Here is a 57,671-nt window from a genome sequence, read left to right on the forward strand (position 1 = left end):
CCAGTTCTTCTTTGGATAACTGGCCCAAACTTTCTTTTTCTAGTTCTTGAGGCAGGTTTTGGTTCATATTTGTGATACTCCACCTCAACTGTCCCCTTTGTCAATACTCTGTTACCTGAATCCTTACATCATTGCACCAAAGGTTTGTCCTGGTGAAATAATTTCAATCACTAAATCTGGCGGAACGGAACATACTCCTTCTTTTTCCCAGTCGGAGGGTAAACGTTCATTCGAGATATACACAATATCAGGTACAGGAACCCAATCTTGTCCGTCACGAGTTAAAGATACAGCTAATTCTGGACACACTTCCCCTTTAGTTGCACACAATTGCTCAATTAAATTAAGTAAAGCGCGAGTTAGTTTAGAGTGGAATTTTTTCGGTGGCATTTTCGCAATAGCTTGACCTTCCACAAGTTCGTAGGTAGTATCTCCCTCACCAGGAGGAAGATGTAAGAACTCTTGTAAGGTCAGTTGATTTTTGGCTTGGAGAATCATAGCGCAAACCAGCTTTTAGTTAGTTTTTATTGTAATTGAGTAATTGATTGCATTCCCTGTAATGCTTGCTGGATGATATCTGCTGGTACTTGGTCGGTAACTGTCACTACACCAATTTGAGTTGGTAACACAAACCGAACTTTCCCGGCTTTGACTTTTTTATCTAGTTGCAACGCATCAATAATTGCTGCAATATCTACACCAGCGGGTAGTTGTGTTGGTAAACCTGCTTTTTGAATGATGGCATTTTGACGGTCTGTTTCTGCTTGCTGCCACATGCCTAAATTGACAGCAATTTGTCCAGCAGCTACCATACCGATCGCAACAGCTTCTCCATGATTAACTAATCGATAACCTGTCAAGCTTTCTATGGCATGACCGATAGTGTGTCCGTAATTCAAAATCGCTCGCAGTCCGCCTTCTTTTTCATCTTTGCCTACAACATCTGCTTTGGCTTGACAAGAGCGAGTTAATATTTCGTTTAATAATTCCGGCTGCATGTAACGGAGTTGATTGAGGTGTTTACTTGCTTCCATTTGGGCAAATAATTCAGCATCCCAAATCACACCATATTTAATAACTTCTGCCATACCTGCACGAAACTCGCGCATAGGTAGAGTTTTCAATACTTCCGGGTCAATTAATACTAAACTTGGTTGATGGAATGCACCAATCAAGTTTTTGCCATTGGGATGATTCACACCTGTTTTACCACCAATAGCAGAGTCTACCATTGCTAAAAGAGTTGTAGGTACTTGGACAACGTTAATTCCTCGCAGCCAAGTTGCAGCAGCAAAACCAGTCATGTCACCAATCACGCCTCCCCCCAACGCTACCATCGTGGAGGAACGTTCGAGGCGGTTTTCTAAAGCGACATCGTACAGTTTTTGGATAGAATTGAGGGTTTTGTAGCGTTCCCCGGCTGGTAAGCAATAACTGGCCACATCAAATCCTGCCGATGTTAGTGATGCGATCGCTCTTTGTCCATAATGCTTGAAAATACTAGGATTAGAAACTAAAAGTACTTTCTGTCCCAGATGGAGATTGGCCATACTTTGACCAAGTTGATCTAAACTTGCAGGTGCGATCGCAATCTCGTAAGACTGCTGCGGTAAATTAACATTAATGATAGAAGTCATTGCCCAACCCTAAAAAGCGCCCGTGGGCTTGTATTTTAACGCAATCTGGCGAAAAAAAAGAGGCAGAAGCGCAGGGGAAAAACAAATGACTATTGACCATTGACCAATAACTAATGATTCAATAAATGTAGTGAAACATTGTGGAGAAGCATCAAAATGTTTGGAGTAGTTGCTTACATAGGCTTTTTGGCTTTATTTACAGCATTAGCAGCGGGTCTGTTGTTCGGTCTACGTGCTGCTAAGATCCTCTAATTTCTCTCCAGTCAAGGTGCGTTATGGCTTACGCCTAACACACCCTACTGGACTGACAAGGATACTCTTTGAGAAAAGATTGTAAATAGCACCCCAAAATTAGGTACAATGTAGTGCCATTGTGCCAGCAGTTCTCATGACCTCATCTGCCTCGTTTGACACATTAGAGTCTCTACAAGCGGATATCGCTGAATTAATCGATCGCCTACCGACGTTAAAACATCGGCAGTACATCCAACAGGCACTGGCTACCATAGTCCGCCTGGCTGATAGTGACATTGAGCGTCTTGATTGGAAGATATTATCGGCTGCTTTAGCAGATATGGAGCGAGGTTTCGAGTTATTTTACAACTACCGACATGTCCGTAAAGTAACTATCTTTGGTTCTGCTCGCCTGTTGCCAGAAACGCCAGAATACCAAATGGCGCTAGAGTTTGGTCGTGCTGTAACTAAATTGGGATTTATGGTGATGACAGGTGGTGGTGGCGGTATTATGCAGGCGGGACACGAAGGCGCTGGACGAGAAAATTCTTTTGGTTTAAATATTCAATTACCCTTTGAACAGCAGGCAAACCCGATTATTGAAGGTGATCCCAAGCTGATTCACTTTAAATATTTTTTCACCCGTAAACTATTCCTCCTCAAAGAAAGTGATGCCGTTGCGTTATTTCCTGGTGGATTTGGCACTCAAGATGAAGCTTTTGAGTGCATGACATTAAGCCAGACTGGGAAATTTGGCCCTGTACCTTTAGTTTTAATCGATCACCCTGGTGGGGATTATTGGCAATCTTGGAGCGACTATATCGATCAACAACTGGTGCAGAAAGGTCTTGTGAGTCCGGAAGACCCCAGTCTTTACACTGTTACAGATAACCTAGAAGTAGCTTGCAACGCCATCACGGGTTTTTATCAGGTTTATCACTCCAGCCGCTACGTAAGTAATCAGTTAGTGATTCGCCTAAATTGCGATTTATCAGATGCTGAGGTAGAACAACTTAATGCTGAGTTCAATGACATTCTGGTAAAAGGACGGATTGAAAAAAGTCAAGCATTACCTCAAGAAAATCAAGATGAAACTTTAGAACTACCTCGCCTCATTCTGTACTTCAATCAACGCGATTTAGGGCGTTTGTATCAAATGATTGCCACTATTAATCAAATGGGTACTCCTTCCCAAGAAGAGATATCACATCCAGAAAGAAAGTAGTTTTTGGTGGTTGTATTGCGATCGCACTAAACAACTAACACCATAAATGCTATTACAGCAGGGTGTATTATGGCTTTAGCCTAACGCACCCTACATGATACTTGGGCAATTGGCGGCAATGAATCATGAGTTGGAAGTAGGGAAAATGTGTAAAGCGACACCATAACACAAATTTTAATCAACTACAAAATAACCCTTCCCCAAACCTCACCTTACGAATAAGCTGTTAAGCATTTAATTTGCACATTGAGGCCGCAGGGGAGCAGGGAGCAAGGGAGAGGGTTTGCAGCTTTGATTACCATGAAGATGGTGCAATTTAAATGACGATTAGCTTAGGAGAGTGCGCGACGGGAGCATCCCACTTTTTTGCTTGTCATTGCGAGCGCAACGAAGTGGAGCGTGGCAATCCCATCAACTTGTTAATATTGAAGACTGTGGGATTGCTTGTCTACGACACGCTCTGCGAACGCAATGACATTGTGTAATTAATTATGTTTAACTACTTAAGTTGCGATTCCTGACAGCGCATCTGTTAAAAGTGACATAAAAATTCCAGTGAGTGTATCTATCTAATTCTCCGCCTCAAACACCGAAAAACTTTTATCAGAAAAGCAAAATTTTTTGAATTAATTTTGAAATTTTTTAGGTTAAATTATGTGGGTGTTGCTATAAATATTAGTCCCAGCGTTATTTATTTTAAGGTTGGTATATACAGCAACATTAAAACGATAAATCAATTGTCAAGTCAAATAAATAACAAATACAAAAATCTTCTACTTACTACCACAACAGCAACAGACCAGTTATGATTACCCAATGCTGATTAGCATAAAAAAGTCTGTATATTAGCACAGTAAATCACAGATCACATCTTAGAAATTGGGGAGTGAGAAATGCTGGAATTATTGAGTTCAGGTTTGGTTTCTCTGTGGCTGGAAATGGCTGGAGTCGAAATCAAGCCTTCTGATGCTTTAGAGGCATTGGCTGGGCAAGTAAACCCTGGCTTGGTTCTGGCTTCTGATCCCAATCCAACTGGGGTGAATACAGTACAAAAATACTTACAAGAACTAATCAAATCTAAGTTAGTCGCCCAAAATTTAGCCGAGAGTCAGGGAATTTGGTTACAGTCGGGGCCGATACTCATGGCTAATTATCAAGGTACAACACCTCTCCCGGCTGCTTCTTTAACCAAGATTGCTACTTCTTTAGTTGCTTTGAAAACTTGGAGAGCAGAACATCAATTTGAAACTTTGATTGGGACTACAGGGACAGTAGTCAATGGTGTATTGCAAGGTGATTTGGTGATTGCGGGTGGTGGCGACCCGATGTTTGTATGGGAAGAAGCGATCGCTCTTGGCAATACACTGAATAAATTGGGTATTAAGCAGGTAAAAGGCAATTTGCTAATTACAGGCAATTTCGCCATGAATTTTCAACGTCACCCGCTCCTGGCTGGACAAATGGTTAAGCAAGCGCTGAATCATAAAACTTGGACTCGTCCGGCGAATTATATCTACTCCATCATGCCCAAAGGCACACCCAAGCCAGAAGTAGTAATTACAGGTACTATCAAATTTGCCCCACAGCCTCCCCAACAAACTTTGCTGGTGCGTCACAAATCTTTGCCCTTGCACCAAATAATCAAAGAAATGAACGTTTACAGCAATAATGAAATTGCACAAATGTTGGCAGAATCGGTAGGAGGTGCGGGTGTAGTGCAAACAACTGCGGCCTATCTTGCTAGAGTACCTGAGTCAGAAATTCAATTAATTAATGGTTCTGGACTCGGCACAGAAAATCGAATTTCTCCCAGAGCTGCTTGTGCAATGTTAATGGCTCTTCAACAGCAAGCATCTGTACACGAACTGAATTTAGCAGATTTATTTCCTGTGTCTGGGTTTGATCATCGCGGCACATTAAACCGCAGACATATGCCTGTTGGTACTGTGATGAAAACTGGTACTCTCAACAATGTCAGTGCATTGGCGGGAGTTGTACCTACACGCGATCGCGGTTTGGTTTGGTTTGCTATTCTAAATCGTGGCCCTTACGTGTCAAATTACCGCATAGAACAAGACAAATTGTTGCAAAGTCTTGTTAAAGAACTAGATGTAGTTGCCGCAATTCCCACAGCTATTACTCCCCACTCACCCACTAACTCTTTACCAGAACTAGGCGCTACTAGTCGCAACGAAATTTTGTTTGGAGGTTAGTAGAAGCGATCGCTCTCAAAACCATATAGACCAAATCAGTAAGATTGCCTGTGTGTATAAAATTTATGAAAAGAGGCGATCGCACTCATCTCATACTGCGATCAATTTCCGCCTGAATCTTATTTCGCATACTCTTAGCCATTTCTAGAGTTTGGTCTAATTCCAAAGCTTGGTTAATATAAAGTAGTGCCGTGTCTAATTGCCCAAGATTGTAATGACATTGGCTCATGTTAACTAACGTACTAGCATCTAGTCCGTAGTCATTAATGGAAAGTTGGAAAAAGTCAAGTGCTTCAGCGTAATATTGTATTCCGAAGAGTAGAACTCCCAGAGAGAATGCCAGATCGTGCTGTTCACCAATAGGATAGTAGATGTTCCAAACCTGCTGAATGGCTTGATATAGCTGCTGGCGCTCCAATTGGGTGATAGCGCCAATCTGATCGAGCAGACGGGGAAAACATCCCAGAAAGATAATGTGATCCCAGCCACTTAACTTCAGGTATGCCAAAAGTTGGGGAAGAGTATAGGAGTTGTAAATTTTCTCAAACCCTTCTTTCAAAGTAAAAAAATCATCAGGGCCAAATTGTTCAATTGTTTCTGTATAAGCTCGGTGGGTTTCCACCCAGCCGTTAGAGGAATTACCAAGAATAAATGCAGAGATGTTTAGGTGGGAATGACCGCATTGAGGGTGTAAGGTTTGACCTCCCTGACGGAGTACGTATTCCCCTAGTGCATGATAGTTAACCATCATGGAAAAACTTCCATGTATCCTGATTTCAGGCTTTTGCAGCCCTTCTAATGCTTCGTCGCAAGTGTAGCCTCGATCTCCTGACAACACTAGCAGACGATCTTGAGAAAGTTGGCGAAAGTAGCGCAGACATTGCAGAGCAGCGATAGGGAACGGAATCACTGTCTCTACCAGTCGCTTTGAGTAATCGTTCAGCAACCCATCCAAATCGGCATCATTGTAATAATTTTTATTGATTGGCTGACAGGAAAAATCAACGATTACGCGATCAAGTAGCTCTGGGTCTGATAGATTGGTTTCATGCTGGGGAGAAAGTAAGGTAATCAGCCATTCGTGAATTTGCCCTTCTTTGATGTAAAAAGCATCTTGAGGAATGCTGTCGAAGAAATAATTTGCCAGCACGATGATCGGCTTTTTAATTGTCTCTGGGCTGAGAATTTCTCCACTTTTTTTCAGCACAATTTCTTGAAATTGTTCAACATCAAAATGAGCAAAGTCCAGATAGTTTTGATTAACAAAAGGTTGCAAATATGAGTGAGCTTGCCAATAGTCGATGGTGCGATCGGCAAAATCAGTCATGATGTATTTGAATGAAATATTCTTCAGTACCGAATGCTGAATAGTCGCTAAAAATTGTTTGAGAAAATAATAAGCGAAGCGCCCCGAACCCGCCCCCAACTCAATGATATAAAAGGGAGCTTTGGTATGGGATGGAGTAGAGTTGAGATTTTCACAAGCGATCGCCTCCTGCAAAAAGCTCAAGACTATTTTGGCATAGGCGCGGGCAATAAAGGGATTGCTGGTGATGTACTGAGGAACTATCCTCTGACTCCAGGCTTGGATGCCTTGCTGTGCAAAAAAATTCCGCTGCAAAGTCCAGAGCAGGGATTGAGAGAGGCGTTGTTTTGCTTCTAAAACTGAGGTTTGGGAGGCAATGGAGGGAATGGGGTTGGTCATGATAGACATTAAAAATTACTCCACCACTAGAGTCAACCCAAAAATGCCACCCGAAACAGACAGTATCTCCCATCGGCGATTGTCGTTATCTCTGACTATTTGACTTCGTCTTGGAAGATTTTCCCTATCAATTACTGATCCATTATCAAGGCGATAATCAGCAACGAGTGTATTTGTATTTGGAGTAGGATCTTCTGGCACTTGCTCCAATGTATAAGTTTCATCATTAATAGCTCTTACCAGAAATCGCCCTGTTGCACTTCTAAGAAAATCATTCAATGCTGGAAGAGTGTCTTGGGTTATTTTCGTTGAATAGTCGTCGAAATAATGTGCGATTAGCGTAGCTGCACCTACGTCACCGCCTCCGTGTTCTTCTGGAGGCTGCCAGTCTAGTATAAAGTTTATAGACCTGTTATAACCCTTGTTGTGATCGAAGGCATGATAAATGAAGTTATTCTTGTGATTTTGATTTTCGATACCGCCCCACATAAGATTAATGAAATTCCAACCTTGTTCAGCCCATCCTCTAAGATAATTTGGGTCATTTATTGCATTTTGCGGAACATCACCTTCAATTACCGGTCTGCCAATACTATCCCCAACCGTTGTTGCTATAGCATTAAGTTTCGCAGCTCGAACGTTTCCATGAAGGTTACCAATAGCTTCAGCTAGAGTAGCTCCATGAGTGTGTAGCATGAGATGAGTTCGGAAGAGTTGCGCCGCATCATCTCGATTTAGCCCGACAACAGTGGGATCACTTACCAATGTCCAGATTTCTCCAGCGGTAGCACTTGTTCCACTCCATGCTGCTGCATTGTTTTGTAGCATACTGGTAACGATGAGATCGATCGCAGCGTTTGAATTTTGATCAAGCGTCCACGTTAGCACACCAGCATTGTCAGCATAGGTAGCAGTGTAGGGGCTGGCATCCCAGCCATTGATTTCTGCCAGTTGATTGGGGTAAGTAGTTTGGAGGGTATTGAGATTGTCGTTACCTTGGAAGGTAATTGCCCTCTGAAGCAGGTTTGGTGAAGCTTTTGCTGTACATGTACCAGAATTACTACTCGCTTGTTTCCGAGCTACATACGACTGTTGCACTATTGACTTTGTCGGTATGCTTTTACTCTTAGGAGAGATTGCTTCTGATTCAGTGATGTTTGTTGTTGGCTTCATCATCAAACCGAGCTTTTCAGCTAGTGATGATGATGATGGTTGAGATGTTTCTCTCTGAATGCTTTCTGCCCCACCTTGTTGCACCACATGAGTTAATTCATGGGCAATCAACTCTTGTCCTCCTCGACTCTCTGGCTGGTATGCTCCTTGTCGAAAGAAGATATCTTGTCCTGTTGTAAAGGCTTTTGCTTGGATTGATTGATTTAACTGATCAGATTGAGCATCTGTGTGTATCTTCACTCCACTGAAATCAGAGCCAAAAGCTTGTTCCATTGGTTCCCGGACACTCTCTCCTAGTGGCTGTCCGCTATTTCTGGACTGTTGTATCGACTCCTCTAAATCCGGTGTTGCAGGCATACCACCTGTAATAGACTGACGCTGCACCAATAGTTTCATTTGCAATTCGTCTTCATATTCTGCCTGTTCTGAACGCTGAATAGTAGCAGAGAGGGGTTTCATTTGCAGTTCGTCTTCGTCTTCTTGCTGTTCTGAGCGCTGAACTTGATCATTCTTAGGCGCATTAATCCGTTGCACCACATCTGCTGCTAGTTTGTCTGCTTCTTGTTCATATTTATCTCCTGGTTCACCGATGGTGAGTTTCATCTGCACTCTTGGTGGTGGCGGCGGTTGATATCCAGGGAGAAAAATGGGGATATTGGCTAAGTTGTTACTAGATGTTTCTGTTGTTGGTGATTTAGCTTGTAAATCGGGTGTTTGTTCTGGTTCTTCGGTTTGAGGCTGGACAACAAAGCGACGTGGAGCGAATTGATTGGTTGATGCGTCAGAGTGATTTGCAGACGCTTTACCTGTTCTGTGTTGTCTTTTATACATATTTATACTCCAGATATTTTTGTGCCAGCATAGGAGTTACTGTGGTTTTGCGGCAGAGGTATTGTAAAATTTTGGCACTATCTTACTGAAGAAAAATAGCGATCGCCACTATTGATACTATTATTCATATAGTGATCGCCATGATTTACTAACTTTCTGTCATCTTCAACCAACTAAAAATCTGCTCTACTGAAAGATTTAGGTCGATTTCTCGTAAGCTTGATAAGCGATCGCTACTCTGCAACAATTCTGGTTGTTGATTTGGAGAAAAAACAAGAATGGAGCGATCGCTTGGATCAATTAACCAACCAAGCTGACAACCATATTTTAAGCAGTAAAGAATATTACCAATTACTTTGTTGGAACTCTGATCTGGGGAGAGGATTTCAATTGTCCAATCGGGACACAGTAAAAAATCGTTGGGTGCTTCCCCATCCGCATCAAAGGGAATACGTGACCATTGGAAAACTGCTACATCAGGTACAATTGAGCGTGTACCAAAACTGCAACGTAATTCCGGGAAAGCATAGGCAATCTGTTGATTTTCTGCAACGTCGTTGATGCTATTGCACAACTTTAACTGCAACCGACTATGCTTTCCTTTCGGCATTGGTTTTTGAATAATCTCACCGTTGATATATTCGCTGGCTGGTTTGGTTTCTGGGAGCTTCAGAAACTCTTCTAGGGCAAGAGTTTTGCTAGTTGTGGCGCTCATGGCTCCTGAAGATTGCGGGGTGTGATTTTAGTTTAGCAGGGTGACGGTGGGAGCGATCGCTATTTTAAATTATGGAGCGATACTATCGCACTACTTAAATATTTCCATTTGCTCTCGATAAACGTTAATTAGCTTGTGGTTAATAATTAAGGCTTCAATTTGTGGCCAAATACGGGCTAAAAATTCGTGAAATTCACGCTTTCGCATATTCCCAAAGCGAAGATGGATTACTTTGGGGGGTGAGGTATCAAGCATCAGTCGATCTGAAAAATCAGCATCTTTGGTGACAATTACTAGGTTTTGATCTTTACCATATTGCCAAATTTCCGTATCGCTTGGACTTTTTCCTAACACCGAAGCATGAATAATTGGTAGCGATGGCGTAAATTGAATTTTAGAAGGTAAGTTTTCGTCAAATAAAAATCCATTCATGCCACTTTTCTGATTTCATAATGATTAGCCATCAATTTGGCTGCAAATTGAATACAAGCATAAATATTTTCTCGTGTTAGGGAAGGATATTCTTCAAGGACTTCTTCAACCGAGTCGCCTGCTCCCAAAAACTCCATGATGGTTTGTACGGGAATTCGAGTACCTGCAATTATGGGTCGTCCATTACAAATATCTGGATCAATAGTGATACAACTATTCATAGGTTTTTCTTCGTTTTGGTCTGATAGTAATTGAGGGGATACGAAAAATGTGTGTTTGGATAACGTACCAGGGTAAGAGGAGTAGTCGCACTTTTCAATCATAAATGATGAAATAGCGATCGCACTCAGCATGAGTCTTTTTCACATAAAAATGGTGCGTTACAAGATCGGCGATCGCACCATGATAAACGTAGGGTGTGTTAGCGATCGCGTAACACACCGAATATTAGCAACAATACGGTGCGTTACTTCGTTAACGCACCCTACAAGATCAGGCGATCGCACTCAACCGACAACAATGATCGCATTTTTGGTGAGAATAGAGAGAGCGATCGCACTTCGCACTTCACACTCTACAAGATCAGGCGATCGCTACTACAGGGCCAATATAACTTTCAAATGTGGGACTGTTGGGATCTGTATCAACTGAGAGTAAACTTTCTGCACCATCTACAACCAAGCGGACTAAATAGTTTCCTGGTAAACAATCGGTAATCGCAAAGGTGATTGAGTTGGTGTTGTTGCGGCGATTCTTAGTTTGCTCGAAGGAATATCCGGTAAATTGGGTGAATGACAGTTCTGTTAAAACTAAAGTTACTTGCTGTGTTTTATCAATGGTGAAGTTGACTTTGACGTTGATATCAGCCGATCGCGGATCATTACCTCTACCATGTAAATTAGATATAGTAATTTCTTGAATGGTTGGGCGCAGCAAAATAGGGAGAACATTTGAGCTAACCTGTTGCTGGGGATGAATTACCTGTAAACTCTGGACACCAGCCCGTAATGATTGTATGGGGATGGTGGAGATATCTAAGGTAATTTGCTTTTCGGTGACAGTTTGTGGGGTTGCTGTGACGTTACCAATGCGGACTTGAGTGATATCTGCGTTTAACTTGTTGCCTTGAATTAACAAGGTACTGGTTGCGAGAATTAATGGTGTTGTGGCGTTTTGGGTTTGCCAGAGTTTGGATAGTTCTTCTGCTACCTTGATGTGAGCGATCGCTGGTTGGTATGGTGTAACATGACGCTGAATGTTGCGTACAGGTAAAGGTTTTTTCGGTATATCACCACTATCGATTAAGATGACACTGGCTTTATAGCCCAATGATAGGGAGTATGGTGTTTGAAAAAATACCGTCCAAATTTTTGAAATTTCTTCTATATTCATATCAACGGGGGAAATTGCGATCGCTTCTACTTGTTCCGCTAGATTAGAATCGGCTAAAAATGTGAAAGTTGAATCGGCTACTGTTTCCCGAATCATCTCTTGTGTGATCATCGATTTACTATTGAGTGTGCGGACGATGCTACCCATGAGGCGCTGCGGTTCTAACTCCACATCGTTACCGTAGCAGGTTAGCAAGTAGTACAAATCTAAACCTGTTTGCGATCGCTTGGTATATTTTTCATCGGAGTGGCGTTGTCTTAAATCAGCACTGCGCCAAGCACTATTGAGCAAAATATCGTAAAGATATACATTCACTCCTGCTTCTGGTGTAGCACCATTGAGGCGATCGGGTCTAACAGTTGTCACCCGCGCACCATCCACATCTAATTGGACACTAGCTTGCAATGTTCTTTGCAAAGTTGCGGTGACAGTGGCGATGGCTAAATAGTTGCTCATTGTTATAGTGCTGAGGGCTGAGTGAATTATTATATAGAAATCCGGTTTGATTTATGAAAAAAATTAAGTATTGTAGGGTGCGTTATGATGAAATCCGTAACGCACCATTATTCATTTCATGCAATGATTAAAGGGTGACATTTAAGTTAGACTTAATGATTTGAATTGAACGGTAACTAACAACTTATCTCGCAACATTTTTTTATCAACTCCTTGTCATTAACTCAACATTATTCAGCGCTTAATTATGGGCAAACTAAACCTAGTTTTAACGCTTTAACTATTGCTTGAGTGCGGCTGGTAACACTTAATTTTTCAAAGATAGCTGTTAAGTGTGCTTTGACTGTGGCGACTGTAATATATAGATTTCCGGCAATTTGCTCGTTAGAAGCCCCTTGGACTAACCAATTTAAAACTTCTTGTTCTCTTTCGGTCAAATGAATACAATTATTACTAGAATTTAATGAGTGTCCTGTGTAATAGTGAAACAACCTAAAAAATGCTGTTGCGATATCTGCTGGTAAATAGACTTGATTATTAATTACTGTGGTGATAGCTTCACATAATTGAGTTGCTAATTGGTCTTTAAATACATAACCACAAGCACCAGCTTGCATAGCTCTAAATATCCATTCATCTTGCTGATGAGCCGACAAAATTAATACTTTACCGTTATAAGATAATTCACTCAGACGGTGCAGTGCTGTAATCCCATCTTCTGGAGGTAATTCTAAATCTAATAATATTAAAGCCGGATGTTGTTCAGTTGTTAATTTTACTGCTTGCTCAACCGATGCTGCTTCTCCAATAACATTCAAACCTAGATTACTACTATTATTATAAAAGTTTAATAAGGTGCGTATACCTTGACGAAAATGTGGTTCGTCATCGACAAGCAAGATAGAAATTAGCTCTTTTTTCGTATTCATGGTAGTTTGCCTGGTATATCAAATGTGCGATCGCGCACAAACATGCTAATTCTTTTTTAGATTTTATCAATACTTACGTGAATATCGCCACACAGCAGACAAATGTTGCCTCGATTTGTTACAAAGAGATAAAAAAGGGATTGAAATGATAGGTTATGACACCGATAAGCAAATTAATGAAAAAATCACAGTCTTTTCTGATACTATTAATAAATATCAAAATAACATAACATCAAATTAAGAGTTCTGTAGGTATAGCATGGTCTTTTGGCGCTGCTTCGCCGTCTCTGGCTTGATTATTTGCTTCACATCTGGCTGCGATAACAAAGCAGAATCATCAATAGAAAATACCCAGCAAGTAGTACAAAAAACTAATGTTTCTCAGTTGCTGACAGAAGCAAAAACTAGTCAAAAGGCAGAAAATTTATTTCATCAAGGCAATAAACTTTTAGACGGGCAACACTACCAAGATGCTATAGCAGTATACGATAAAGCGATCGCCTTCAAACCAGAAAGTGCTGATGTCTGGATTAACCGAGGTATAGCTTTGACAAAATTACAAAAACACAAAGAAGCACTAGTATCATATGATCAAGCGATCGCAATTAAACCAGATAAGGATGAAGCTTGGTACAACCGGGGCAATGCTTTAGTCTCATTGCAAAGTTATACAGATGCACTTGCAGCTTATGATCAAGCGATCGCAATTAAACCAAATAAGCAAGAAGCCTGGATTAACCGAGGGATAGCCTTGACAAAACTGCAACGTTATCCAGAAGCATTAGTATCATACGATAAAGCGATCGCTATCCAGCCAAATAAGCCGGAAGCATATTACAACAGAGCTTGTACTTATGCTTTACAAAACAAAGTAGGATTAGCAATTGCCAACCTGAAAACAGCCATCCGGCTAGTTCCAAGAAAATACCAACAACTAGCGAAAACAGATCCAGATTTTAACAAAGTACGTAATGATCAAAGATTTCAGCAATTAATTCAATAGCTAACGCTGAACTGCCATAAAGTATAAGTGACAACATATGATATCAGGCAAGTTGCAGGATATAATTTGAATTAACTGCATCTAATCTCTGCGTTGCTTTGCTCACTGCGATCGGAAATAATACATGAAAAAATTATTGATTACCGGGGCCAGTGGTTTTTTGGGATGGCATCTTTGCCAATTAGCAAAACAAGAATGGGAAGTTTATAGTACATATTACTCACATTTTATCGAAATTCCGGGAATCAAAATACTGAAAGTCAACTTAACTGACTTTCAAGATTTAAAGCAAGCATTTAGTGACATTAATCCAGCCGCAGTTATTCATACGGCTGCACACTCACAACCAAATTTTTGCCAAATTTATCCTCAAGAATCACATGCAGTTAATGTCACAGCATCTTGCAATATAGCTGGACTATGTGCTGATGATTGTATACCTTGTGCGTTTACATCAACAGATCAAGTATTCAATGGCTTAAATCCTCCTTATAATGAAACTGCACCTGTATGCCCCATCAATATTTATGGTGAGCAAAAAGTCATGGCAGAAATGGGTATGCTAGAGCGATATCCCATGACCGCAGTTTGTCGAATGCCCTTATTATTTGGTAGCGCCACACCTACAGCACAGAGCTTTATTCAAGCATTTATTCAAACTTTAAAAGAAGAAAAAGAATTAAATTTATTTATTGATGAACTCCGCACACCAGCCAGTGGCACAACAGCCGCGAAAGGATTATTATTAGCCTTAGAAAAAGTGAATGGTATCATTCATTTAGGAGGAAAAGAACGAATTTCACGTTATGATTTTGGATCGTTATTAGTCGAAGTATTTAAACTGCCATCCATAGGGCTAAAAAGCTGTCGGCAAAAAGATGTAAAAATGTCAGCACCCAGACCAGCAGATGTTTCCTTAGATAGTTCTAAAGCTTTTGAGTTGGGCTATCAACCTTTGTCTGTAAAAGAAGAATTAGAAAAAATAGCAAATCAGTTATAAGTAGAAAGGTGCAAATAAACCGAACTATGTAACGGAAAGTAAAGTAGCTTGAAAACCTCTTCCCTTCTGCCCTCTGCCTCCTGCCTTGTCATAACGACAATTTTTAACACCGACCTAGTTACAGTAATCCAATTTGATGTTTGGAATATACGTAGGTTGCCCTATCTAAGTTTTGTAAATTACTTTTTCTTCCTGCACCCTGCACCCTGCACCCCTCTGCGGTCTGAACAATAAATCCTTAACGTAACCAGACATTATTCTGCCATCCCAGCAAAATCTTGATAAGCTGATGTCTAAGTATCTACAGCCTTAGGAAATTCAGCAACAAGGCAGATATTAATTAATCCAGTCAATAAGAAGGATGATGTCGGTGGTAATACGCTACGATTGGCAGGAAGCAGAGATTCGGAAGATTTACGACATGCCATTGCTAGAGCTAATTTATCAAGCTGCTAGTGTGCATCGCCAATATCACGACCCAAAGCAAATACAAGTCTGTAAACTCATCTCCATTAAAACTGGAGGTTGTCCTGAAGATTGTAGCTACTGCGCCCAATCTTCGCGTTACAAAACAGAAGTGAAACCACAGGCGCTTCTAGACAAAGATACAGTAGTGAATATTGCCCAAACAGCTAAACAAAAAGGTGTAAGTCGTGTCTGCATGGGTGCTGCTTGGCGGGAGGTGCGGGATAACTCTCAGTTTGAAACAGTCCTGGAAATGGTCAAAGAAGTGACCGACATGGGTTTAGAAGTCTGCTGCACCTTGGGTATGTTGACAGCAGACCAAGCCAAGCGATTAGAAACAGCGGGATTGTATGCTTACAACCACAACTTAGACACCTCCGAGGATTATTACAGCACAATTATTACCACTAGGACTTATAGCGATCGCCTGAATACAATTGAGAATGTCCGACAAACTAATGTGACTGTTTGCTCCGGTGGTATCCTGGGTTTAGGCGAGAGCGCTGATGACCGTGTATCGATGTTATCCACTCTGGCAAACCTCAATCCCCATCCAGAGTCAGTCCCAATTAATATTCTTTCCCAAGTTGAAGGTACACCCCTAGAAAATCAGCCAGATGTACCTATTTGGGATGTAGTACGGATGATTGCTACAGCACGTATTGTCATGCCAAATTCTGACGTGCGTCTGAGTGCTGGCCGCGCTAGACTTTCTCAAGTTGAACAAGCCTTTTGCTTCATGGCAGGAGCTAATTCTATCTTTTCCAGCGACGACAACAAAATGCTCACTGTCACCACACCTTGTCCAGATTATGATGCTGACCAAGAAATGTTGAACTTGCTGGGCTTAGAAATGCGTCCACCTGCTCAAAGACCAAATCAGGTAGGTAGTCCTGCGGCTGTGTTGAGATAATACCAATTTGTAATTCGTAATTCGTAATTAAGAAACTCTGATTTGGTATGGGTTGTGGGGTTTGAATGTGTTGCCCGATTTTAGAGAAAAGGTATTCAAGCAGTAGTGGCGTGGCAAGGCTGATTTAGCGTCCACCGCAGTGGCTCAAAATATTGCGTCTCTACAAACCAGAAATCGCCATGAACAACCCCTAACCGAACCGTATTGCCCTGGTATCCACACCCTTTCATTATCTCAACAAAAAATCCCCCACCTTATGGCAGGGGATTTTTTTACTTATCTACAACACTAATAGCCAGATTAACCGAACTTACCAGCAGTAGAAGCAATCAAGAAGGCTGCGTAGGTGAGGACATAGCCAACGGTGAAGTGAGCTAGACCAACTAAACGAGCTTGAACGATGGACAGAGCAACGGGCTTATCTTTCCAGCGAACTAGGTTAGCTAGAGGAGTACGCTCGTGCGCCCAAACTAAGGTTTCAATTAACTCTTGCCAGTATCCTCTCCAAGAGATGAGGAACATGAAGCCAGTAGCCCAAACTAGGTGTCCGAAGAGGAACATCCAAGCCCAAACAGACAGGTTGTTCATGCCGTAGGGGTTGTAACCGTTGATCAACTGTGCGGAGTTAGCCCACAGGTAATCACGGAACCAGCCCATCAGGTAGGTAGAGTTTTCGTTGAACTGAGCAACGTTACCTTGCCAAATACCCAAGTGTTTCCAGTGCCAGTAGAAGGTGACCCAACCTACTGTGTTCAATGCCCAGAACAGGGACAGATAGAAAGCGTCCCAAGCGGAGATGTCGCAAGTACCGCCACGACCAGGGCCATCGCAAGGGAATGCGTAGCCGAAGTCTTTCTTGTCGGGCATTAACTTAGAACCACGAGCATCCAAAGCGCCTTTGACTAGGATGAGGGTGGTGGTGTGCAGGCCTAAGGCGATCGCATGGTGTACCAAGAAGTCGCCAGGGCCAATTGTTAAGAACAGGGAGTTAGTGCCGGAGTTTATGGCATCTAACCAGCCACCTAACCAAACGTTGCCGTAGTTGGGGTAGGCTGTGTAAGCAACGCTATCGGGGTTAGACAGCAAAGTGTCTAAGCCGTAAAGTACCTTACCGTGAGCAGCTTGAACGAACTGAGCGAATACAGGTTCAATCAAGATTTGCTTTTCAGGAGTACCGAAAGCAACTACTACGTCGTTGTGGACGTACAAGCCCAAGGTGTGGAAGCCTAAGAAGAGAGATACCCAGCTGAGGTGAGAGATAATCGCTTCTTTGTGCTGCAATATCCGGTCGAGTACGTTGCCTTTATTTTGTTCTGGGTCGTAGTCACGCACCCAGAAGATTGCTGCGTGAGCAAAAGCACCAACCAATAGAAAGACAGCAATATATTGGTGGTGGGTGTATAACGCTGCCTGTGTGGTGTAATCCTTAGCAATAAATGCGTAAGGAGGCAGAGAATACATATGCTGCGCTACCAAAGAGGTAACGGTTCCCAAAGCTGCCAAAGCTAAAGACAGCTGGAAGTGCAGTGAGTTGTTAATGGTGTCGTATAGACCTTGGTGAGGCAGGTTGAACTGACCTTCACTCTTGCTACCGGGTACTAAGCCGGATTTGGAGTTCAGCATTTCTTTGATGCTGTGACCAATTCCGAAGTTAGTGCGGTACATGTGACCAGCAACAATGAACAATACCGCGATCGCCAAATGGTGGTGAGCCATATCGGTCAACCACAGGGATTCTGTCTGGGGATGGAAACCACCCAAGAAGGTCAGAATCGCTGTACCTGAACCAGTGGAAGTACTAAATACATGACCAGCTGTGTCAGGATTTTGAGCATAAACACCCCAGTTACCTGTAAAGAAGGGTGTTAAACCTGCTGGGTGAGGCGCAGTGCTGAGGAAGTTATCCCAGCCTACGTGCTGTCCGCGAGATTCGGGGATAGCAACGTGAATCAAGTGACCTGCCCAAGCCAAAGAGCTAACACCAAACAAACCAGCCAGGTGGTGGTTCAAACGGGGTTCAGCACTCTTGAACCAAGAGAGGCTAGGACGGAACTTGGGTTGTAAGTGCAACCAACCAGCAAACAAGAACAATGCTGCCAACAGTAGCAGAAAAACTGAACCTGTATAAAGTTCGCTGTTTGTCCGCATACCGATGGTGTACCACCAGTGGTAAACACCAGAGTAGGCAATGTTGACAGGATTACTAGCACCAGCTTGAGTAAAAGCTTCAATAGCTGGTTTACCGAAGTGGGGATCCCAAATCGCATGAGCGATGGGACGGACATGCAGAGGATCTTTAATCCACTGTTCAAAGTTACCTTGCCAGGCTACATGGAACAGGAGGCTGGATGCCCACAGGAAGATGATTGCCAAGTGACCGAAGTGAGTAGCGAAAATCTTTTGGTAAAGATTTTCTTCAGTCATGCCGTCATGGCTTTCAAAGTCGTTTCCTGTAGCGATCGCATACCATATCCGACGCGTGGTCGGATCCTGTGCGAGATCCTGGCTAAATTTTGGAAATTTTGTTGCCATAGCTTTAATATTTCCTTTGACCCTTAGCCATCAATATCAGCCTTGTAGAGTTCTGAGTTTTGAGTACTAAAATTTGAGTTTTTCTAAATCACTCAGCACTCAGCACTCAGCACTCAGCACTCTAAACAACTGATTGCTATCCTACTGAAAGAATGTGTGCGTGGAAGAATGCCCAGGTGGTAGCAATTCCTCCTAAGAGGTAGTGAGCGACACCAACTGCCCGACCTTGAGTGATGCTCAAAGCGCGTGGTTGGATTGCTGGTGCTACCTTCAGTTTATTATGAGCCCAAACGATGGACTCAATTAGTTCTTGCCAGTAGCCGCGACCACTGAACAGGAACATTAAGCTGAATGCCCAAACAAAGTGAGCGCCTAAGAACATGAGTCCATAAGCAGACAGCGCACTTCCGTAGGAGTTGATTACTTGTGAAGCTTGCGCCCACAAGAAGTCACGCAACCAGCCGTTGATCGTGATGGCACTTTGGGCAAAGTTACCACCAGTAATATGAGACACATTACCTGCTGCGTCTACTGTTCCCCAAACATCAGATTGCATCTTCCAACTGAAGTGGAAAATCACAATTGACAAGGAGTTATACATCCAGAACAATCCGAGGAACACATGATCCCAACCGGAAACTTGGCAAGTACCGCCACGGCCTGGCCCGTCGCAAGGGAAGCGGAAGCCTAAGTTTGCCTTATCAGGGATCAGGCGAGAGCTGCGAGCGAACAGTACGCCCTTCAGCAGAATTAGAACTGTAACGTGAATGGTAAAGGCATGTATGTGGTGAATCAGGAAGTCCGCTGTACCCAAAGCAATGGGCATCATTGCGACTTTGCCACCTACTGCTAACACACCACCACCAAAGGCATAGCTAACTGGCTCTAATGCGTTAGGCGCTGTACCACCAGGTGCTAGGGTATGCAGGTTCTGCACCCACTGAGCAAATACTGGTTGCAGCTGAATTGCTGTGTCGGAGAACATGTCTTGGGGACGGCCCAAGGCACGCATGGTGTCGTTGTGGATGTAGAGACCAAAGCTATGGAAGCCGAGGAAAATACAAACCCAGTTCAGGTGAGAGATAATTGCATCCCGGTGACGAATCACTCGATCCAGAACGTTGTTTTGGTTAACAACAGGATCGTAATCTCGCACCATAAAGATGGCAGCGTGAGCAGCACCACCAACAATCAAGAATCCACCGATCCAAATATGGTGTGTGAAGATACACAACTGTGTGGCGTAATCAGTTGCCAAATAAGGATAGGGGGGCATCGCGTACATGTGGTGCGCGATGATGATGGTCAGTGAACCCAAGAAAGCAAGGTTAGTTGCTAATTGAGCGTGCCAGGATGTGGTCATGTTTTCGTAGAGACCTTTATGACCTTCTCCTGTGAAGGGGCCTTTGTGGTTCTCTAGAATTTCTTTCATGCTGTGACCAATGCCCCAGTTGGTGCGGTATTGGTGACCAGCAATAATGAATAATACTGCGATCGCTAAGTGGTGATGAGCAATATCAGTCATCCACAACCCACCGGTGACTGGGTTTAAACCGCCCTTGAAGGTTAAGAAGTCAGCGTACTGACCCCAATTCAAGGTGAAGAAAGGTGTTAAACCACTGGCAAAACCAGGGAATAAGTCAATCAACAGGTCTTTGTTCAAGATGAACTCATGGGGCAAGGGGATATCTTTAACAGCAACCCCTGCATCCATTAGCTTGTTGATTGGCGCGGAGACGTGAATCAAGTGACCAGCCCATCCCAAGGAACCACAACCCAGCAATACTGCCAAGTGGTGATTCATCATGGATTCCACATTCTGGAACCATTCCAGTTTGGGAGCGCGCTTGTGGTAGTGGAACCAACCAGCGAACAGGAACAAGCCTGCTAGTACTAAGCCGCCAATGGCAGTGCAGTAAAGCTGGAAGGAGTTGGTGATACCCCAGCCACGCCATACTTGGAACAAGCCAGAGGTGATTTGAATGCCGTGGAATCCACCACCGACATCACCATTCAAAATGTCTTGCCCCACAATCGGCCAAACGACTTGAGCGCTGGGTCTTACACCCAACGGGTCGCTTAACCAGGCTTCGTAGTTAGAAAACTTCGCGCCGTGGAATATCATCCCGCTTAACCAGATTGTCACTACAGCCAGATGACCGAAGTGAGCCGCAAATATTTTGCGAGAGATGTCTTCTAAATCGCTTGTATGTGTATCAAAATCGTGGGCGAGGGCGTGGAGGTTCCAAATCCAGGTGGTGGTTTTTGGGCCTCTGGCTAGAGATCTGTCGAAGTGTCCTGGTTGCGCCCATTTTTCAAATGAGGTAGGTACCGGGTCATTATCGACTATCACTCTTGCTTTCTTTTCCTCTCGCTCCGGAGGACTAATCGTCATTCGACCTCCTCTCGTGATAAGGATTGAGGAATCATGAAATCACAAATTTGTCTTGAGTCGCTTCCTCTAGTAGAGTAACCGGAGCAGCGATGAAGACGCTATGTGGAAGTTTGTTTCTGTTGAATTATAGAGTCTTCACTTGTACATTGTTGGAGAGAATTTAACAATAATTCAAAATCGCCAGATTATTTGTCTGATCTGACTTTTAACTTTAAACTCCTGGTCAAAAAGTCAATACTTTATTCATTTAATTTACAAAGAATAACAATTCGTTAAATTTATGATTAATAGGTATAATGCTTACCAATTAATATTCTTACCTTTAGTCATACGTAGTTTTTGCTAAGAGACTAAGACTCCTGTTAACGAAAATTGTAAAAAATATTACTACCTCCTAGCAACTTAAAAAATACATCGTAACTGAGTAAAATTTCATCTTTTAGGCTATGGTGTCCGATGGAGAGATTAAGTCAAAATAATCTTGCAGTTTTTGCAGACCATAACCGGGTGTAAGGCATGAATTGGTGGTATGTGAAGGCTTTAAAACGAATCCTCCTCAGGAGTTTTATGATTTTAAAGTGGTTAATAATACTAGTTTTAGTCTTGAATTTAAGCAGTTGTGCGGAGAAAGCTGTCAGTCAAGATGTACCTGTTAGCTATACCGAAAAATATCAACCGATTTCTCAGCAATTTACTGAAGTTGCTCCACCAGAGGTAATTCAAGAACTGCGTTCAACCTTAGAAGTTTACCGCCCTCAGGTGACTATAGTCACGCCTCAAGCCAATGAAATCCTGCAAAACACTATAGTTACAGTTCGCCTTCAAGTAAAAGATTTACCCATATTTAAAGATCCAAAATTTGAATTAGGCCCTCATCTCCATGTAATTTTAGACAATCAGCCTTACATACCCGTGTATGATTTAAATCAACCCTTGGTTTTGTCTGATTTATCTCCAGGTACACACACTTTACGGGTGTTTGCTTCTCGTCCTTGGCATGAAAGCTTTAAGAATGAAGGCGCTTATGCTCAGACAACATTTCACGTTTTTACTAAAACTGATGATTACAGCCCTGATTCTAGCTTGCCTCTGCTAACTTACAGCCGTCCACAAGGTAGTTATGGCGCTGAACCAATTTTACTGGATTTTTACTTAACTAATGCGCCATTACGTCTAGGTGCTAAAGATAATGCCAATGACCCTTTCAGTGATTGGCGTATCCGTTGCACAATTAATGGTGAAAGCTTTGTTTTCGATCGCTGGCAAGCAGTTTACCTCAAAGGCTTCATCCCAGGAAATAACTGGGTCAAACTAGAATTCTTGGATAACCAAGGTAACGCCGTTAAAAATGCCTTCAACACTACTGTCAGATTAGTTAGCTATCAACCGAAGGGTAAAGATACACTTTCCAGAATTATCAGAGGTGAACTTAAGGCGGATGAAGTACGCAGCATTGTCGATCAAAGTTATACCGCCAAGCCACCAGTTCCTAAACCACAGCCACAAGAAGAACAACCAATTCCAGAACCAGAAGTTCCAGAGGTAATTCAACCACAACCGACTGAGTTACCACAGTCACAGGTGACACCAACACCTCAAGCCACTGAGTCACCAGAACCCAAAGTTATTGAATCTCCTACATCGGAACCTCAGCCACAGGTGACACCTACACCTCAAGCCACTGAGTCACCAGAACCCAAAGTTATTGAATCTCCTACATCGGAACCTCAGCCACAGGTGACACCTACACCTCAAGCTGAAGAAGTCCCCGAAAAACAAAAACCCCAACCATTAAAATCAAGGCTTGGTAAATATTTTCAACGTCCTCCGCGTCCAACATCTTTACCTGTAACGGAACCACAGCCAGAAGTTACACCAACACCTCAAGAGACTAAATTACCTAAACAACAAATGTAACCGCTTGTTGGGTTAAAAGATGCTCAAGTCTAATTTTTGCGCTAGTGTTTCGACAAAAGCGATCGCAGCTACGGGATTTCCCACTGTATCCAATGCCGGACTGTAGCAAGCGATCGCACCTGCGTTTGGTACTATGGCTAAAAGTCCACCAGCAATACCTGATTTCATTGGTAGACCAATCTTGACAGCGAACTTAGCCGAGGCTTGGTAAAGTCCACACATCGACATCACAGCATTAACTATCCGACGATGCTGTAAAGTATCACCATAAGCTAAGACTTTTCCTAACAAAGCTAAATCTTCAACTGTCCCCGACAAACAGCACATTTGCTCGTAAGTGTCAAGGGCTATTTCTAAATTTTCGAGCCGATTTTTTTGCGCTAGATAATTTGCGATCGCTTGGTTAGCTGGTGAACGAGATGCGCGTACTGAAGCCAGGATAGTTTCATCAAGAAATAGTTGGGAACCTGTTAGCTGGTTTAACCATTGACATAAGTTGTGAGTGCGATCGCCAGCCGTCTTTCCAGGTAATTTATCAGCTAGGGTAATTGCACCACTATTAATCATGGGATTACGAGGATGTCCACCATCAGCAATCAATTGATCTAAAGAATTGAAAGCAGCATCTGACGGTTCAACCCCAATCCATTGCAAAACTGTATCTATTCCTAAATTTTCCAGCAGATACAGAAACGAAAATGATTTGATCACACTCATTAAGGGAAATACACAAGCTGTATCTCCTAAACTGTAAGTTTGTCCAGATACACAGCAGATATGAACAGCAAAACAACTGGGGTTAGCTAAAGCTAATTGCGGAATGCGATCGCACACTTTTCCTTGGTCAACCTGAAGTGTGGCTTGCTGTATGTAATCTAATAATTCAGTATTGGTTAATCTTGTAAGTAATTTCAACAGTAATGCCACTCAGAGGTTTTTTTAGCAAGGTAAAAAATACCTGACTAATGATCGCACTTTCATCAACTCTGCTCAAGAACACTGCACTCATCATTCATTTGCTGTTTTCATTCCCGTGAGGAGTAAGTGGTTTAAAACCCAACACTTACTTACAGAAAGCTCACCAAATAAGGCTTACAGAACTGTAAAACTGCTTGGGCTGCCCACTTCTCCATGATGCCATTACCCATTCTCTCTTCTAAACACTATACTTATCAAGCTTTTCACTCTGATGTTAAGTCTCTTGCTTATTTGTTAAGAAAGATTTGGGTAATGGATAGGTTTTATAAACGGGGGAGTGTCAACTCCCTCACCCAGACTACAAGCTAGGTGGTAAAATCACGTTGTCGATCGCATGAATTACACCATTACTGCCTTGAATATCTGCCTGAATTACTTTGCCATCGTTGATTACTACGCCACTGCCACCAACTTTCACCATAATCGGATCTCCTTGCAAACTGGTTACTTGACCAGATTTTAAATCTGAGGACAATACTTTGCCGGATACTACATGGTAAGTCAATATTTTCACCAATACTTCTTTATTCTCTGGCTTCAACAAGTCTTTTAAGGCATCTTGGGGCAGTTTTGCAAAAGCCGCATCAGTGGGTGCAAAAATGGTGAAAGGCCCTGCACCTTTTAAAGTTTCTGTCAACCCGGCAGCTTTCAAAGCTTGGGTAAGTATTTTAAAAGAACTATTTGATTCTGCCAGCGTTACAACGTTCTGCTTTTGATTGCTTGTTCCTGTGGTTGGTACTTCTGTTGTCGGTTTGCTTGGTGTTTCGGCTGGTGGAGTGACGGGGGTAGGTACAGTTTCACTAGGCGTAGCCTGACTACCACGGTTGTAAGGAGGCTCGTTAAAAATGCTTGGACTGGGGTTTAACCCTCTGTTTCTGGGTTTTTGAGCTACTAAATTTTTGTTGGAAACGTTGTTTTTATTTGTGGCGATCGCCAAAGGCGCACGGTCTTCTACAGATGTGTAACTAGCATTTGCGAGAACTCTTTGACTCCTGTTGTAGTAAGCTTCGCGGAAAATACTAGGGTTAGGATTTAGGACTTCTTTGGCTTGTGATGGTAAAGTAACAAAGAGACTCATCCCTACTACTCCCGCCATACCTGCCAAGTTAGTCAATAACTTGCTATAATTTCCCTTCATAAATTTTGTTTGTTTTGGTTTGGCATAGTTTACATAAAGACTTATAACATTTCACAACACCTAAAAGCCAACTACGGAAGTAATATTTTTAAGATAAATTTCACTTTTGTGTGGGGATAAATTATTAGTAAATGAATATAGAAATAGCAGAATCCCTTAAAATAAGAGTATAAAAATGCTCTGGGAAAATTTAGAATAAAACAGCTTTAAATTCCAGAAATGGATATTACCCTCGCAATGCTACTTGATGAAGTAACAAAGACTCACAGCGCAATTATTATCACTCCCAATGGTAAGCTGATTGCACTTACTGTACCTTGTGAAAGCATATCTTTATCAGCACATAATTATCCATTACAAGGAATGCAGATTATTTTTGCTCAAGATTTTGGCGAACCCATACCGGAAGTTTAGTAAGTATTAGAAAAAAGTTTTTATCTTTTTTAGATTGTGTTGCCCGTACTCAGTAACCAGATAGTTTTCATAAAGATCCATTTGATAGAATTTTAGTTGCGATCGCCAGGCGGGATGAAGTTATTTTGGTAACTTGTGATGCCAGAATAATTAACTATCCTCATGCTAAAACTATTTGGTAATTCGCTTGTTTCTCAATCTGATTGGTGTTGTAGTACTTAGTCTTTAGCTAATTTGATAAATATCTAATTTGATCAACAATCGCTACTTAGAGCAATATTTCCAAAATAAATTTTATTTTGATTTGTAAAATTTTGTGAAAGTGAAGATAAAATTAGATAGTTATTTTCTAACTCAGTAATCAGGTATAGAATATGCTGGAATTATACCAATGGGAACTGTCTCAATACTCAGAAAAAGTCAGGCTGATCTTAGATTATAAAGGTTTGGAGTACCGCAAAATTGAAGTCACTCCTGGTATAGGACAAATAGAACTATTTCGCCTCACTGGTCAAAAACAAGTGCCAGTATTAAAGGATGGTCATAAATATATTGCAGATTCCACAGAAATAGCTAAGTATTTAGACTTAAAATATCCTGAGCGGCCACTAATACCACAAGATCCAAAACAAAAAGGTCTAACTTTATTAATCGAAGAATGGGCAGATGAATCAATCGGTATTAAAGGTAGAAAAGCTCTGTTTGCTGCTATCAGTCAGGATCAAAACTTTCGTAAATCCTTATTACCCACATCAACACCAGACATCTTCCGCAATTTAGTAGAAGGAGTACCTGGTGATATTTTGACAGTATTAGGGCTAGGTGTAGGCTATAGTCCAGACGTAATTAAATCAGCGATCGCTGATTTAAAGCAAGACCTAGAAGCACTAACTTTATTATTGGCAGATAGTCCCTATCTCACAGGGGATGAACCGACTTTAGCAGACTTAGCCGTGGCAGGTTTATCCATATTGTTAAAGTTCCCCTTAGAACCCTATCTAGATTTACCCGCAGGTATCAGAGGTAAAGGAGTGCCTTCTCTAGCAGATAACCCTGATTATCAACTATTCTTTGAATGGCGCGATCGCCTCTATGCTCAATTTCGCAAACCACTAATCGGCGCATCTCCAGTCGGTACAGCACCAACTTCAATTCAGATAGATTAGTGTGAAGTATGAAGTATGAAGTATGAAGTGTGAAATTTCATCGTTCTGCCTTCTGACTATTAACAAATGACAAATGACAAACTAGTAAACCCATTAGGTTCGGTAATCCAAGGCTCACTAACTGGGGGATTAGAAGTAAGACTACACCCGGATATTTCTGTAGAAGATATGCGGGTGGGTAAGTTTTTAGTTGTCCAAGGGATGCGATCGCGGTTTTTCTGTATGCTGACAGATGTATCCCTTGGAACTGCTAACGCCAGAATTATTGCTAATCCGCCGAGTTGGGAAGACACTTTTTTACGAGATGTTTTAGCTGGAAGTGGTACATACGGTACGATCGCCTTAGCACCGATGTTGATGTTTACCCCCGAATCTAATGAATCTTTCTCATCAACTAACGGTAAATCTGTAAACCCCTTCGTCCCATCCAATACGAGTTTGGCATCATTGCAACCCCAAACTAGTACTACGATGGAATTGCTACCAGTAAAAACTATTCCCAGTCACTTTAGTCAAGTTTTCGATGCGAGTGAAGAAGATTTTCGCCGCGTGTTCGGTTGGGAAGATGATATACATAGAAAGAATTTTGCGATCGGTAAACCATTAGATATGGATGTACCAGTGTGCATCGATTTAAATCGGTTTGTTGAACGCAGCAATGGCGTTTTTGGTAAATCTGGAACAGGTAAATCCTTTCTCACCCGCTTACTTTTGGCTGGTGTCATTCGCAAAAATGCGGCGGTGAACTTAATTTTTGACATGCACTCAGAATACGGCTGGGAAGCTGTAGCCGAAGGAAAAAATGTCAACACCGTCAAAGGCTTAAAGCAATTATTCCCTGGTAAAGTCGAAGTTTACACCCTCGATCCCGAATCAACTAAGCGCCGGGGTGTGCGCGATTCCCACGAACTCTATTTGAGTTACGAACAAATCGAAGTTGAAGATATTAAGTTATGTAGCCGCGATTTAGGACTTTCGGAAGCAGCGTTAGATAACGCCAACATTCTCTACAGCGAATTCAACAAAGCTTGGATTGTCCAACTGCTGAACATGACGAATGAAGAAATCGAGATGTTCTGTGAAGAGAAGCGGGGACACAAAGGCTCGATTATGGCCTTGCAACGCAAACTCTTACGCCTAGACGGTTTGAAGTACATGCGGGCGGTTTGCCCCCAAAACTACATTAATAAAATCTTACAATCTTTGGAAGCTGGGAAGAATGTAGTGGTAGAATTTGGTTCCCAGTCGAATATGCTCTCTTATATGTTGGTGACAAATATGATCACCAGACGGATTCACGAGCATTATGTCAGAAAAGCCGATAAGTTCTTGCAGAGCAAAAACCCCAACGATCGCCCCACACCATTAATGATTACTATTGAAGAGGCGCATCGTTTTCTTGATCCAGCCATTGTCCAAAGTACCATCTTTGGGACGATCGCCAGGGAACTTAGGAAATATTTCGTAACGTTGTTAGTAGTTGATCAACGCCCATCGGGTATAGATAATGAAGTTATGTCCCAGATTGGTACTCGGATCACCGCTTTACTTAACGACGAAAAAGACATTGATGCAATTTTTACAGGTGTATCTGGTGCAGGTGGGCTGCGATCGGTACTGTCTAAGTTAGATTCTAAACAACAAGCCTTGATTTTAGGTCATGCTGTTCCTATGCCAGTAGTCGTTCGGACTCGTCCTTATGATGCAACATTCTACGCTGAAATTGGTGATACAGCTTGGGAAGAAAAGCCAAACGAAGAAGTATTTGCTGCTGCGGACTTAGCCAAAGCCGACTTAGGATTTTAATAAGTATGAAAGACGCAAAGCGTCTCATCTTTCAGACTTCATACTAGCCTGCGGCAAGCCGCTGCGCGTCTACACACTTCAGACTTTATTCGTAACATCCCTCCAGAAATTATGCCCAGAGGGTTCGGTTTTCTCCCTACCGATAGGCAACAGAAGAGGGGGTTTTGCCGTCAATATAGATATAGTAAGCGCTCTAAGGAAGTTATCTTTTTTTGGTAAATAAACCGTTTTGTACTATAATTTTAAATTTTTCTAGGCCACTTTACTATCCACCTAATTTGTTCTAATATAAAAGAAAGTAAAACTCATACCGACTTCGGATTTACCAGTTGCCGATCGCAACTGAAGATAGAGAAGAATTTTTGAAAACAAGCCAGTGTGTTTTTGACAGACTCAAAGAATTAGGAAGGGTAGGAGGGAACCTATCTTAGGGACTCGTCTTCTGGAAACTAAAGTATATGAACTGATTATTTTAAATAGCCGTCATGAACTGTTTACGCCAGAACGAAGAGGGAGGAAGCTGGAGAGCAGGGGAAACGAACTTCTTAGCACCCAAGCCCCATGAGCCTCTGACGTTCAGTGTTTGATAGATAGCCTTTCCTAAGTTCTCTTAGTTATTAAAGATTCACTGTGTTTACGGAGTAGAGGACAACGCACCAATGCCTACTGTTAACACCCAAACCGAAAACCTCAACACCAAATTCACGGCTGATATGGTGCGAACCTATCTGCGAGAAATTGGACGTGTGCCACTGCTAACCCGTGAACAAGAAATTGTCTATGGGAAGCAGGTGCAACAAATGATGACGCTAATCGAAGCCAAAGAAGTTTTGGCGAAAAACCTGCACCGCGAACCGAGTATGCCAGAGTGGGCTAACCACGTCAAACAATCGGAAACCGATGTGAAACAGACGGTAGCGCAAGGTAAACGGGCGAAGCAAAAAATGATTGAAGCGAATTTGCGCTTAGTCGTAGCGATCGCCAAAAAGTACCAGAAGCGCAACATGGAATTTCTCGATTTAATCCAGGAAGGAACACTAGGATTAGAGCGAGGAGTAGAGAAATTTGATCCGATGCGGGGTTATAAATTCTCAACCTACGCCTATTGGTGGATTCGCCAAGCAATTACCCGTGCGATCGCTCAACAAGGGCGCACCATTCGCTTACCAATTCACATCACCGAGAAACTGAACAAAATCAAAAAAGTGCAGCGCGAACTAGCTCAAACATTAGGGCGATCGCCTACACCTGCGGAAATCGCCAAAGAATTGGAACTAGAGCCAGTGCAGATTCGGGAATACCTGAATATGGCACGCCAACCAGTATCTTTAGATGTACGCGTCGGCGATAACCAAGACACCGAGTTGCAAGAAATGTTGGAAGATGATGGGCCATCCCCAGAATATTACACCACCCAAGAATTCTTGCGCCAAGACCTCAACACCTTGCTGGCTGAACTTACACCCCAACAGCGAGAAGTCTTGGCCTTGCGCTTTGGTTTAGAAGATGGTAATGAATTGTCCTTGGCGAAAGTTGGTGAGCGATTAAATCTCAGTCGCGAACGTGTTCGTCAACTAGAACACCAGGCTTTAGCTCACCTGCGCCGCCGCCGCGCCAACGTCAAAGAATACATTGCTAGTTGATAATCTATAACGGTGATGCGCCTCCTGAACTCAGGGGGCGATTTTTTTGTCTGATAATTTGTCGGGTGGTCAGTGATCTGCGGGTTAATAGTGTCTAAACCCGGTTTACCGTTACTTTATTTTCACACAAGTCCCTTAGCCGCCTCCCTAAAAAAATATCTAAACAAATTCGGAATTAAGAGCTTGGCTGTTGTAGCTTCTGATAACAAAAATGAATTCAACTCAGAGCTAAAATATCAATATTTGTAAATGACATTGCCATCAAAACTTGAAAAAATGATGTATTTCACACTTACATCACCCGATCGGATGATTCTATCGGGTGATGAGGAAATTCTCTAATTAATGATAGTTTGAGATTATCGTCAAATATTCTAGGAAGTCTCTTTTTTTGACGAATTTTTATTCGGAAACATTTAAATCAAACCACCGAGGGAACCTTAAAAGATACACAGTTGGTTATGGTTTAAGTGAGTCGCACAGGAGACAGTTACTTTCTTAACAGGAGTGGTCGGGTGCTTAACAATATTTCTAAATTCTTTTCCTCTCATCAGCTGATAATTCCTCTCGTTGGCTTAGTTTTGACCGTTGGTGTTGTAAGTGAGCAGACTAAACCTGTACTAAGTAAACAATTACAAACAGTAACAACTTCCGCAGCTTTGAATGGTAACTTTTCAGGATCGACGAGTCGCCAGCAGCATAGTTCCGACAATTCTCTGTTATCACGGCTAAGAGAAATTCGTGAACAGAGAAGCCAACAACAAAGCATTGCTTTTGATAGTGAAAATGAAAATATAGAAGCTGAATTTGCAAATTTATCAGCTACAGGCTATCAAAAAGCTGGCAAAGAGGCCGGAGTGATGCCTATGAGAAATCTGCCTACAAAAGATGGAGTTTATCTCTATGGACAATCATCAATAGCAAACCAGATTGGTCAAGGCTATATCGTATTCCAGAAGCGACAAGGTAAAGTGACTGGTGCGATGTATATGCCCCGGTCTGAATTTAGTTGCTTTCAAGGCACAATTGATAAATCTGGTGAGTTAGCCATGACCGTGAACGCTTCACCAGATGAAGTTGCTGCATCAGATGTAGCTACAACAAGTACAATCCCATCTATTTCTGATGATGAATTCAATAGTTATGCTTACTCTGTAGCATTGCAAGACTATCATTCCATTCAATCTATCAGCGCTAACGATCGCCGCATTTTGCGGATGTGTCAAGCAAATGAATTATGAAGCAGGAATTATGAAGTATGAAATGTTTAGTACAGCAAATTATTTGACCATTTCATACTTCACACTTTAGGCTTAAGTAGAAAGGTGCAAATAAACCGAACTATGTAACGGAAAGTAAAGTAGCTTAAAAACCTCTTCCCTTCTGCCCTCTGCCTCCTGCCTTGTCATAACGACAATTTTTAACACCGACCTACTTATCTAATATTCAATTCCTGGTTGAGCTTTAACGCCTTGGTCGCGGAAAGGATGTTTGATCAGAGTCATTTCTGTTACTAAGTCTGCCTGCTCAATTAAAGCTGGTGGTGCGCCTCTACCTGTAAGAACTACGTGTTTATTGGATGGTTTCTCTGCCAACCCTGCTAAAACTTCTTCTATTTGTAAATAAGCCATTTTTAAGGCGATATTAATTTCATCCAAAAGCACCAATTGAAAATCAGGGTTGCGGATGTATTCTAAAGATTTTTCCCAAGCAGCATGAGCTTTTTCGAGGTCGCGATCGCGGTCTTGGGTTTCCCAGGTAAAGCCTTCACCCATCGCGTGAAATTCTATTTGGTCTTCCCAATGACTAAACACCAGTTTTTCTGAAGGTTCCCACGCGCCTTTGATAAATTGGACGATCGCCACTCTATAGCCATGACCAAGCGATCGCAACACCATTCCCAACGCCGCCGTAGTTTTGCCTTTACCGTTACCAGTATTCACAATAATTAACCCTTTTTCTGGTGCAGCTTGTGCTATGCGCCGATCCTGTATTTCTTTGCGCCGCTGCATCTTTTGGCGGTACTGTTCATCAGTCAGTTTTGAGTTATTGTTCAGGGATGAGGACATTACTTCATCAATCAAGCGTTCGATTTCTTGATCTGATTTTAGTTCTTCTGGTGTATTTTTACTCATCAACATTTTATAAAAAACTACTACAGGAAATAAAATTACAAGACTTTACTTATAAAAAATGATGCGAAAATTTTATCCAAGCTGACAGTAAGCTTCTAATTTATTGAATAATAATGATTAAGAATATATTTTATATAAATAAGTCATAGAAGTGAAATTATACGACTATTGTAAATAAGTTAATAGCTTTATTAAAGCATTTTTGAAATAAAATTTTGTAGTTCTTTTGACTGCTCACAAGTGTAAGATAAATCTCGCATATTTTTTTTAATGTTTATTGGCTGAAAATTTGAGAAAATGCAGACAAATCCAGTCAAACTAAATATTATGAAGCAAACAGAAATCAGGTATTTATGGTTTACCGATGGAACGTGCTTGTAAAATTGCGATCGCAGAAGTTAAAAAGTTTTGTCAACAGACGAACTCCCTGGAACAATTGATTTTCGTATGTTTTGAGCAAAGCAATGCCAGAATTTACTGAAACATAGTTAACATAAGATTCGGCGTGTTTACTGTTCGGGAGTGCAAAAATGTCAAAACAGCGAGGTCAAAAAATCGCACCTACACCCATACCAAGCGATATTGGAGTGGTGGATTTAATTAACAATTACTTCACAGCTTACAACTCAGCACGTTTGCGAGAAGTCTGCCAACTCCTAAGTCAAGATGTACTTCAGGATGGCGTGACGGTGGGAGTTAGTCTCTCTGGTGCGATGACACCAGCAGGATTTGGGGTTTCAGCACTAGCACCCTTAATTCGCAACGGTTTTATTGACTGGATGATTAGCACTGGCGCGAATCTTTACCATGATATGCACTACGGCTTGGGTTTTGAATTATTCGCGGGTAATCCATTTTTGGATGATGTGAAACTACGTGAGGAAGGCACTATCCGAATTTATGACATTATCTTTGGCTATGATGTATTGCTAGAAACCGATGCTTTCATCCGCAAGATTTTGCAAGCAGAACCTTTCCAAAAGCGGATGGGAACAGCGGAATTTCACTATCTTTTAGGTAAGTATGTGCGGGAAGTAGAAAAGCAATTGGGAGTACAGCATTCTTGTTTGCTGGCGACAGCCTATGAGTATGGCGTACCGATTTACACCTCCTCTCCTGGGGATAGTTCCATTGGGATGAACGTTGCAGCTTTGGCGTTGGAAGGTTCGCAATTAATTTTAGATCCAGCCATTGATGTCAATGAGACAGCTGCGATCGCCTACAATGCAAGAGAAGGTGGCGGTAAGAGTGCGGCTGTAATTCTTGGTGGTGGTAGTCCCAAGAACTTCTTACTCCAAACCCAACCACAAATTCATGAAGTATTAGGATTAGAAGAACGCGGACATGATTTCTTTGTCCAGTTTACTGATGCACGTCCTGACACTGGCGGTTTGTCTGGAGCGACTCCCTCGGAAGCAGTCAGTTGGGGTAAAATTGACCCGGAAGAATTACCCAGCACAATTGTTTGTTATACCGATAGCACGATCGCTTTACCGTTAGTCACAGCCTACGTGATGAATCAATGTTCGCCTCGTCCTTTAAAGCGGTTGTACGACAAACGAGAAGCAATGTTAGCCACACTGCAAAAAGATTATCTAGCAGCTAAAACGCAACCATCGGATCAAGTACCTGCTGCTGTTGCTGAGGAAGCTGCTCAAGGTGTGGCGACTTATCCTTGCGGTAGATTGATTCCGAATACTCCGTAAATAGGAAGTCGGTAATAGGGAGTGGAGAGAAGATATTTTTAGCATCACTCACTACTCCCTACTTATCTCAAAGAAATTCCAACTGATTGTCTGTGATTACTATAGCTTCGTTAATTTCTAACAAGTGTGTTTGATTGAAGCGCAATCTAATTCTTAAATTAGCCCGTTGTGGTGTGACGATAGCTAATCGTCATTCAAATTGCACCATTTTCATGGTAATAAAAACTGCAAACCCTCTACCTTGCTCCACTTCGTGTAGGCTCAGTGACCATCTGCACCCCTGCGGTCTCCTTAATAGCTTATACCAATTCGTAATTCGTAATTAAGAAAGTCAGATACAGTATGGGTTTCGAGGTTTGAATATGTTGCCGGATTTTAGAGAATTGGTATTACTTCAGCCTTCATACTTCTAATCTGCGATCGCCCACCGCACATAAGGCCGAGAAGCTACCACACTTTTATAAGTAATTAGCTGTGCTGGTGCGTTAACTTTTCGCAAATCCACACGGAAATATGCTTTTTTATTCTTGAATTGCACATTATAAAAAGGATGTTCCTGTCCTTGGGTTTGACCAACACAGGACGCATAATTACTGCGTAAAGGTGAAACGAACTCGACAAATAGCTTACTCTTCGATGCAACTAACTGAGTTGTATCTGCAAAGGCTCTAGTATCTGCGGCTACAGTATGCTCTGCACCACCTTCATAAGGTAAACCAATCCACCACAGTCCAACTGTCTGTGGACAAGTTCCGCTCGTGCGTTGTATCTTCATTTGGACATTGGGCGTGAACAAAGGTTCCTGTGCTGATTGCGGTTGTGCTTTTGCTGTAGTAGCGATCACACCTACTACAACTAAAGGGCATAAAACACCACTAAAAATTGTCAATTTTGCTAACTTATTCATAAATCGAAATGTTTATCATAACAACTATTTCAAATAAATTGACTTTGCAACTGTAGCAAAAGTGCTTAATTAATTTGATTTATAACTAACGTGTTTTCAGTTACAGTTATGCCCTAAGAAACAGCGCAACAATATTCTTAATTACGAATTACGTTAGCGTAGCGGTAGCAAGTCTGCGTACTCCTGCGGAGAAGCAAGCTACGCTTTTAGCGTCTCGTAGAGAACGTCATTACAAATTACGAATTCATACTACCTACTGTCTCATGAAACCTCGAATCATTGTTTGCGGCTTAGGACGTACTGGATATAAAATCTTTCGTCTGCTGAGACAGCAGGGAGCGTTGGTTATCGGCATCCATCACAAACCCATCCCTGGCGAATGCTCATGTGACGTGATTATTGGCAATTTAAACGCGGCTGCTACTCTAACAGCAGCAGGAATTCACCAAGCACAAACTATAGTCATAACAGGCTGTGAAGATGCGATAAATTTGTCAATTATGATGCAAGCGCGGGTGTTAAATCCTCGAATTCGCATCATCAACCGCTTGTATAATACAAATCTCGGCGAACGTCTGGATCAAACTCTCCCTGACCATTTGAGCATGAGTGTTGTCGGATTAGCCGCACCATTGTTTACATTCGCCGCCCTCGGAAATCAAGCCATAGGACAAATCAAATTATTTGACCAAACCTGGCCTGTGCAAGAAGAATATATTGATGAAGACCATCCTTGGCTGGGGTGTAATTTGAGTGATTTGTGGGAAGAACCTGCGCGGATACCAATTTATTACCTACCCGTGCAAGGGGAGATGAATTTAATACATGGGGTACTGTCTGAGCAAGAATTACAGGTAGGCGATCGCTTAATTATTGCTATCCAACCCCGGATTCGTTCTATACGCAGATCATTAATTAAAAAAGTGCTGAAAGTTTGCACTAGTCTGCGCCAGTTTCAGCAACATGGAAAATCGGTGGTGGTTGGTGCGGTTGTGTTACTGGCAATTATAGCGATCGCCACACTCACTTATATGTCTACAGAACTAAGTTTATCGGTTGTAGACGCTTTATATTTTTCTGTTGGCATGATTACCGGCGCAGGCGGTAACGATAAAGTTGTAGAAAATGCCCCTAATAGTATCAAGTTATTCACTATTGTAATCATGCTAATTGGCGCAGTGGTGATTGGTCTTTGGTACGCCATGCTTACTGATTTTGTCTTGGGAAACCGCTTTAAGCAATTTTGGGATGCAGCCCGAATTCCCCAACGCCATCATTATATTGTCTGTGGTTTAAGTGGCATTGGCAGTAAAATTGTGCAGCAACTCCACACCAGTGGTTATGAAGTAGTTGTTATTGAAACTGATTCTAATAATAAATATGTCAATTCTGTGCGCGGGTTAGGTATTCCCGTAATTCAAGGTGATGCTAGTTTTCGTACCATCCTCCAAACTAGTAATATCACCTCTGCGGCGGCGGTGCTGGCTGTAACTAGCAACGATGCGACTAACCTAGAAATTGCCCTGAAAGCCAAAGGTTTAGCACCAAAAATTCCCGTGATTGTCCACTACGCAGATCCCGATTTTGCCGGGATGGCACAACAAGTATTTGACTTTGAAGCCGTTCTTAGTCCCGCAGAACTAGCAGCTCCAGCTTTCGCAGCCGCTGCGTTGGGTGGACGTATTCTCGGTAATGGCATCACAGCCGATAAACTATGGATAGCCTTTGCCACATTGATTACACCATCACACCCCTTCTGCGGTCAGTTGGTCAAAGAAATAGCCGTGTCAGCTGATTTTGTACCTTTGTATGTGGAAACCAACAGCCAAAGTGTCCAGGGTTGGGAATTACTCACAACACATTTGGGTGAGGGAGATGTTTTATATTTGACAATGCCAGCAAATCGGTTGTATCAATTGTGGCGTGAAGAGCGAGTATCACAGAGGAGTTAGGCGATCGCAATTCATAAAATCTATTACGGTTTATTAAAGGATCTAGTAAGAACCTGCTCTGTTTTGTTGATTCGCGCAAAAGGTCTATTGACTAAAATTAAACCTGCTGGTAACTCCTTACGCCATTTGCGATGATACCAATTAAATTCAAATGGCTCAAAATTTCTTGAGCTTGAATTAAATCACTTTGGGTTAACTGACCCATGCGCCCTACCATCACAATTTCATGGCAATACCCAGCTAAAATTCTCGCATCGGCTGTACCTAAAATGGGTGGAGCATCTACTAAAACTAAATCATAGGTTTGCTCAAGCTGTTTGAGCATTTCTTTCATCCGCTGAGAACTGAGTAGCTTGATTGTATCTTCTGGTTTAGGCCCAGCAGTCAAAACATCAATTAAGGGGTGAACAGGCTGGATGTAATTATGAATGTGGGTATTTGTTTCATCCAGCAGTAATAGAGATAAACCCCAATCATTAGATAATTGCAGGATTTTATGTAGGCTAGGATACCGGAGGTTAGCATCAATTAATAAGATGCGTCGGTGCATTCGAGCCGCACTAGCCGCCAGCCCTAATAATAAAGTAGTCTTACCTTCTCCTGATAAAGCAGAAGTAAACATCAAAGACCTAAAAGGTAGAGGATACTTGGATATTTCCAGGTTTTGATAGAGTATGTCCAAAGTTTCATGGCAAGGCAACCAATTATCAGTTTCGACAAAAGAAGTGGTTATGTTGCGTTTTCCATTTCCAGAAATGTTAGGTAGCCATTTCTTCAATCCTCTTGGCGTTAGTTTTGGTACAGATCCCAGTAATCGCAGATTTGTCGATTGCTGTAATTCTTTTGCTGAATAAATAGTGCGGGTAAACATTCCCCAACTTAAAGCTACGGCAATGCCCAAAATGGGACTCACTACCATACCTGCTAATAACAGTGATAATCTGTTAATTCCTATGAGCTTTCCTAAACTCGGTTCTTCTAACATCTGCCATTCCAAACCTCCTTGGGCAATTTTTAATCCCAAAGACTGTTGCGCCTGAAGCAGTTGTTCAAGTTGTTTACGTTTATTTTTTACCTCTGGTAATAGACGGTTATATTGTGCTACTAGACTTGGGTACTTGCTGAACTCAAAGCGTAGTCGTTGTTCTGTTTCAGCTAAACTCTTTTCGTTGGCGACTAATCCTAATGCAGTTGTTTGTAATTGAATTAATTCTTGCGATAACCTTAGATCAACTCCTTTTGACTGTTCTTGAGCAGCAGCAGGTTGTCTAACATCTCCTAATATTTGATTCCCTTCTCTCCTTAACAGAAATAACTGATTCTCACGTTGCTCTTTCAGTTGTTCTATGATGGGAGATTCATCTGTATAGCGCTTTTGTTCTTTAGCTAAAGTTAATTCAGTCTTTTTAAATTCATCCAATAATGTTTGGTAACTACTTGACTGATTTAAACGAGCAGCCATTCTAGCTTTTTGGGACGAAGTAGCTATTTCTTGCTGTAAGTTATTGTAGCGAGCATGTACATCTTGAAGCTGGGCGCGAGTAGTTTGTAGTTGCTGTTGCACCTGAGCCAAAGATTCAATCAGAGTTTTACTTTGGACTTCTGGATCAAGCAGATTATATTTTCGTCGAAAATGCTCTAAATTTTTTTCTGCTTGATTTACCTCTTGTTTAATCTGAACTATGCGACTATTGATAAAAGATAGCCCTTTATTTAAATGTCCTTTTTGTTGTTGAATATTGTAGTTTTGGTAAACCTTTTGTAGTGCTTGCAATACCTTCTTTGCTTTAACTGGATCGTCATCGCTAAAGGAGATTTCTAATATTTGCAAAGGCAGATTATTCGCTATTATTTTATCATCTAATCTTGCTACTGAAAGTCCAGTTTTTTGATTATTAGCTTCACTTTTGATATCTTCAATTGTGATATCTGGATAATACGGACGCAGCAGAACTATAGCTTGTTCAATTAGTTTAGGACTCAACAAAATTTTCATCTGCGCTGTGTAATCTAAAACTGGCAGACTAAAGTCAACAATTTCACTATCAACTCCATTCAAAATATTGCTGGTTCTGACTCCTACATTGGAATTAGAACTAACAAGTAATTGCATAGAGCTTTGGTAAGTAGATTTAGTGTTGACTGCAATTAAGCTGGTAACAGACATCACTACAAAAGAAACGCCTAATACTAAAAAGCGCCGCCGACGCAAAATTTCAGAAACTTGTCTAATACTAACCATTGAAAATGGAAAATTTATCATGATTTGCTGTTGATTAAAAATCATATTAGCCTCTCAAAAACTTTTTAAATATTCAAACAACATATTGAAATAAAATCGAGGAACAAATGACAAAACTTGTTTTCAAAATTTCATCAATTAACTAAATTTCTTAGGTGTTTTTTTATGCAGTATTTTTCATAAGCTATTTAAATTATAAATACACAAACTATTATTATAAATTCACCTGATTATCCCGAATATTATCCGAGCGTAAAATAATTAAAGATAAATCGTCAATGCTCTAGAAAAATCTTTATCAGATTCTAATCAGCAAAATTAAAATTATTGAAATACTATTTCGTAACTTTTTCCATGACCGAACCAGAAATATACTTATAGTTATGAATAATGCTGGTACTACACTAATAAAATTGGTTGCATAAAATTTTTATAAAAGCAAGTATATAAAAATACTAAAATGTATAATTGTAACTACCTTGCGATGAGGTAGTAATCTTCAACGCAAGTCTTAGTAGAATAAGATAAATATTGTAAATTTTTGCTTCTTAGTAGTTTGTTATGACTAAGTAGATTAACGAAAATTTTAACTATCAAATGTTTTGAAATGTTATCTAAACTAATAGTTATAAAAACAGGCACATCTGTATATAAAAAATACATTTATTTTCCATAAATTTGATAACCAGTTAATAACCGCATATCTTATTTTTTACTCAGAGTAAGTAAATGCAGTTAATTTTTTAGTTTTTGTGTTGATTGACTTAAGTGAAAAATTTATAAACTTATGAGATTTTTCCTGTTAGCTACTTAAGTAGCTTGTATGAACACAATTTTACTCAAAGTAGCAAGCAGAAACTTTGACTTTTAAGACTGATGCTTAAAAAACGGCAATCCAGGGTTTAAGTTGAAGATACCTTGTCTGGATTGGATGTAACTATCGGTGTGTTAGCAATTCTAGCTGTTATTGTAGCGATCGCCTGTCTGTTGCAATGTGGTATCAGAGTATGATGATTGCTGGCGATCGCATCTTATCAAGATTTTAGTCTTACCACGCCACTACTAATACACAGCATTAAAAATCTGTTGTGCGGTTAAATTTAAATCAGGGAAGGTTGCAGATTGAATCCTGTTGTCACCTCTAAATTTGCTAACACGATACTCTCCGTCTTCCAAGCAGCAAACCAAAATAGTAGGCTGTTTAGGATTGCCTATAAACTCTCTACCACCTAATCCGGCATAATCCACAATCCAGTATTCAGGAATTTCCATCTGTTCATAATCAGCGTATTTTTTTAGATAATCATCACGCCAGTTTGTACTCACCACTTCAATAACTAACGGTATTGATAAGCCTTGAATAACAGTAGATTCTTTTTTCCATAGAGGTTCATTGACTAAATTGGGGCGATTTAACAGCAGTACATCTGGTGAGTAAGCTGATTCATTTTCAGGTGTTTTGACTAATGCTGTTTTGGGTATGAAGTAGGGGAGATTTAAACGAATACACTCTCTAGTAATTTCAAAAGCTAAAAATCCAATTACTTCTTCATGATCTCCAGTTGGTTGTGGCATTTCAACAACTACTCCATCATGAAGTTCATAACGTTTCCCTGTTTGATCTGGATATTTAGCAACAAATTCATCAAATGTAATTAACTTGCGTAGAGATTGAGTCATGGCTGATACTACTGCTCCTCATATTTTAGCGTTAAGTGAGGTGCGATCGTCTGTCTGTTCCACTGAGGTATTAGGGTGTGATGATTGCTGGCGATCAGGATGGATGTTAGCTTAAATCTTCCTCAGTCAGATCAGCATCCTTCATAATGCTTTTCAAAGTCCCAATTGGTAAATCTCGATTACTATGAACTGGAATTGAAAGGATTGCATCAGCACCTTCTTTCGCATAAATATGATGACTACCAGTAATTCGTTTCAACTCCCAACCCTGCCGTTCTAAAATTTTACACAGTGCTTTTCCCGAAACGGCTTTCATAGTGATAACTCAATCAGCTGTTTTTCTGGTTCAAGTTCTTCTTGTTCGCTGGCTACTTCTAACCAGCCTTGAATCGCATCTTGCAACATTTCTAGAAGATGTTCGTAGCTGTCACCCCAAGTATGACATCCCGGTAAAGCAGGTACAGAACCACACCATACACCATCTTCTTGCCAGATAACAGCTTTAATTTTCATTGCTAATCATCCTCGTCAGACTGCGCCTCATATTTTAGCGTTAAGCCGAGTGCGATCGCTCGTCTGTTGCGATGTAGCTTGTGTTCACCACATATAGTTGCTAAATATACATAAATTTTTGGGTATTCTCAAATTCTGTTCTTTCTGAATGTTGATTAGGTTGTTACTTAGGGAAATATAAGTATAAGGAAATGCTTTGTTTGATTATCTAATGCGTAGATAAAGACAACCAACCACTAATCACAATCAGGAGTATTTAATGCCGATTCCATTTATCCTTGGTGCAATTGCTTTAGGAACTGCTGCTTATGGAGCCGTTAAAGGTGCTGAAGGTGTTGGCAACATGAAAGAAGCGAATGATATTGGGAGCCGCTCTCAAAAGCGTCATGAGTCTAGTGTTACTCAATTAAAAGCAGACTGGGAAGCTACTAATAAATTGGCAGAAGAGTATGGTCAATTTCAGCTTCATGTCAAAATACATACGATAGGCCGGTTTGTAGCTTTTATTGAGCAACTTGGTCAGCGCTCTTCTCCGGATATGCAGTCTTTAGAAGGGTTGGATGGAATATCAGTTCAGCAGATACAGGAGTACAAAGCTGATGCTATGGAAGCTGAACAATTTTTTAAAGGTGGTGTTAAGGCAGTTATTGCAGGAGCTGCGGCTGGTCAAGCGGCAACAAGTCTTGCTACGTCTGTAGGAGTGGCAAGTACGGGAGCAGCTATTTCAGGATTAAGTGGTGCAGCAGCTTGGAATGCAACTCTAGCATGGTTAGGTGGTGGTGCATTAGCAGCCAACGGTGGTGGAATGCTTGTTGGTACTTTCGTACTAGGAGGAATTACAGTTGGGCCAGCCTTAGCAGTTAGTGGCTTTGTGCTTGCTGGTAAAGGCGAAGAAGCTTTGACGAAAGCACGAGAGTATGAGGCTAAGGTTAACACTGAAATTGCCAAACTTGAAGCAGCTAAAGATTTTCTGGTACAAGTTAGACGGCGGATTACCGAGTTAAGCAACTTGGTGGAAAATTTGAATAATCGCGCCATATTCAACCTTGAAGAGTTGGAATCTCTACCTTTTGATCGCAGCAGAGATGCTAGTAAATTCCAACAGGTAGGGCTTTTAGTGAAAGCACTAGCAGAAATTATGAAAACTCCTATTTTAGATAGTGAAGGAAAGCTAAATCCTGTTACTGCAACTATCCAAGCTAAGTATCGTACCCTTGGAGGCAATTAAGAATGTCAGTGAAGAAAGTTACCAAAGCAGCAGTCAAAGAGTTTATCAATCCTGCTGAAAGTCTACAGCAAATGGTATCAGCTTACACTGATTACCTAACAATTGCTGAACAAGAAAAGACAAAGCGGCGAGAAATTGATGCTTGGGAAAAAGAAACAATCACTAAAATTAACGCCCAGCGTGACGTGTTGATGGCGTATTTGGAACGCTCTTTTGATGAACGAGCAGAAAACTTTCGTTCATTATTTACTATCGTTGATAGCGCGATCGCATCAGGTAACAATGAACAGTTAGCTCTCGCTTTAAATTCAATCACAGAAATAGCTAAATCTAGCCCATTCAAAGACTTAGCAAATTTAGCTTCTGTTCGTGCTGCACTTAACGATCCAAACCACGAATGGACATTTTGATTTTGTAGTTATGGTGATCAAAGCTTCTTTGCTATAGCTTTTGTAGAGATGCGACTCATCGTATCTCTATATTTTTATTCTTATTTTTGGATACGCTCAAGTTCTTCTCGCAAAACTCGCCGTAGTGTTTCTTCTAAAGGTTCACGACGCTGTTGAATATACTCAAGTAAAGCATCGTTGATTAAACTTTGATAATTTCTGCCACCTGCTAGGTGAACTTGCTCACGAAACCAAGCTAATACTTCATCATCTAAGCGAATTGCAATTCGAGTTTTGCCCGGAGGTGTCGGCTCAATTGCTCCTCGCGTACCTTGACTAAAATCATACTCTGATTCCATCACTTAACTTTCTTGAATATTATTGTTTACAGTGTGTTGCGGTGCATTGCAAAATAGTACAATATGAATATTGTGCAAGACAATCTCATCTGATAAGACAATGAGCAAAGAAAACATTACGTTTCGCATAGATCAGAATAAAAAGGTTGCACTTGAGGCAATTGCGACAGGGATGAACCGCGATCGCAGTTATGTACTAAATGAGGCAATAGACGCTTATCTAGATATGCACCAGTGGCAAATTGAAGAGATTCAAAAGGGAATTGCTGAAGCTGATGCAGAAGATTTCGCCAGCGAAGAAGAAGTAAAAGCGACCTTTGCAAGACTAACCAATGCAGATTAAATGGCTGCGTCGTGCGCTGCGTAATTTAGAACAAGCATATAGCTACATCATCAAAGAAAATCCAGAAGCGGCACGGGAAGTAATATTGAGGATTCAAACTGCTACAAGCCAACTAGAGAATTATCCCTTTATGGGGCGACCTGGACGCATCGAAGGTACAAGAGAGCTTGTAATATCTAACACGTCTTATCTTGTTATTTACCGAATCAAAGAAGATTCAGTGGAAATTCTTCGGGTTCTCCACTCGTCAAAACGCTATCCAAAGTAAGGTTCTTTGTAAAAAAAATTCAAAAATCTTCATCATCAACAAAAAACTCAGCATCCTCTTCCAACCGATTACCCCTCGAACCAGCCAAACCCCATAGAGGTTGCAGTACGGCTACACCAATTAACCCCATACCAGCGCTGAAAGCCAGCACTAAACCCACTGGTATCTGAATTGATTGGAAATTCAAAAATTTTAACGATACTGGCGTGGCATTTTGAACTGAGATAATAGCGATCGCCACTATCCAAATAGCCACAACAACAGATATCAATAAATTAGCAATAGTCTTCATCAAAAAATGCAGCCACTAATTAACGCAGTGAAAAGTAAGCAAAACTCCGGGTTTCCCAGCGCAAAACTTTTCAAGACAGACAGACGCAGATATTTATTAGCGCCCATCTGTGGTTTCAACTACTATCCTAACTTAGCGATCGCACTCTCCATCTCTTGAGCGATTTGGGAGAGTTTTTCGGGGGTGTTGGTTTCCATGTAAACGCGTACCAGTGGCTCTGTTCCCGAAGGACGCAATAGCACCCAGCTACCCTCTTCTAAGTAAAGTTTAATGCCGTCTTTGCGTCCAACTTCTTTGACTTTAATACCTGCAACTTCTGATGGTGGATTTTTGGTATAGAAGTTCATGACATCAGTTTTGTGGGCTTCAGTTAGGTGTAAGTCAAGACGATTATTATACAAAGGCCCGTCAGCCTCGGCGATCGCTTCTTTGACCAGTTGACTTAGGGGTTTACCTTCATAGGCGATCGTTTCTGCTACTAGCATATCGGCTAAAACACCGTCTTTTTCGGGAATATGCCCAATTATACTTAAACCACCTGATTCTTCACCGCCAATCAGTACGGTAGTTTCCCGCATTTTTTCACCGATATACTTAAAGCCGACTGGTGTTTCATAAATTGGCAGACCGTACTTAACTGCCAGATTGTCCAGCAAGTGGGTTGTGGCTACCGTGCGAACGATCGCCCCACTCTTACCTTTGTTTTTAATTAAATGCCGTGCTAACACTAATAATACAGTGTTAGGGGTGAGGACATTGCCTTGTTCATCTACGATACCAAAGCGATCGCTATCGCCATCTGTTGCCAAACCTAAATCAGCTTTGTCGCGGCGAACTGCTTCCACCAACTCAACTAATTGTTCGCCTTTCGGTTCTGGCATTCCGCCGCCAAACAATACATCCCGCCAAGTGTGGAAACTTTCTAATTCCGTGCCACTTTGTTGTAAAACTTCATCTAAATAACCGCGAGATGTAGAATATAGCGCATCATATTTGACTTTGAGGTGAGCGCTTTTGATCCGTTCAACATCGAGCAATGTGTAGATAAATTGCAAATATTCTGGTTTGGGATCAAAAATAGAAATTGACCCGCTAGGGTTGTTACTAGGCAGTGCATCCGAGGCACTTTCAATATTTGCCACAATAGTATCAGTAATTTCTGGAGTGGCAGGCCCCGCATAATCGGGGATATATTTGATTCCACAATATGGTGCAGGGTTATGGCTGGCTGTAAACATCAATGCCCCCGCAGAATTTAAGTGACGGGCGTTGTAGGCAATTACTGGTGTGGGACAATCCCGATCAGTAACTTTGACTGTCCAACCCAAGTCTGCTAAGACTTGCGCTGCTGTACGGGCAAACTGATCAGCTAGAAACCGCGTATCGTAAGCAATCAGAACTGGTCTATCTTTGGAGTAGGCTGTTTCGAGGTAACTTGCGATCGCTCTAGTTACTTTTCGCACATTGGGGAAAGTAAAGTCATCGGCAATAATCCCTCTCCATCCATCAGTACCAAATTTGATTTTTCTGGAATTGCTACTAGCGCTCATGGTTGCCAATTTCTCCCGTCCATCTTCATTACTCTATTAGGAAGCTTCCCGCAAAGCGTGCGTAGCCGCAAGTATTTTCAGAGGTTATGAGCAGCAAACCAAAATATTAATGCTCAAATTTCTCTCCACTGTATTTTTTCTCACTGCTTGTTAGCGATGTCAACTCCCGACCGACCTTTTGCTAGTTATCACCTTTGGTCTTTAGTTGCCCCAGCAATAGGACAAGAACGCTGGCATTGTCAGATGCGACGTGGGTTTATTAAAGCACGTCAACATGAACCCCAAGTTAAAGCACTGTTAACAAAGGCTACGCCACCCCAACGGATTGGTATACTCGCCCAAAAAGGCGTTTATGAGTTTCATCATAATAGACATTTGTTAAACAAATCCGATGGTGTAGAAAAAGTTGCACAGCTATTAAAACTCAGCAATACCAGCTACCAAGTTCAACAGCGAGTTATCCAAATTTTGAAAAAATATCAGGATGCGCCGTTGTTAAATGGTAAAAATATCCTGCAATTAACTCCAGGTGATGAAGGATTTCCGAAACCAATTTTCATTGGAAATGGCGATTCTTGTTTCCGCTTATATGCAGCTATGGACTGCATTTTTATTGATGGCGATCGTACTTTACATATTTTAGATTTTAAAACTGGAAAATCTGCTTTTGACCAGAGACAAGCGCTAGTTTATTTACTAGCTGCTCGTTATCTTTATCCTGGTAGACAGGCAGTAGCATCATTTTATAATTTAGAAATGGGTAAAAAGTCTGATTTGATTAAAATCAATAATCATGAATTTGAAAATTTAAAATATGAGTTAGCTAATATTGCTCATAAACATCAGGCAGATTTGCAACAATATCAAAAGAAAAATCATAATTTTAGTAAAATATTTCCTCCAAATCCTGGCTATCACTGCCGTTTCTGCCCATTTAATTCTATTTGTGATTTTGCCAGTGTCACTTCTTCTACCAACGTAGTAGTGCCAGTTTAATCTTAATTAATTATTAGTAACAAATCTCTTTAAAATAAGATATATCAATATTGCCAAAATAAATAATCATCGCAATATTAGCTTGTTCTAAAACTTGCACTAACCAGTTGATACCGTTGGTAGTAGCAGATTCGTAGTGATGAAATAAAATTGCTAACCGTTTTTCGAGATATGGTTTAACTTTGCGGCAAATTAGCACAATTTTTAGCAATAGTCCGATAGTAATTATCGTACCCTGGTTGCTAATCATGTCTATAAAATTGAAATGCTGTATGGATAAATGACTCTCAACTATTAAAAAATTCAATAACTGGCTACAGGTTCTCAAGATTAAAAATTCATCTAGTTTTTGGTCATCAGCTTGTGGTAGTGTGTTTTTTAACTGTGTATATAATTTTTGCTGCAATTGACGTTTTCCTGAGCCTCCAGCAATCGAAGTTATCAGATATTCATACAAATCGTCTTTAAAATCTCGAAAACAAGCAGTTTGTTGACTAGAATATAAAAATTTCTGTGCTAATTCTTGGTATGTGTAGTTACCTTCAACCTTACCGATAAAATGTTGAAGAGTGTCATGGAGTTGGCGATCGCTTAATAATGTAGGATTATTTACAGGCCGCAAAATCCGCTCGGCTTCATCTGCTGAGGCTTTTTTTAATATCTGAGTGCGTCGCACTTGATAAGTCACATATTTAGATAAATCAACTTCAAATCGTCTCTGCACCTGTGCTTGCATCTGCTTAACACGCCACTGGTGTTCAAAAGTGGAATCATCACTCATTAAACAATGTTCATATAAATAAGAATAGCGGTGAATTAAAGTGATTAAAGGCTGATTTTCATTACTAATATTTACCTCTGTACTTTTCGTCATTACCTCCATAAATCTGCGTAATATTAAGTATTGTTCAGTTGCGATAAACATTTGGATTAATTCGCGCAAACGCCTAATATTGCGATAACGAAAACTTGTATTTCTTGATCTAGTGGGTGATGATTCAAATAATTTTATTAGTTTTGGAATAGCATGATGCAATTGTGGCTGCATGTGCCAGCGATTAATCAAAATATGACAGCAACGGTTAATAAAAAATTTAAACTCGTTTACAGCATTTTTAGATGCTGTAATTTTATCTAAAATTAATAATATTTCTGGCTCAGGATAATCTGCACCTTCAATAAATAAAGCTCGACAACGCTCAATCATCTCATTCGGAGATTTGACTTGTACTAAGTGAAGCAAATGTTGATATATCTGCTGTTCTTCAGCACTAGACTGCTGAGAATTTTGGGCCAAGTATGGAGGTACATAAGATTGCTGGCTGGTGACTAGAGCATTACTCCCAGTAACCTGCCTTTTGGGAATTTTTTGATTTTTACAATTTATCCAATCATTCACTTGATAATTACCACTTTCAAACTAGGTTGACGAATTTTATTCGATTAGGTTTTTGTTGGTTCAAATTAAAGAAAACTAATTTCTATATTTACTGATGTTCCTGATTAGTTTCAGGGAAATAAATATAAATACTTATAATGATTTCACAACGTCCGCGTGTAAAAAGCATTTGTACCAACTATCTAACTACATACAGGAAGACTATCCTACTTATGAGAAACTGTCATGAGGGGGTCTACGGTTTATGCTGTGTACCTAGCCTACACAAGGAGTCCATACTGCCACCAATAAGTACAATAAAATTCTTGTAAGGAAGCCAAAATAGATGGAATTTTTCAGTATAAACCTCAATAATTTGTCCATTTAACTCTAAGTTTATTTATACCCAATAGCCTGATTCAAAATTACATTTAACAAGTAAAAAAAGAATATTATTTAGTTAAATCAAGTAGATATAAGACTTTTCGTCTCAATATTAAATTATCTGTGAAATTAATATTTTGTTCTTATTTTAAGTGATAAAAAATAGATCATTAAGTAAAAATTAGCTTGATATTAGAGGGTCATGTTCCTCCGCCTAGAAAAATTGGAGGATGTGACCCAACTAGCAAGACTAAATTCAAAAAGGTGGCAACTCTTGAAGAATTGTAAAGCGAATATGATTAATTGCTAAATCGCCTATGGGAATATCTTCTTTCGTGAGTCTGACACCTTGACTACTTAAGGTTTCAAAAGTAATACCCTTGCCAATTTCAATGTGATACCAACACAAGCCCATAAAAAAGCGAGTGGGATAAGGCCCACCATTTCCCAAGTCATCAGGATTTGACTCCATTGGCAACCAGCCAAAATTTGGGATGTAGAACTCTAACCAAACGTGATTAAAATCTGGTTGTAATGGTACTCCTTGGTGTTCACCATATGGCGGACATTTGTACCTACCAACTGTGCGACAGGGGATGCCATTCAAACGGCATAAAGCTAGTAAAACACCCACATACTCACCACAAGAACCAACACCTCGTTCTAAAACAATATCTGGAGTGTCAATGTGGGGTTTAATGCCGTAAGATAACTCATCGTAGACATAGTTACGGATACTATACATTTTCCGTAACAAGTTGGTTTCAGAGCCAATGGCATCATGGGCTGCACTACGAACAATAGACGTATCCATTGCCAAATCGTCGTCATCTACTAGATAGCGACTTTGAAATTCTGCTGATAATTCGGGCAAGTCTTCTACATCTTTAGGTGTAATCCGGTACTTAATTCCGCGTACTTCCAACAATGCTTTCCAACCAAATACATGCCGTTCACCGGGTGTCAGGGCATCAAATTTAAACACTGCTACCCGTTGCCCATCAATTACTTCTTCGGTAAAAGGAACACCAATAGGTTCAACGTGTTTGAGTTTTTGGCGTTCCGTTTCTGAAGGTAAGGCGATGCGCCATTCTACATCTGGTAGATACACCTCTTCTAAAGGCGAAATTTCCTCAGCGTAAGACATTTCGATGAGGTAGCCATTAGAAAGGGCGTAGCGCTTATCAGGGTTGTAATGATAATACAACGGGTGAATGAAAGTCCGATCGCGGTAAGTTAACTCATGATTGGGGTCAGCGTTAGGATTATCTCGGATATAAGGCTCGTCAGAAGCATAGGCGACATAAAGAGTTTCCTTACCCTCAGCATCTTGATGTACCGCTATACCCGTAGGCGAATCAAACGGTGTCAGGACACTAAAATTTACTTCGCCTGTCGCCCGATCCATCGAGTAAACTGTTTGTTCAGTGCGATCGCAAATCCATAGAGTTTCTTGAGTCACTGTCACATTTTCTACACCGACCCCAGGGGCATAAAATTTGGTAATTTCTTTCCGCGTATTGCGGTCAAAAATCAAAATGTAACCCAGCTTTTGGCAGGTAACATAGACTGTCGATTCCCAAACAGCCACACCATTAGCGGTATAGGGTAGAGTGGCAAAATGCTCAAGTCCTAAAGAACCAAGCTTAGACAAATAAACACTATTGTCACGAGTTACCCACAAGGTATCTTCCCAAACTGCTAAACCAGTGACATCATTAAATTCTTTAACCTGATGAGGATTGATAATTTTACTGTTGTCAGACTCAGGATCAATCTCCAGTAGATGTCCTTTTGTGCTGTCAATTGCAATGAGTGTATCTTGAATGAAAGCAATGCCACACAGGGAGGCAGCCGTAAGCGGTCGAATTGTCCTTTGCCTAAACATCGGCTAGCAGTCTAACTAGGGAGTGCAAAACTTATATTAAGCATATATATTCAACGGTTTAGCACGCCTAGCATCAATTTTGGTATAACCTTTAGACGTAACCGCAAATTTTTTGGGGAACAGTTTATAAAAAACTGTTCTTATAAACACTATGAATTACATAAAAATACATAGAAGGCTAACTTAAAAAAATTTAGTAAATGTCTTGAAACACATTTAAACTTGTACAAGTTACTAATAAATCTAATGTAACTTTAGTTGATGGATTTCTTGCCATGACTAAATTATGATTATGATCAAATTTTGTCACCTTTTCCTGTAACCTACACAATGTCTGCTAATTCTCTGCCTGAAAGTACCCCAACTTGGCATACTTTGGAAGTTGATCAAGCTCTAGACCTGCTGGACAGTAAGGCAGACAGTGGCTTAACCCCCCAAGAAGTTGAACAACGGTTGCAAAAATATGGCCCCAACGAATTAGAAGAACATGGTGGCCGCGGTGCTTGGGAAATTCTGCTAGATCAGTTCAAGAACATCATGTTGTTGATGCTGATTGCAGTGGCTTTCATTTCTGGATTTTTAGATTTTACAGCTTGGCAAGCTGGCGAATTAAAGCCAGGAGAAGTACCGTTCAAAGATACAATTGCAATTCTGGCAATTGTCATCCTCAATGGTGTTCTGGGGTATGTCCAAGAAAGCCGGGCTGAAAAAGCTTTAGCCGCACTCAAGCAGATGGCTTCTCCTCTAGTGCGAGTTATGCGTAATCGCAAGCTGTTAGATGTAGCAGCTAAAGAAATCGTCCCAGGAGATGTGATGCTGCTGGAAGCAGGGGTGCAGATAGCCGCAGACGGCCGCTTAATTGAGCAGTCTAATTTACAAATACGAGAATCAGCGCTCACAGGTGAAGCCGAAGCTGTAAATAAGCAGGCAAATCTTCAACTACCTGAAGATACATCTTTAGGCGATCGCCTGAACTTAGTCTTTCAAGGAACTGAGGTTGTCCAAGGACGTGGCAAGGTTCTAGTCACCAATACGGGGATGCAAACAGAACTGGGGAAAATTGCCACCATGTTGCAATCGGTAGACAGTGAACCTACCCCTTTGCAGCAACGGATGACTCAACTGGGTAATGTCCTAGTTTCCGGTTCTTTGATTCTGGTAGCGATCGTGGTGATTGGCGGTATCATCCAGGCCAGAGGTTTTAGCAATTTACAAGACCTTTTGGAAGTTTCCTTAAGTATGGCGGTGGCAGTAGTACCCGAAGGCTTACCCGCAGTCATTACAGTCACCTTGGCGTTAGGAACCCAGCGGATGGTACGCCGCCATGCCTTGATTCGTAAACTGCCAGCAGTGGAAACCTTGGGTTCTGTTACCACCATTTGTTCTGATAAAACCGGCACACTCACGCAGAACAAAATGGTGGTGCAATCTATTTTCACCAATAACAGAACTTTTCGCGTAACTGGAGAAGGTTATGCTCCGATTGGGGATTTTCAATTAGATGGTCAAAAAATTCCTGTAGAAGACCACCCTGAAATTCCTGGTTTGCTCATCGCCTGTGCTGTTTGTAATGACTCGGTACTGCAAAAAGAAAAAGGGGAATGGGCAATTTTAGGCGACCCCACCGAAGGCGCGTTGGTGACTTTAGCCGGAAAAGCTGGTATTGAAAAAGACCAATGGAACAGCAAGTTACCCCGTATCGGTGAGTTTCCTTTTACCTCGGAACGCAAACGCATGAGCGTAATTACTCAGGTAGAAGAAGTAGCTACAGGGGAACCAGCTTTTACAGGTGTAGATCCGGTACTTGCAGGGTTCATCAACTCGGAACCTTACCTCATGTTTACCAAAGGTTCACCAGAGTTAATTTTGGCACGTTGCACTGAAATTCGTTTGGGTACAGACTCAGCGCCATTGACAGAAGAACAACGCAGCCAAATTCTGGCAGTAAATGATCAAATGGCAAGTAAAGGCTTGCGGGTGCTAGGTTTTGCCTACAAACCCCTCACAGAAGTGCCACCGGAAGGCTCAGATGAGGCATGGGAGCAAAATTTGGTCTGGCTGGGATTGGTTGGAATGCTGGATGCACCAAGACCAGAAGTTAGGGCAGCGGTGGAAGAATGCCGCCAAGCAGGTATTCGCCCAGTCATGATTACTGGCGACCACCAATTGACAGCCCGCGCCATTGCTACCGATTTGGGCATTGCTCAAGAAGGGGACAGAGTTCTAACTGGTCAAGAATTGCAGCGCATGAGCGACCAGGAACTAGAGCAACAAGTTGACTTAGTGAGTATCTATGCCAGAGTTGCCCCAGAACATAAACTGCGGATTGTACAAGCATTACAACGCCGGGGTAGATTTGTAGCGATGACAGGGGATGGTGTAAATGATGCCCCAGCCTTAAAACAAGCAGACATTGGGATTGCAATGGGCATTACTGGTACTGATGTCAGTAAAGAAGCCAGCGATATGGTGCTGCTAGATGACAACTTTGCTACTATCGTTGCCGCCACCAAAGAAGGTAGAGTTGTTTACACCAACATTCGCCGCTTTATCAAATACATTCTGGGTAGTAATATCGGTGAAGTTTTAACAATTGCTGCCGCACCCCTCTTAGGTTTAGGAGGTGTTCCCCTCACACCATTACAAATTCTCTGGATGAACTTGGTGACAGACGGTTTACCAGCCTTAGCCTTGGCAGTGGAACCACCAGAACCTGATGTCATGAAGCGTCCACCGTTCAGTCCTCGCGAAAGCATTTTTGCCAGAGGGTTGGGTGCTTACATGATTCGGATTGGGATTGTGTTTGCGATTATCTCAATTATTCTTATGGCATGGGCATATCGCCATTCCCATGCAGTGATAGGAGAAGGACTTGACCCAGAACGTTGGAAGACAATGGTATTTACTGCCTTGTGTATGGCACAAATGGGTCATGCGATCGCAATTCGTTCCAACAACCAACTTACTATTGAGATCAATCCCTTTTCTAATCTGTTTGTGCTGGGGGCTGTGGTTGTCACCACGATTTTGCAACTCATGCTGATTTACGTCCCACCGCTGCGGGCATTCTTCGGCACACATTGGCTACCGCCTACAGAGTTGGCGATTTGCTTTGGTTTCAGTGCCTTAATGTTTGTGTGGATTGAAATGGAGAAACTTTTCTTCCGTTTTATGGGCAAGAGAACCGTGTAAAAAAAGTTAAAAGGTAAAAGTAAAAAGTAAAAAGAGCAGAATGTGGCATTGCTAGTTTTTTCCTTGTGCCTTCTAGCTTCTACTTTTAGCCTTTCTGCAAGAATATTTACTTGTGCCTTTTACCTTTTGCTTTTTTACTTATACTATGTATCTCAAAACTTTACACCTGAGACAGTTTCGTAATTATCAAGACCAAAAGGTTGATTTTACTGCTGCCAAAACAATTTTGGTAGGAAATAACGCTCAGGGTAAGTCGAATTTGTTGGAAGCTGTAGAGTTATTGGCAACATTGCGATCGCACCGGATGGCACGCGATCGTGATTTAATTCAAGATGGGGAAGCCTTCGCGCAAATCAACGCCACCCTGGAACGACAAACAGGTGTCAGCGATTTAACTTTAACTCTCCGCCGTAACGGTCGCCGCAGTGTGGCGATTAATGGCGAGATAGTACGGCGACAAATGGATTTTTTAGGTGTTCTCAACGCCGTGCAGTTTTCCAGCTTGGATTTAGAACTTGTGCGCGGTAGTCCAGAAGTCCGGCGCAACTGGTTAGATACCCTGTTAATTCAACTCGAACCAGTTTATGCCCACATCTTGCAGCAATACAACCAAGTATTACGCCAGCGCAACGCCTTCTTAAAAAAAAACCAAGATTCAGCACTCAGCACTCACACTTCGACTCCTTTCGACTTCGCTCAAGACAAGTCGCTCAGTGCCCAGCACTCAGAACTAGCTTTATGGGATGCACAATTAGCCATTACAGGCACAAGGGTGATTAGAAGACGCGATCGCGCTATTCAAAGATTAGCTCCTCTTGCTGCTGCTTGGCACACCCGTATTAGTGGTAGTACCGAAATCCTAGAAATTAAATATTCACCTAACGTCCCTTTGGTGCAGAACCAACCAGAAGACGTACAACAAGCTTTCTTAAGCAAAATTCAGCAACGCGCTGTTGCCGAAGTGTACCGAGGTACTACCCTTGTCGGCCCTCATCGTGACGAAGTAGAATTGACCATCAATCAAACACCTGCTCGGCAATATGGTTCTCAAGGTCAGCAACGAACCCTAGTATTAGCCTTAAAATTAGCAGAATTGCAGCTAATCGAAGAAGTCGTTAAAGAGCCTCCACTATTGTTGCTTGATGATGTCTTAGCTGAATTAGATCCATCCCGTCAAAATCAATTGCTCGATGCCATTCAAGACCGTTTTCAAACCCTAATCACTACTACTCACTTGAGTTCTTTTGATTCTCAGTGGTTGAATTCTTCCCAAATTTTGTTTGTGAAGGCAGGAGAGATATCAATAAAGTAGTCAATGATCAAAATGGCAAATGACATTTCAATTATGCAAAAAATTAATCACAAATTAGACCCACACGAAATTGCATCATTAGGTGCATCATTACGAGCAATTGAGCAAAAGCTCTTAAAACAAAGACGGAAAGAAGGATATACTAAAATTTGGTTTCAAGGTGAAGAACCATATTTTGATGTTTTTTTTGAATTTGAGAATGAAAAAATAGTCTGGTTTCAATTTACTTTGCGCGGTAAAACAGTGTCATGGGATATAAAAAGACCAGAATTACAAACAGGTAATACTAATGAGTTGTGTCTTGATGATGTGAGTTTTTATGCAGCTAGTAAAACCATCGAAAATGACACCCAAACAGATTGGGAATTTATATATTTAGTTAAATTAATTTTAGAAACTAGGGCAGAAGAGGAAATTTTTGCTAAAGCATTAGCATTATTTAAGAAATAATTTTCATTTTTTCACTTAATGACAACCTTAACTATTTTCTAATTTCTTAAAAAGATTCAGCACTAAAATAGTCAACAAAGCAGAAATTAATCCTAATTGCCATAAACCACACCCAGCAGCAATTCCTAAAGCTGCTGAAACCCAAATCGCTGCGGCTGATGTTAGTCCGTGAACTTCAGGATGTTGCGATTTTTGGGAAGATTCACGGATTATTTCTCCAGCCCCAAGAAATCCCACACCTGCTGCAATACCCTGAATGACACGGCTCAGAGCATCAGGACTAGACTGTAGCATACCTGTTTGCAAGGGGATGAGAGTAAACAAGGCTGAAGCCAAACTTACCAGCATATGAGTTCTTAAACCTGCTGATTTACGTCTGAGTTGGCGTTCTATACCAATAACTCCGCCTAACACTAAAGCTAGGCATAGCCTAAAAATGATGTTCAGCAAATCATTTGGTGCAAAGTAGTAGGTGTTTAACAATTCTGTTTTAGGATAGATAATGATATATGCTACTCTAACTTAGCAACAGAATTGCTCAGGCTAGGGAATAAGGCTGAGGTAAAAAATATTTTCATGGTATTGTTGTTTACAAAGTTGATGCCAATTTCTATTTGGTAACAGTGCTGAGTAAAAAATACCAGAATCTAATCTCTAGTTCTTATTTGCTTTTTGATCCGTTATTGATGTACACAGTTCATAATCAGGATAAAGAGTAATATAGCTTTAAATTTTTGTTGTAAAAATATTCTGACCTAGTTTTATCGGCTTAACTACACAGTTCCCTGTATTGGGAAATTTAAAGACATTTCCGAAAATTTGTTGATTCCTCAGTCAATTATGGCGATTTTATATTGTTGACTTCGTTCAGCACGGTGCTGTTTTAGGCAGATTAGATGTAATTGGGATTAATATTTATGGGAATATGAGTGATCTACACTAAAGGCAAAGCTTTCAAATTGATCAAATATCTATTTGAGTAAGTAGTCCGACAAAATTAAATTTATGGGTGGAGATAGGAGACAGGGTAGAGGTTACAGTCAAAAATTTGTGTAATTAATTCTGTCTGATTACTTATGAAACCTGATTAATTAAATAAAATTTTAACTTAAACTGCTGGATTTAGCCGTAAACTCAATATTTGAAGGCTTTATCCCTGTTTAGGGTTTAATTTAGGACTATTGCATAAAAAATATTCATGAATCAAGGGGTGAGATTACCGGAAGACATCGTGTAATGAGAAATTAACTCATAACTAGGTCAAACTAATCTTAAATAGATAACTAGAAATAACTTCTCTCGGCAGATAATTTAGTAAATATCCTCTGAACATTACCCAGAGGAAAAGCCTGTAGGGCAGATTGACAACTGATAAAAAATAAAGTGAGTGGAAAAAGTCTACTGGCTTGACCAAATTAAACTGCAAGACCGCGCCAAAGTAGGTGACAAAGCATTTTACTTAAGCAGAATAATGCAGCGTGGCTACCCTGTGCTACCTGGTTTTGTAGTTTCAGCAGAAGTTTTGCAGCAATTTTTAGAAACTATCAACAGTTCAGAGTCATTAGTCGCAGACTTACCTCATTCTTCATTACACCTTGACGTGGCTAATTGGCGGCAACTTCAGCTGGTGGCTGGACGCTTGCGTCAAGAAATTATGGCTGCAACTGTGCCGCCACAGTGGATAAGTACAATTTTTGCAGCAGCGAGAGAATGGCAAACCAGGCATTTGATTTTGCAACCAACACTGTCAGTCTCGAATACTGCACAAGGAATAGGAAATACATCTGGGTTACTGGAGTCAATCTTTTGTTACTGTGATGAAGATGCGATCGCCTTTGGATTAAAGCGCATCTGGAGTCAGTTATTTCGCGCTAGAAGCTTACTATATTGGCAACGCGTTGGAATTGATCTGCAAAATGTCAATTTGGCTGTGTTGGTGCAACCAATGCAAAATGCGATCGCTAGTGGCTCACTCCATGCTAATTTCTCTGAATGGACAATTGAAGCTACTAGAGGATTAGGAGTAGCACTCACCAGAGGCGAAGTTTTGCCAGATGTCTACCACATCCAGCCGGAAACAGGTATTATCCTGGAACGAAATTTAGGTAATAAGTTGCTGGCTTACTGTCTAGATGATGGAATTGCGGCCTCAGATCCATCTATACTCCAGTCAGTGTTGACAGATGAGAATACTG

General features: G+C 41.2%; 49 protein-coding genes (1 of these 49 running past the window's edge). 23 read left to right on the forward strand and 26 right to left on the reverse strand.

The features are described 5' to 3' along the window. Window positions 1–123: 123 nt before the first annotated feature. Together IQ259_RS06800 and aroB are read right to left on the reverse strand one after the other, a co-directional pair. On the reverse strand, window positions 124–498 hold the full coding sequence (locus tag IQ259_RS06800) for a Uma2 family endonuclease (RefSeq protein ID WP_339383833.1): 375 nt from the start codon (window positions 496–498) through the stop codon (window positions 124–126). Between the two features lie 26 nt (window positions 499–524). Continuing rightward, on the reverse strand, window positions 525–1,637 hold the full coding sequence (aroB, locus tag IQ259_RS06805; RefSeq protein WP_193882882.1) for a 3-dehydroquinate synthase: 1,113 nt from the start codon (window positions 1,635–1,637) through the stop codon (window positions 525–527). A 156-nt stretch (window positions 1,638–1,793) separates the two neighbouring features. On the opposite strand from aroB, the gene petL reads away from it, so the two are divergent. From petL to IQ259_RS06820, 3 genes are all read left to right on the forward strand, one after another. Next, window positions 1,794–1,889, forward strand: coding sequence for a cytochrome b6-f complex subunit PetL (petL, locus tag IQ259_RS06810; protein WP_193882884.1), 96 nt, complete (start codon window positions 1,794–1,796; stop codon window positions 1,887–1,889). Window positions 1,890–2,025: 136 nt separating this feature from the next. Beyond that, window positions 2,026–3,096 (forward strand): LOG family protein, encoded by a 1,071-nt coding sequence (locus tag IQ259_RS06815; RefSeq protein ID WP_193882886.1) that lies wholly within the window; start codon window positions 2,026–2,028, stop codon window positions 3,094–3,096. An 893-nt stretch (window positions 3,097–3,989) separates the two neighbouring features. After that, window positions 3,990–5,309: a D-alanyl-D-alanine carboxypeptidase gene (locus IQ259_RS06820; RefSeq protein ID WP_193882888.1), complete on the forward strand. Its 1,320-nt coding sequence runs from the start codon at window positions 3,990–3,992 to the stop codon at window positions 5,307–5,309. 85 nt (window positions 5,310–5,394) lie between these two features. Here IQ259_RS06820 and IQ259_RS06825 read toward each other — a convergent pair whose 3' ends face one another. The 8 genes from IQ259_RS06825 to IQ259_RS06855 all read right to left on the reverse strand — a co-directional run bounded on the left by IQ259_RS06825 (window position 5,395) and on the right by IQ259_RS06855 (window position 12,942). Further along, the gene (locus IQ259_RS06825) at window positions 5,395–7,023 is read right to left on the reverse strand and encodes an SAM-dependent methyltransferase (protein ID WP_193882890.1); all 1,629 of its coding nucleotides are present in this window, start codon (window positions 7,021–7,023) and stop codon (window positions 5,395–5,397) included. Between the two features lie 6 nt (window positions 7,024–7,029). Next, the gene (locus IQ259_RS06830; protein WP_193882892.1) at window positions 7,030–9,018 is read right to left on the reverse strand and encodes a DUF4157 domain-containing protein; all 1,989 of its coding nucleotides are present in this window, start codon (window positions 9,016–9,018) and stop codon (window positions 7,030–7,032) included. A 148-nt stretch (window positions 9,019–9,166) separates the two neighbouring features. Continuing rightward, window positions 9,167–9,733: a Uma2 family endonuclease gene (locus IQ259_RS06835; protein ID WP_193882895.1), complete on the reverse strand. Its 567-nt coding sequence runs from the start codon at window positions 9,731–9,733 to the stop codon at window positions 9,167–9,169. A gap of 90 nt (window positions 9,734–9,823) precedes the next feature. After that, window positions 9,824–10,165 carry a DUF5615 family PIN-like protein gene (locus IQ259_RS06840; protein ID WP_193882897.1) on the reverse strand — a complete coding sequence of 114 codons (342 nt, stop codon included), beginning with the start codon at window positions 10,163–10,165 and terminating at the stop codon, window positions 9,824–9,826. Beyond that, a complete protein-coding gene (locus IQ259_RS06845) occupies window positions 10,162–10,386 on the reverse strand; it encodes a DUF433 domain-containing protein (RefSeq protein WP_193882899.1) in 225 nt (74 codons plus the stop codon). Before IQ259_RS06845 ends, IQ259_RS06840 begins: the two co-directional genes overlap by 4 nt. 94 nt (window positions 10,387–10,480) lie before the next feature. Next, window positions 10,481–10,606: a hypothetical protein gene (locus tag IQ259_RS27515; RefSeq protein WP_255525250.1), complete on the reverse strand. Its 126-nt coding sequence runs from the start codon at window positions 10,604–10,606 to the stop codon at window positions 10,481–10,483. A 141-nt stretch (window positions 10,607–10,747) separates the two neighbouring features. Then, window positions 10,748–12,013, reverse strand: coding sequence for a DUF4255 domain-containing protein (locus IQ259_RS06850; protein ID WP_193882901.1), 1,266 nt, complete (start codon window positions 12,011–12,013; stop codon window positions 10,748–10,750). Window positions 12,014–12,258: 245 nt separating this feature from the next. After that, complete coding sequence (locus IQ259_RS06855) at window positions 12,259–12,942, reverse strand: response regulator transcription factor (protein ID WP_193882903.1); 684 nt, start codon at window positions 12,940–12,942, stop codon at window positions 12,259–12,261. Between the two features lie 259 nt (window positions 12,943–13,201). On the opposite strand from IQ259_RS06855, the gene IQ259_RS06860 reads away from it, so the two are divergent. From IQ259_RS06860 to bioB, 3 genes are all read left to right on the forward strand, one after another. Then, on the forward strand, window positions 13,202–13,945 hold the full coding sequence (locus IQ259_RS06860; RefSeq protein WP_193882906.1) for a tetratricopeptide repeat protein: 744 nt from the start codon (window positions 13,202–13,204) through the stop codon (window positions 13,943–13,945). Window positions 13,946–14,069: 124 nt separating this feature from the next. Beyond that, window positions 14,070–14,945 carry an NAD(P)-dependent oxidoreductase gene (locus IQ259_RS06865; protein ID WP_193882908.1) on the forward strand — a complete coding sequence of 292 codons (876 nt, stop codon included), beginning with the start codon at window positions 14,070–14,072 and terminating at the stop codon, window positions 14,943–14,945. A 364-nt stretch (window positions 14,946–15,309) separates the two neighbouring features. Further along, window positions 15,310–16,323 carry a biotin synthase BioB gene (bioB, locus tag IQ259_RS06870; RefSeq protein WP_193883060.1) on the forward strand — a complete coding sequence of 338 codons (1,014 nt, stop codon included), beginning with the start codon at window positions 15,310–15,312 and terminating at the stop codon, window positions 16,321–16,323. Between the two features lie 300 nt (window positions 16,324–16,623). Here the strand turns inward: bioB and psaB are convergent, their stop codons facing one another. Then, window positions 16,624–18,855, reverse strand: a complete 2,232-nt coding sequence (gene psaB / locus IQ259_RS06875) for a photosystem I core protein PsaB (protein ID WP_193882910.1) — start codon at window positions 18,853–18,855, stop codon at window positions 16,624–16,626. Between the two features lie 136 nt (window positions 18,856–18,991). Further along, window positions 18,992–21,250, reverse strand: a complete 2,259-nt coding sequence (gene psaA / locus IQ259_RS06880; RefSeq protein WP_193882912.1) for a photosystem I core protein PsaA — start codon at window positions 21,248–21,250, stop codon at window positions 18,992–18,994. Window positions 21,251–21,766: 516 nt separating this feature from the next. On the opposite strand from psaA, the gene IQ259_RS06885 reads away from it, so the two are divergent. After that, window positions 21,767–23,167: a hypothetical protein gene (locus IQ259_RS06885; protein WP_193882914.1), complete on the forward strand. Its 1,401-nt coding sequence runs from the start codon at window positions 21,767–21,769 to the stop codon at window positions 23,165–23,167. Between the two features lie 12 nt (window positions 23,168–23,179). On the opposite strand, the gene glsA is transcribed toward IQ259_RS06885, so the two are convergent. Together glsA and IQ259_RS06895 are read right to left on the reverse strand one after the other, a co-directional pair. Continuing rightward, the gene (gene glsA / locus IQ259_RS06890) at window positions 23,180–24,082 is read right to left on the reverse strand and encodes a glutaminase A (RefSeq protein ID WP_193882916.1); all 903 of its coding nucleotides are present in this window, start codon (window positions 24,080–24,082) and stop codon (window positions 23,180–23,182) included. Window positions 24,083–24,443: 361 nt separating this feature from the next. After that, window positions 24,444–25,283 (reverse strand): fasciclin domain-containing protein, encoded by an 840-nt coding sequence (locus IQ259_RS06895; protein WP_193882918.1) that lies wholly within the window; start codon window positions 25,281–25,283, stop codon window positions 24,444–24,446. 219 nt (window positions 25,284–25,502) lie between these two features. Between IQ259_RS06895 and IQ259_RS06900 the strand changes: the two genes are divergently transcribed. The 5 genes from IQ259_RS06900 (at window position 25,503) to IQ259_RS06920 (ending at window position 31,553) form a co-directional block, all read left to right on the forward strand. After that, on the forward strand, window positions 25,503–25,697 hold the full coding sequence (locus tag IQ259_RS06900) for a type II toxin-antitoxin system Phd/YefM family antitoxin (RefSeq protein ID WP_193882920.1): 195 nt from the start codon (window positions 25,503–25,505) through the stop codon (window positions 25,695–25,697). 374 nt (window positions 25,698–26,071) lie between these two features. After that, window positions 26,072–26,863 (forward strand): glutathione S-transferase family protein, encoded by a 792-nt coding sequence (locus tag IQ259_RS06905; protein WP_193882922.1) that lies wholly within the window; start codon window positions 26,072–26,074, stop codon window positions 26,861–26,863. Window positions 26,864–26,929: 66 nt separating this feature from the next. After that, window positions 26,930–28,669 carry an ATP-binding protein gene (locus IQ259_RS06910; RefSeq protein WP_193882924.1) on the forward strand — a complete coding sequence of 580 codons (1,740 nt, stop codon included), beginning with the start codon at window positions 26,930–26,932 and terminating at the stop codon, window positions 28,667–28,669. A 659-nt stretch (window positions 28,670–29,328) separates the two neighbouring features. Then, on the forward strand, window positions 29,329–30,312 hold the full coding sequence (locus IQ259_RS06915; RefSeq protein WP_193882926.1) for an RNA polymerase sigma factor, RpoD/SigA family: 984 nt from the start codon (window positions 29,329–29,331) through the stop codon (window positions 30,310–30,312). A gap of 515 nt (window positions 30,313–30,827) precedes the next feature. Then, entirely contained in the window at window positions 30,828–31,553 is a 726-nt protein-coding gene (locus tag IQ259_RS06920; protein ID WP_193882928.1) for a hypothetical protein, read from the forward strand. Window positions 31,554–31,751: 198 nt separating this feature from the next. Here IQ259_RS06920 and cobO read toward each other — a convergent pair whose 3' ends face one another. After that, window positions 31,752–32,447 carry a cob(I)yrinic acid a,c-diamide adenosyltransferase gene (gene cobO, locus IQ259_RS06925; protein ID WP_193882930.1) on the reverse strand — a complete coding sequence of 232 codons (696 nt, stop codon included), beginning with the start codon at window positions 32,445–32,447 and terminating at the stop codon, window positions 31,752–31,754. Between the two features lie 530 nt (window positions 32,448–32,977). On the opposite strand from cobO, the gene speY reads away from it, so the two are divergent. After that, the gene (gene speY, locus IQ259_RS06930; RefSeq protein WP_193882932.1) at window positions 32,978–34,153 is read left to right on the forward strand and encodes a deoxyhypusine synthase; all 1,176 of its coding nucleotides are present in this window, start codon (window positions 32,978–32,980) and stop codon (window positions 34,151–34,153) included. A 409-nt stretch (window positions 34,154–34,562) separates the two neighbouring features. Here speY and IQ259_RS06935 read toward each other — a convergent pair whose 3' ends face one another. Then, window positions 34,563–35,060, reverse strand: coding sequence for a hypothetical protein (locus tag IQ259_RS06935; RefSeq protein ID WP_193882934.1), 498 nt, complete (start codon window positions 35,058–35,060; stop codon window positions 34,563–34,565). 263 nt (window positions 35,061–35,323) lie between these two features. Here IQ259_RS06935 and IQ259_RS06940 point away from each other — a divergent pair, with 263 nt between their 5' ends. After that, entirely contained in the window at window positions 35,324–37,012 is a 1,689-nt protein-coding gene (locus IQ259_RS06940) for an NAD-binding protein (RefSeq protein ID WP_193882943.1), read from the forward strand. A 97-nt stretch (window positions 37,013–37,109) separates the two neighbouring features. Here the strand turns inward: IQ259_RS06940 and IQ259_RS06945 are convergent, their stop codons facing one another. The 4 genes from IQ259_RS06945 to IQ259_RS06960 all read right to left on the reverse strand — a co-directional run bounded on the left by IQ259_RS06945 (window position 37,110) and on the right by IQ259_RS06960 (window position 41,447). Beyond that, window positions 37,110–39,275 (reverse strand): polysaccharide biosynthesis tyrosine autokinase, encoded by a 2,166-nt coding sequence (locus tag IQ259_RS06945; protein ID WP_228014404.1) that lies wholly within the window; start codon window positions 39,273–39,275, stop codon window positions 37,110–37,112. 1,041 nt (window positions 39,276–40,316) lie between these two features. Continuing rightward, the gene (locus tag IQ259_RS06950) at window positions 40,317–40,934 is read right to left on the reverse strand and encodes a Uma2 family endonuclease (protein ID WP_193882947.1); all 618 of its coding nucleotides are present in this window, start codon (window positions 40,932–40,934) and stop codon (window positions 40,317–40,319) included. 106 nt (window positions 40,935–41,040) lie between these two features. Continuing rightward, window positions 41,041–41,250: a type II toxin-antitoxin system HicA family toxin gene (locus IQ259_RS06955; RefSeq protein ID WP_193882949.1), complete on the reverse strand. Its 210-nt coding sequence runs from the start codon at window positions 41,248–41,250 to the stop codon at window positions 41,041–41,043. Next, window positions 41,247–41,447: a type II toxin-antitoxin system HicB family antitoxin gene (locus IQ259_RS06960; RefSeq protein ID WP_193882951.1), complete on the reverse strand. Its 201-nt coding sequence runs from the start codon at window positions 41,445–41,447 to the stop codon at window positions 41,247–41,249. Before IQ259_RS06960 ends, IQ259_RS06955 begins: the two co-directional genes overlap by 4 nt. Before the next feature lie 259 nt (window positions 41,448–41,706). Here IQ259_RS06960 and IQ259_RS06965 point away from each other — a divergent pair, with 259 nt between their 5' ends. Continuing rightward, window positions 41,707–42,675 (forward strand): hypothetical protein, encoded by a 969-nt coding sequence (locus tag IQ259_RS06965; protein WP_193882953.1) that lies wholly within the window; start codon window positions 41,707–41,709, stop codon window positions 42,673–42,675. Between the two features lie 2 nt (window positions 42,676–42,677). Continuing rightward, a complete protein-coding gene (locus IQ259_RS06970; RefSeq protein WP_193882955.1) occupies window positions 42,678–43,085 on the forward strand; it encodes a hypothetical protein in 408 nt (135 codons plus the stop codon). An 80-nt stretch (window positions 43,086–43,165) separates the two neighbouring features. On the opposite strand, the gene IQ259_RS06975 is transcribed toward IQ259_RS06970, so the two are convergent. Continuing rightward, entirely contained in the window at window positions 43,166–43,423 is a 258-nt protein-coding gene (locus tag IQ259_RS06975) for a BrnA antitoxin family protein (protein ID WP_193883062.1), read from the reverse strand. Window positions 43,424–43,523: 100 nt separating this feature from the next. On the opposite strand from IQ259_RS06975, the gene IQ259_RS06980 reads away from it, so the two are divergent. Then, on the forward strand, window positions 43,524–43,766 hold the full coding sequence (locus IQ259_RS06980) for a CopG family ribbon-helix-helix protein (RefSeq protein ID WP_193882957.1): 243 nt from the start codon (window positions 43,524–43,526) through the stop codon (window positions 43,764–43,766). Further along, window positions 43,756–44,034: a type II toxin-antitoxin system RelE/ParE family toxin gene (locus tag IQ259_RS06985; RefSeq protein WP_193882959.1), complete on the forward strand. Its 279-nt coding sequence runs from the start codon at window positions 43,756–43,758 to the stop codon at window positions 44,032–44,034. Before IQ259_RS06980 ends, IQ259_RS06985 begins: the two co-directional genes overlap by 11 nt. Before the next feature lie 19 nt (window positions 44,035–44,053). Here IQ259_RS06985 and IQ259_RS06990 read toward each other — a convergent pair whose 3' ends face one another. Together IQ259_RS06990 and IQ259_RS06995 are read right to left on the reverse strand one after the other, a co-directional pair. Next, the gene (locus tag IQ259_RS06990) at window positions 44,054–44,326 is read right to left on the reverse strand and encodes a LapA family protein (RefSeq protein ID WP_193882961.1); all 273 of its coding nucleotides are present in this window, start codon (window positions 44,324–44,326) and stop codon (window positions 44,054–44,056) included. 122 nt (window positions 44,327–44,448) lie between these two features. Next, the gene (locus IQ259_RS06995) at window positions 44,449–45,876 is read right to left on the reverse strand and encodes a phosphoglucomutase/phosphomannomutase family protein (RefSeq protein ID WP_193882963.1); all 1,428 of its coding nucleotides are present in this window, start codon (window positions 45,874–45,876) and stop codon (window positions 44,449–44,451) included. Between the two features lie 156 nt (window positions 45,877–46,032). On the opposite strand from IQ259_RS06995, the gene IQ259_RS07000 reads away from it, so the two are divergent. Then, window positions 46,033–46,872 (forward strand): PD-(D/E)XK nuclease family protein, encoded by an 840-nt coding sequence (locus IQ259_RS07000; protein WP_193882965.1) that lies wholly within the window; start codon window positions 46,033–46,035, stop codon window positions 46,870–46,872. A 13-nt stretch (window positions 46,873–46,885) separates the two neighbouring features. Here IQ259_RS07000 and IQ259_RS07005 read toward each other — a convergent pair whose 3' ends face one another. After that, window positions 46,886–48,271, reverse strand: a complete 1,386-nt coding sequence (locus IQ259_RS07005; protein WP_339383835.1) for a hypothetical protein — start codon at window positions 48,269–48,271, stop codon at window positions 46,886–46,888. A 619-nt stretch (window positions 48,272–48,890) separates the two neighbouring features. Next, the gene (locus IQ259_RS07010; RefSeq protein ID WP_193882967.1) at window positions 48,891–50,522 is read right to left on the reverse strand and encodes a transglutaminase domain-containing protein; all 1,632 of its coding nucleotides are present in this window, start codon (window positions 50,520–50,522) and stop codon (window positions 48,891–48,893) included. A 330-nt stretch (window positions 50,523–50,852) separates the two neighbouring features. Here IQ259_RS07010 and IQ259_RS07015 point away from each other — a divergent pair, with 330 nt between their 5' ends. The 3 genes from IQ259_RS07015 to IQ259_RS07025 all read left to right on the forward strand — a co-directional run bounded on the left by IQ259_RS07015 (window position 50,853) and on the right by IQ259_RS07025 (window position 55,476). After that, a complete protein-coding gene (locus IQ259_RS07015; protein ID WP_193882970.1) occupies window positions 50,853–53,714 on the forward strand; it encodes a cation-translocating P-type ATPase in 2,862 nt (953 codons plus the stop codon). A gap of 145 nt (window positions 53,715–53,859) precedes the next feature. Then, window positions 53,860–55,026: a DNA replication/repair protein RecF gene (gene recF, locus IQ259_RS07020; protein WP_193882971.1), complete on the forward strand. Its 1,167-nt coding sequence runs from the start codon at window positions 53,860–53,862 to the stop codon at window positions 55,024–55,026. 12 nt (window positions 55,027–55,038) lie between these two features. Next, a complete protein-coding gene (locus IQ259_RS07025; protein WP_370568008.1) occupies window positions 55,039–55,476 on the forward strand; it encodes a hypothetical protein in 438 nt (145 codons plus the stop codon). Between the two features lie 27 nt (window positions 55,477–55,503). Here the strand turns inward: IQ259_RS07025 and IQ259_RS07030 are convergent, their stop codons facing one another. Further along, the gene (locus IQ259_RS07030; protein ID WP_193882974.1) at window positions 55,504–55,959 is read right to left on the reverse strand and encodes an MgtC/SapB family protein; all 456 of its coding nucleotides are present in this window, start codon (window positions 55,957–55,959) and stop codon (window positions 55,504–55,506) included. Between the two features lie 904 nt (window positions 55,960–56,863). On the opposite strand from IQ259_RS07030, the gene IQ259_RS07035 reads away from it, so the two are divergent. After that, window positions 56,864–57,671: the beginning of a putative PEP-binding protein gene (locus tag IQ259_RS07035; RefSeq protein ID WP_193882976.1), read on the forward strand. 1,508 nt of this gene lie beyond the right edge of the window; only the first 808 of its 2,316 coding nucleotides appear in the window; it begins with the start codon at window positions 56,864–56,866; its stop codon lies beyond the right edge, outside the window.

It is taken from the genome of Fortiea sp. LEGE XX443 (genome assembly GCF_015206815.1).
Lineage (GTDB): Bacteria > Cyanobacteriota > Cyanobacteriia > Cyanobacteriales > Nostocaceae > Nostoc_B.

Excerpts from the sequence above, each read along its gene's own strand:
- IQ259_RS06945 (WP_228014404.1), bottom strand. The coding sequence starts at position 39,275 with ATGATAAATTTTCCATTTTCAATGGTTAGTATTAGACAAGTTTCTGAA.
- IQ259_RS06950 (WP_193882947.1), bottom strand. The coding sequence starts at position 40,934 with ATGACTCAATCTCTACGCAAGTTAATTACATTTGATGAATTTGTTGCT.
- IQ259_RS06995 (WP_193882963.1), bottom strand. The coding sequence starts at position 45,876 with ATGAGCGCTAGTAGCAATTCCAGAAAAATCAAATTTGGTACTGATGGA.
- bioB (WP_193883060.1), top strand. The coding sequence starts at position 15,310 with ATGTCGGTGGTAATACGCTACGATTGGCAGGAAGCAGAGATTCGGAAG.
- IQ259_RS06895 (WP_193882918.1), bottom strand. The coding sequence starts at position 25,283 with ATGAAGGGAAATTATAGCAAGTTATTGACTAACTTGGCAGGTATGGCG.
- IQ259_RS07025 (WP_370568008.1), top strand. The coding sequence starts at position 55,039 with ATGGCAAATGACATTTCAATTATGCAAAAAATTAATCACAAATTAGAC.
- aroB (WP_193882882.1), bottom strand. The coding sequence starts at position 1,637 with ATGACTTCTATCATTAATGTTAATTTACCGCAGCAGTCTTACGAGATT.
- IQ259_RS06960 (WP_193882951.1), bottom strand. The coding sequence starts at position 41,447 with ATGAAAATTAAAGCTGTTATCTGGCAAGAAGATGGTGTATGGTGTGGT.
- IQ259_RS06900 (WP_193882920.1), top strand. The coding sequence starts at position 25,503 with ATGGATATTACCCTCGCAATGCTACTTGATGAAGTAACAAAGACTCAC.
- IQ259_RS07010 (WP_193882967.1), bottom strand. The coding sequence starts at position 50,522 with ATGTTTAGGCAAAGGACAATTCGACCGCTTACGGCTGCCTCCCTGTGT.
- IQ259_RS06990 (WP_193882961.1), bottom strand. The coding sequence starts at position 44,326 with ATGAAGACTATTGCTAATTTATTGATATCTGTTGTTGTGGCTATTTGG.
- speY (WP_193882932.1), top strand. The coding sequence starts at position 32,978 with ATGTCAAAACAGCGAGGTCAAAAAATCGCACCTACACCCATACCAAGC.
- cobO (WP_193882930.1), bottom strand. The coding sequence starts at position 32,447 with ATGAGTAAAAATACACCAGAAGAACTAAAATCAGATCAAGAAATCGAA.
- IQ259_RS06840 (WP_193882897.1), bottom strand. The coding sequence starts at position 10,165 with ATGAATGGATTTTTATTTGACGAAAACTTACCTTCTAAAATTCAATTT.
- IQ259_RS06885 (WP_193882914.1), top strand. The coding sequence starts at position 21,767 with ATGAATTGGTGGTATGTGAAGGCTTTAAAACGAATCCTCCTCAGGAGT.
- IQ259_RS06985 (WP_193882959.1), top strand. The coding sequence starts at position 43,756 with ATGCAGATTAAATGGCTGCGTCGTGCGCTGCGTAATTTAGAACAAGCA.
- IQ259_RS06905 (WP_193882922.1), top strand. The coding sequence starts at position 26,072 with ATGCTGGAATTATACCAATGGGAACTGTCTCAATACTCAGAAAAAGTC.
- recF (WP_193882971.1), top strand. The coding sequence starts at position 53,860 with ATGTATCTCAAAACTTTACACCTGAGACAGTTTCGTAATTATCAAGAC.
- IQ259_RS07015 (WP_193882970.1), top strand. The coding sequence starts at position 50,853 with ATGTCTGCTAATTCTCTGCCTGAAAGTACCCCAACTTGGCATACTTTG.
- IQ259_RS06975 (WP_193883062.1), bottom strand. The coding sequence starts at position 43,423 with ATGGAATCAGAGTATGATTTTAGTCAAGGTACGCGAGGAGCAATTGAG.
- IQ259_RS07000 (WP_193882965.1), top strand. The coding sequence starts at position 46,033 with ATGTCAACTCCCGACCGACCTTTTGCTAGTTATCACCTTTGGTCTTTA.
- IQ259_RS06830 (WP_193882892.1), bottom strand. The coding sequence starts at position 9,018 with ATGTATAAAAGACAACACAGAACAGGTAAAGCGTCTGCAAATCACTCT.
- psaA (WP_193882912.1), bottom strand. The coding sequence starts at position 21,250 with ATGACGATTAGTCCTCCGGAGCGAGAGGAAAAGAAAGCAAGAGTGATA.
- IQ259_RS06860 (WP_193882906.1), top strand. The coding sequence starts at position 13,202 with ATGGTCTTTTGGCGCTGCTTCGCCGTCTCTGGCTTGATTATTTGCTTC.
- psaB (WP_193882910.1), bottom strand. The coding sequence starts at position 18,855 with ATGGCAACAAAATTTCCAAAATTTAGCCAGGATCTCGCACAGGATCCG.
- IQ259_RS06865 (WP_193882908.1), top strand. The coding sequence starts at position 14,070 with ATGAAAAAATTATTGATTACCGGGGCCAGTGGTTTTTTGGGATGGCAT.
- IQ259_RS06910 (WP_193882924.1), top strand. The coding sequence starts at position 26,930 with ATGACAAATGACAAACTAGTAAACCCATTAGGTTCGGTAATCCAAGGC.
- petL (WP_193882884.1), top strand. The coding sequence starts at position 1,794 with ATGTTTGGAGTAGTTGCTTACATAGGCTTTTTGGCTTTATTTACAGCA.
- IQ259_RS06815 (WP_193882886.1), top strand. The coding sequence starts at position 2,026 with ATGACCTCATCTGCCTCGTTTGACACATTAGAGTCTCTACAAGCGGAT.
- IQ259_RS06940 (WP_193882943.1), top strand. The coding sequence starts at position 35,324 with ATGAAACCTCGAATCATTGTTTGCGGCTTAGGACGTACTGGATATAAA.
- IQ259_RS06965 (WP_193882953.1), top strand. The coding sequence starts at position 41,707 with ATGCCGATTCCATTTATCCTTGGTGCAATTGCTTTAGGAACTGCTGCT.
- IQ259_RS06955 (WP_193882949.1), bottom strand. The coding sequence starts at position 41,250 with ATGAAAGCCGTTTCGGGAAAAGCACTGTGTAAAATTTTAGAACGGCAG.
- IQ259_RS06970 (WP_193882955.1), top strand. The coding sequence starts at position 42,678 with ATGTCAGTGAAGAAAGTTACCAAAGCAGCAGTCAAAGAGTTTATCAAT.
- IQ259_RS06980 (WP_193882957.1), top strand. The coding sequence starts at position 43,524 with ATGAGCAAAGAAAACATTACGTTTCGCATAGATCAGAATAAAAAGGTT.
- IQ259_RS06855 (WP_193882903.1), bottom strand. The coding sequence starts at position 12,942 with ATGAATACGAAAAAAGAGCTAATTTCTATCTTGCTTGTCGATGACGAA.
- IQ259_RS06850 (WP_193882901.1), bottom strand. The coding sequence starts at position 12,013 with ATGAGCAACTATTTAGCCATCGCCACTGTCACCGCAACTTTGCAAAGA.
- IQ259_RS06820 (WP_193882888.1), top strand. The coding sequence starts at position 3,990 with ATGCTGGAATTATTGAGTTCAGGTTTGGTTTCTCTGTGGCTGGAAATG.
- IQ259_RS06915 (WP_193882926.1), top strand. The coding sequence starts at position 29,329 with ATGCCTACTGTTAACACCCAAACCGAAAACCTCAACACCAAATTCACG.
- IQ259_RS06825 (WP_193882890.1), bottom strand. The coding sequence starts at position 7,023 with ATGTCTATCATGACCAACCCCATTCCCTCCATTGCCTCCCAAACCTCA.
- IQ259_RS06835 (WP_193882895.1), bottom strand. The coding sequence starts at position 9,733 with ATGAGCGCCACAACTAGCAAAACTCTTGCCCTAGAAGAGTTTCTGAAG.
- IQ259_RS06845 (WP_193882899.1), bottom strand. The coding sequence starts at position 10,386 with ATGAATAGTTGTATCACTATTGATCCAGATATTTGTAATGGACGACCC.
- IQ259_RS06800 (WP_339383833.1), bottom strand. The coding sequence starts at position 498 with ATGATTCTCCAAGCCAAAAATCAACTGACCTTACAAGAGTTCTTACAT.
- IQ259_RS06935 (WP_193882934.1), bottom strand. The coding sequence starts at position 35,060 with ATGAATAAGTTAGCAAAATTGACAATTTTTAGTGGTGTTTTATGCCCT.